The sequence below is a fragment of the Tropicimonas omnivorans genome (assembly GCF_031846565.1).
GTDB classification, from domain to species: Bacteria; Pseudomonadota; Alphaproteobacteria; order Rhodobacterales; family Rhodobacteraceae; genus Tropicimonas_B; species Tropicimonas_B omnivorans.
Window position 1 is genome coordinate 562,075 of the sequence record NZ_JAVRHL010000003.1, and the last position, 55,983, is coordinate 618,057.

A 55,983-nucleotide genomic window follows, 5' to 3' on the forward strand; every position below is an offset into this window, starting at 1 on the left:
AGGTCGATGACCTCGGTCTCGATCATCCGCCGGGCCCCCATGAGCTGTTCCAGATACCCCGGATGCGCAGCCATCTGCTGCCGCACCGTGACGGCGAGGGAGCTGATGAACTCGCTGACGTCCTGCCGCACGACGGTGGTGTTTCCCCCGTGGCGGCGCTGAACGAGACCCTTGGTCTCGAGGGCCTGGATCGCTTCCCGGACGGAGCGTGTCGAGACGCCGAATTCCTCGGCGATGCGGCTTTCGGAGGAGAGCTTGTCTCCCACCTTCAGCTCGCCGCCGAGGATCCGCTCCTCGAGCGCCGTCATGACGCCGACATGCAGCCGCTCGCGTGATCCGGCCTGCGTCGCCCCGATGCTCATTGTGGTTCCTCGCATTTCCCTGTCGCCTCGCCCAAGGTCCGCCGTTGCCCAGAAGACAGGTTGACGGAGGCGTTCGCTGCAGCTTACGGTACTTGTGACATAAGTCATATGTCAAGTGCGGCGGCCGGAGGATGGACGCCGCGAACAGGATCAAAGGGAGGAACACGATGCTTCATGTAACAGGCGGATCTCTTCGCGGTGCCCTCGGCGCGGCTGGCCTCGTTCTCGTCGCCACCACCGGCGCTGCCATGGCGGACTGGCCGGAGCGGGCGGTCACCGTGATCGTGCCGTGGTCGGCCGGCGGCGGCACCGATGCCACCGCGCGCGCCGTGGCGGCCGAACTCGAGGAGAAGTTCGGCCAGCCCTTCAACGTGGTGAACCGCACCGGCGGCGGCGGACTCGTCGGCCATTCCGCCATCGCGAACGCCGCGCCCGACGGCTACACGCTGGGCGTCATCACCATCGAATCGACGATGTATGAGCCGCAGGGCCTCTCCGGCGTCACCACGGACGACTACACCTATATCGGCCGGTTCAACGCGGACCCGATCGCGGTGAACATCGCCGCGGACGCCGAGTATGACGACGCGGAAGGGCTGATCGAGGCCGTGAAGGCCGATCCGGGCGGCATCGCAGCCTCCGGCGCCAACCGCGGCGGTCTCTCTCACCTCGCGTGGATCGGCCTTCTGGACCGGCTGGATATCGACCCCGCCGAGGCCAACTGGGTCGCGTCCGACGGCTCCGCCCCGGCGCTCCAGCAGCTTGCCTCCGGCGCCATCGACGTCGTCTCGACCTCTCCGGCCGAAGCGCAGTCCCTCGTTGATGCAGGCGAAGCGCAGACCGTCGCGCTGATCTCCTCCGAGCGGAGCGACCTCTATCCCGACCTGCCCACGACCACCGAGATCTTCGACATCGACTGGTCCCCGCTGCCCTTCCGCGGAATGGCCGGGCCGGACGGTATCCCGGAGGAGGTCGTGACCGCCGTCGAAGGCGCCCTCGAGGAGATCACGCAGGATCAGGAGTTCCGGGACTTCATGGCCTCTCGCGGCTTTTCGGTTGCCTACCAGGATGCAGCCACCTTCGGCGAGACCGTGAAATCCTCCGGCGAGGGTCTTGCCTCGGCGATGGAATCGGCCGGTCTGACCCAGTAAGTCCGTGTTGGAGAGCAGGACATGAGGATTGCGGACCGCCTCTTCGGCCCGCTCCTGGCCGCGTTCGGCCTGGCCGTACTCTGGGGAGCTGCACAGCTTCCCAGAGTGCCGGGCGTGCGGTTCGGAGGGGAATTGATGCCCACCATATACGGCATCGCCCTCATCGTCTTCGGGGGCATCATCTTCCTGACCGGACTGCGCGAGGGTGGGCCGGCGCTCGACGCTGACGAATGGCGCGGACGGGGCAGGGCGGGGCTCGCCGCGGCATGGTCCCTCGCGGGTCTGCTTCTGGGAATGGTGCTTTTCCAACCGCTGGGCTTCCCGCTCTTCGGGATGCTCTTCGTGGCCGTGATGATGGGACTGATGGGCGCACGCCCCCTGACGATCCTCATCGTCGCGCCGGTGTTCGTCCTGACCCTTTACCTGACCTTCTCGGGCGTGCTGCGGGTGAGCCTGCCGGCCGGCCCGCTGGGAGCGATCCTGCCATGAGCTTCGACACACTTCTTCAGGCGGCGGTCCTCGTTCTGCAATTCGACGTGCTGCTCGCGATCCTGGGCGGCGCCGTCTACGGCCTCTTCATCGGTGCGCTGCCGGGGCTGACGGCGACCATGGCGACGGCGCTGCTGGTGCCGCTCACCTTCTACATGGCGCCGCTTCCGGCGATCGCACTCATCGTCTCGTCCACCGCCATGGCGATCACCGCGGGCGACATTCCGGGGGCGCTCCTGCGCATTCCGGGCACGCCGGCCTCGGCGGCCTATACCGAGGAAAGTTACGCGATGACCCGCGCGGGCCATGCCGGCCGGGCGCTTTCCATCGGCTTCTTCTTCTCGGCGCTCGGCGGTCTGATCGGCGCCTCGGTGCTCCTTCTGACCGGTCCGCTCCTGGCGCGGCTCGCGCTCAACTTCTCCAGCTTCGAGTTCTTCTGGCTGGCGCTTCTGGGGCTTCTGACCTGCGCGCTCGTCTCCGGCAGCAACCCCGTGAAAGGGGGCGTGTCGCTCGCGATCGGCCTTCTGATCGCGACGGTGGGGCTCGACGTCACCAGCGGTCAGCCCCGCTTCACCTTCGGATCGGTGGAACTGAGCGGCGGGGTCAGCTTCATACCGGTGATGATCGGGATGTTCGCCTTCTCGGAAATCCTGCGCGGCCTTTCGGGGATCGGCGCGGCGGATGCCTCGAAGGCGGCGACGCCCGCGAGCGACGGGGCCATGCGGCCCTATCGCGGCATCCTCGGTCTTCTGAAAACCTATCCGCTCAGTCTCGTGCGCGGCACCGCGCTCGGCTCTTCGCTCGGCGCGCTGCCGGGGGTGGGCGGGGATCTGGCGGCCTGGATCGCCTACGGCGTGTCCCGCCGCTTCTCCCGCACGCCGCAGAAGTTCGGCACGGGCCACCCCGAGGGGCTGATCGAAGCGACCTCGGCCAACAATTCGGGCCTTTCCAGCGCCTGGATCCCGGCCCTCGTCTTCGGCATTCCGGGGGACGCGGTGACGGCCATCGCGGTGGGCGTCCTCTACATGAAGGGCGTCGCGCCCGGCCCGCGGCTCTTCGCCGAGAACCCGGTCATGCCGACCTCGATCATCCTGTCCTTCTTCGTCGCGAACCTGCTGCTCTTTCCGCTCGGCTATGTCGCGATCAAGGCGGCGCGGATGGTGCTGAAGGTTCCGCGTTCGGTCATCGTGCCGATGATCCTGCTGTGCTGCTTTCTCGGCTCCTACGCGATCAACAACACGCTTTTCGGCGTGGGCGTCATGCTGGTCGCCGGCCTCGTGGGCTACGTGATGGAGCGCAACAACTTCCCGATCGCTCCGGTGATCCTCGGCCTCGTGCTCGGTCCGGTGCTCGAGCGCAACTTCATCATGTCGATGCAGATCTCGCGCGGGAACCTGATGGGGTTCTTCGAGCGCCCCGTCGCCTGCGGTCTCGGCATCTTCGTTCTGATCGTCCTCGGCCTGACCGTCTGGAGCGCCATCAAGGGGCGCCGCACGGTCATGGCCGGCGAACCGGACGACAGCCTCACCTCCTGACATTTCCCTTTCGAACAAGGAACATATACCATGAACATGACCGATTTCTTCTCCGTCACGGACAAGGTCGCCGTCGTCACCGGCGGTCTCGGACAGCTCGGCTCCCAGTTCACCAAGCAGCTCGCCGGCGCCGGCGCCAAGGTCGCGATCTTCGCCCGGCGGGAGCGCAGCGAGGCCGAGATCGAGGAGCAGTTCCCCGGCCTGTCCGGCCTGGTCCGCGTCTTCAAGGCGGACGTGCGCGACAAGGACAGCATCGAGGCGGCGACAGCCGAGCTCGAGAAGGTGTGGGGCGTGCCGCATATCCTGATCAACAATGCCGGGATCGACAGCAAGCCGGACGGGGATGCCGACCAGAACGCGCCGTTCGAGGTCTATCCCAAGAAGTACTGGGACGATGTCATCGAGACGAACCTGACGGGCTGCATGCTGATGTCCCAGGTCGTGGGCGCGAAGATGGCCGATGCGGGACGCGGCTCCATCATCATGGTGGGCTCGATGTACGGAATGGTGTCTCCCAACCAGTCGCTCTACGCCTACCGCGAGGAGCGGGACGGCAAACCCTTCGTCAAGGCGATTTCCTATGCCGCGTCCAAATCCGGCCTCTTGAACATGACCCGCTATCTTGCGACCTACTGGGCCAAGAAGGGGGTGCGGGTGAACCTCGTCACCTTCGGTGGCGTCAAGACCGGTTCGTTCGACAAGGAATTCATCGATGCCTTCCTCGAACGCGTTCCGATGGGCCGGCAGGCCGAGCTCGAAGAGTTCGGACCGATCGTCCAGTTCCTCGGGTCCGACGCCTCCAGCTACATGACGGGGGCGAACCTCGTCCTCGATGGTGGATTTACGGCATGGTGAGAAGATGAAGACCTATATCGGCGTTGATGTCGGCACGGGGAGCGCCCGTGCGGGCGTGTTCGACGAAGGAGGGCGGCTCCTCGGCACGAAGGCCCGGGCGATCGAGACCCATCGCCCCCGCGCCGGTTGGGCGCAGCAAAGCTCCGCCGAGATCTGGGCGGCGGTGACAGCCGCCGTCCGGGGCGCCCTCGAAGCCGCCGGCGCCGAGCCGGGCGACGTGCGCGGCATCGGCTTCGACGCGACCTGCTCGCTCGTCGTCGCCGACGCGTCGGGCGGTCCCGTCAGCGTCGATCCGGGCGGGGCGGCGGCAGAGGACGTCATGCTCTGGATGGACCATCGCGCCATGGGCGACGCGGAGGAGATCAACGCCATCGGCGGCGAGCCGCTGAAATATGTCGGCGGCCGCATCTCCCCGGAAATGGAGCTGCCGAAGCTGCGCTGGATGAAGCGGGAGCTGCCCGAGGCCTGGGCCAACGCCGCGCAGTTCTTCGATCTGCCGGACTGGCTCGTGCACCGCGCCACGGGCGGGCTGACCCGCTCGCTCAATTCCACCGTCTGCAAGTGGACCTATCTTGGTCACGAGGGCACCGAGGGGCAGGGCTGGGATGACGGCTTTCTCGCCGCCATCGGCCTCGAGGACCTCGCCCGCGACAACCATGCGGCGATCGGCGCTCACCTCGCCGCGCCCGGCGAGACCTGTGGCACGCTGACCCCGGCCGCGGCGGAGGAGCTCGGCCTCCCGGAGGGTGTCGCCGTCTCCGCCAGCATGATCGACGCCTATGCCGGGGCCCTCGGCACCCTTGGCGTCGCGCTCGACGAGGACGTCTCCACGCGCCTCGCGGTCATCGCCGGAACCTCGACCTGCCATATCTCGATCAATCCCGAGGCGATCTTCGTGCCCGGCGTCTGGGGCCCGTATTTCGGCGCGCTGAAGCCCGGATTCTGGGCCCTCGAGGGCGGCCAGTCCGCCGCTGGCGCGCTTCTCGATGCGGTCATCGCGCGGCATTCGGCCTCAGCCGAGCTCAAGGCGCGGGCAGAAGCCGAGGGCAAGCGCATCACCGATCTCATCGAGGCGCATCTCGCCGGTATGGGGGAGGAGACCGCGACCCTCGCCGCCTCGCGTCATGTCCAGCCCGATTTCCACGGCAACCGCTCGCCTCTGGCGGATCCGTGGCGCATGGGCGCGATTGCCGGGATCACGCTCGACACCGGCATGGACGACCTCGCGCTCGACTATCTCGCCGCGATGCAGGGACTGGCCTATGGCACGCGTCATATCGTCGAGGAGATGCGCGCCGCGGGCGCCACGGTCGACACGCTCGTCCTGTCGGGCGGCCTTGCCCAGAACACGCTCTTCCAGCGCGAGAACGCGGATGCCACCGGCTGCCGCGTCGTCGTTCCGGCGCAGTCCGAACCGGTGCTTCTGGGATGCGCGATGCTGGCGGCTACCGCAGCGGGAGACCTTGCGGATCTCGACGCGGCGATGGAGACGATGTCCGGCCCCGGCGAAGCGGTGATGCCGCGCGGCGGAGACATCAAGGACTATCACGACAGGAAATACAGGGTGTTCCGGCGGATGCAGGATGACTACGCCGCCTACGTCGCCCTGATGAAGGAGACATCATGACCCGCATCTCGCTCGTCGTCAGCGGCGATCTGCGCGAAAGCGCCAACGTCGAATGCTGGCCGGCCCAGAAGGCCATGGAGGACCGTCTGACGGAGGTTCTCGCAGGGATGGGCCACGAGCTCGTCCGCGCCCATCCCGTCAAGCCCGAGGGTCACGGCTTCATCGCGACCCAGCGCGAGGGGATGGACGCGTTCAAGACCATCGATCCCGAGGCGCCGCTCATCGTTGCCGAGGCGGTCTGGCAGTATTCCCACCACGTCCTCGCCGGTCTTCTGGTCCACAAGGGCCCGATCCTGACCATCGCCAACTGGGAAGGCCAGTGGCCGGGCCTCGTGGGCCTTCTGAACCTCAACGGCTCGCTGACCAAGGCCGGCGTCACGTACTCCTCCCTCTGGAGCGTCGATTTCAGCGACGCGTTCTTCCAGAAGGGCCTCGCAGAGTGGCTCGAGACCGGCACCGTCACCCACGACGCCTCCCATGTCACCGCGTTCGACCGGGCGGGCGTTCCGGGCGAGGATGCCGATCTCGCGGCCTCCATCGCGGCGGACATCCGGCAGGAGAAGGTCATCCTCGGCGTCTTCGACGAGGGCTGCATGGGGATGTACAACGCGATCATTCCCGACGAGCTCCTGATGCCCATGGGCGTCTTCAAGGAGCGCCTGTCGCAATCCGCTCTCTACCACGCGACGACGCAGGTCCCGAAGGACGAGGGCCGCGCCGCCTACGAGTGGATGCTGGAGCGGGGCATGACGTTCCATCTCGGCACCGATCCCGCGACGGAGCTGACCGAGGATCAGGTGATCGACCAGTGCCGGATGTACATCGCGGCGCTCCGTATGGCGGACAGCTTCGGCTGCGAGGCTCTGGGTATCCAGTACCAGCAGGGCCTGAAGGATCTCCTGCCGGCATCGGATCTCGTCGAGGGCATGCTGAACAACGACGACCGCCCCGACGTGACCCGCGCCGACGGCAGCGTGATCCGGCAGGGCGAGGCGGTCGTGCATTTCAACGAGGTGGACGAATGTGCCGCGCTCGACGGCGTGCTGACCAATCGTCTCTTCCGCGCGCTCGGCCAGCCCGTGGAGAACACGCTCCACGACCTGCGCTGGGGCGAGGACTTCGAGGTGGACGGCAAGAGCGAGTTCGTCTGGGTGTTCGAGATCTCGGGCGCCGTTCCGCCGGCGCATAACGACGGCGGCTGGACCGGCTCCGAGAGCCATCGTCAGCCGGCGATGTTCTTCCCGGCGGGCGGCGGCTCCCTCAAGGGCTTCTCGAAGCCCGGAGAGATCGTCTGGTCCCGGATCTACATGGAAGAGGGCCGGCTCAAGATGGATATCGGCCGCGGCCGGTCCGTCAGGCTGCCGGAGGCCGAGGAGAAGCGCCGTTCGGAAGCGACCAACCCGCAATGGCCGATCATGAGCGCGATCCTCTCGGGCGTCACCCGCGACCAGATGATGGCGCGCCACAAGGCGAACCACATCCAGGTCGCCTATGCGAACTCCGCCGAAGAGGCCGACCGCGCCATGCGCGCCAAGGCGGCGCTCGCCTCCGAACTGGGGCTCGAGGTCGTGCTCTGCGGCGTGAGCTGATCCGGCACAGCCGCAGCGAGACAGGCGAGGGGGCACCGCAGGCGGCGCCCCCTCGCATCGGGGCCTGATCGTCCCCGCCTTGGTCCAGAGACCGGGGAAACCACGATCATCGGAATGCCGGACGGTAGGGCCGCTCCGCTGGCCAATCTCATGTCACCACCGGATGGCATGGATTTCGATCTTTCCCGATCGATCGCCCGCTGAGGCCGCGACCACCGCGCCGGGCCGGGTATCCTGTCGCAAATCCAGAAACCCCATGACGCGCTTCGCAGCCGTGATTTTGGACTTGGCCCGAGCCCTTGGGCGCGCTCCGGCCTCTGGACGCACGGCACGTCCTGAACCGATGCGCCGAAGCGTCTGCGCCCGTCCGGGGCGGACGCGATGGTCAGGCGCGGCGGTCAGGGGCTCCGATGGCGGCGTCGCGGTAGCTCCGTCTGGCATCGCCGGATTTCCTGGTGCGCCAACCCTCTTTTGGGGGACGAATTCCCGCTCCGGATCAACGACTTGAGGAAGATTTTCAAATTGTCGTCGGGGAAGGCTGGAAACGCGCTTGACGGGGGCGGGCGGTATCCATAGAACGCCCCTCACGCCGCGCCGGACAGTCCAACGGACCGAAGGCGCAGCGGGCAGCGAGCGGTTGTAGCTCAGTTGGTTAGAGTACCGGCCTGTCACGCCGGGGGTCGCGGGTTCGAGCCCCGTCAACCGCGCCACCGCTGCCTCGCCTTCGGGCGATTGAACTTCCAGACATTACTGGTTCGGCCCGGCGGGCGATGCATCAGCATCGCGCCGCCGGTCGGCGTTTCGGCGTCTTCGGCGCGGGGGGCTCCGACGTCCCGTGACGGGAGGCGGTGCCTGCTGCCGGGATCGGTGGCCGGCATGCGGTTCTCCGGTGGCCGGGCGTTCGTCCAATGGCGGCGTGGGAGATGCTCCGGAGCGGCCGGGCCCGGCGCGTCACGGCGGGCGATCCCGAGGGTCGGCGGTGCGCGCCCGATCCAACGTGAAGGAGAGGGCGGCCGGCGCCTGACCCGAGGCGTCCGCAGCCCCCGAAGGGGTGCGGACACCTGTCAGGCATTACTTGCTGAGCGCGGCGAGGATGCGGGCCCAGCTGCGGGTGCCGCGGTGGAACGCGGCGACGTCGTACTTCTCGTTCGGGGAGTGGATACGGTCGTCTTCGCTGGCGAAGCCGATCAGCATGGATTCCATACCGAGAACCTGCCTGAAGTACCCCGCAACCGGAATCGAGCCGCCCATGGCGGTAAAGACGGCATCACGCTCCCATTCCTCCGTCAGCGCCTCCCGCGCGCCGGTGAACTCGGGGCGGGTGGTGTCGAAGACGGCTGCCGGGGCGCCATCGAGCTCGCCCTTCCACTCGACGCTGGCATCCTGCGGCAGGCGCGCCTCGACATGGGCGCGCACGGCACGGCGGAGCGCCGCGGGGTCCTGCTGGCCGACGAGGCGACAGGTCAGCTTGCAATGCGCCTCGGCCGGAATCACGGTCTTGGAGCCGACGCCGGTATAGCCGCCCCACATCCCGTTGATCTCCAGCGTCGGGCGGGCCCATTGCTGGACGAGCGCGGAGTAGCCGGCCTCGCCATGGGCGACACTCATGCCGGCGTGACCGAGATAGGCGGACTCGTCGATGCCGATGTCCTCCCACTGGGCCAGCAACTCCGCCGGAACCTCCTCGACGCCCTCGTAGAATCCCTCGACGGCGACGCGGCCGGTCTCGTCGTGGAAGCTGGCGACGATCTTCGAGATTTCGCGCAAGGGGTTGAGGGCGGGACCGCCGTAATGGCCCGAATGGAGGTCGAGCTTCGGGCCGTGGAGGGTGAACTCGTCCTTCAGCATCCCGCGCAGCTGCGTCGCGATGGACGGCACCCCCGGGGCGGCCATTCCGGTATCGCAGATGAGCGCGACGTCGGCCTGAAGCTCCTCGCGGTTCGCCTCGAGGAAGGGGATGAGGGAGGGGGAGCCCGATTCCTCCTCTCCCTCGAAGAAGAAGGTCAGCCGGCAGGGCAGGGCGCCATGCACCGCGACCCAGGCGCGGCAGGCCTCGACGAAGGTCATCAGCTGGCCCTTGTCATCCGAGGCGCCGCGGCCGCGGATCACGGGGCCGTTCTCGGTCTCCTCGATCGCCGGATCGAAAGGATCGCGGTCCCAGAGGTTCAGCGGGTCGACCGGCTGTACGTCGTAATGACCGTAGAAGAGGAGATGCGCCCCGCCATCCGGTCCGCCATGGCCCACCACCATGGGATGGCCCGGCGTGTCGCGCAGGCCAGCCTCGTCGAGTCCGAGGCCCTCGATGTCTTTGGCCAGCCACTCGGCGGCGCGGCGGGTATCGCCTTTATACTCGGGGTCGGTGGAGATCGACTGGATGCGGAGGAACTCCATCAGCCGCTCCTGCGCGGCCGGCATCTCGTCGTCGATCCTGTCGAGGACGGGCTTCAATCTGTCATCGGTCATGTCGGGGTCCTTCGATTGTTCGCGCGGGAGCCTACAGGGAGGGCGCCTGCTGTCCAGCGCCCGCCCCGCGTCAGGCGGGCCCTTTCCCCCCGGGGTGGCCGAACGGGGCGGGGACGGGTAATGTCGCGCCCGACACATGATCCGAGACGAAAGAGAGCCACCATGCGATCAGCGATCCTTGCAAGCCTGTCCCTCCTGATGGCCGGCGGCGCGTTCGCCCAGGCGAACGAGGAGGCGGCGCGTGGACAGTTGTTCCGGGGCGACGCGCAGGCCGTCTCGGTCGCGGAAGTCGATTTCCTCGGTGCAGCCGAAATCGCCGCGCTGAAGCAGTACGCGGCGCAGTTCGACTACTATGCCGCTCTCGCGGTCTCCCCCGGCGATCCGGCAGAGACCGGCTCCGCCGTGGCGCTTGCGAACTTCCACAGCCCGGCCGCGGCGCAGCGCGCGGCGCTCGGCGCCTGCAACGCCCGGCGCACGACGGGGGAGCCCTGCGTCATCGTGTCGGTCACCACGCCGAAGGGCTACCGGGCACGGGATCTGACCCTGTCCGCCGAGGCGACGGCGGCCTTCGAGGAGGAGTACCGCGGCGCCTCCTCTCCCAAGGCAATGGCCATCTCGGAGGCCACGGGACACTTCGGCATAGGGGCCGGGGCGGAGCGCGCGCTGTCCGTCTGCAATGACGCCGCCGCTGCGGAAGGGCCGCGGGATTGCCGGGTCGTCATCGCGGACTGAGGGCCGCACTTCACGAATTGTTCAGAAGTTCGGAGCAGGTTGGCTGGCGTGAGCGTCAATTTGTTCCATATCAAGGCGCGGCATGATCCGTATGTAGGATACACGCGCCAGAGCAGGCCCGGCCTGCCAGCAAGGATACGACAAGGAAGTTTCCCGTGACGGACCAAGCTCGCTACGACACCGCGATCGACGCGGCCCTCGATCGTCTCCATGAGGAGGGCCGGTATCGCGTCTTCCACGACATCGAGCGCCGCCGGGGGAACTTCCCGCACGCAACGTGGCGCCGTCCCGACGGATCCGAGCGCCCGATCACGGTGTGGTGCGGCAACGACTATCTCGGCATGGGGCAGCATCCGGTGGTCCTCGATGCGATGCACGACGCTGTTGATGCCGCGGGCGCAGGCTCCGGCGGCACGCGGAACATCTCGGGGACGACGGTCTATCACAAGGAGCTCGAGGCGGAGATTGCCGACCTTCACCACAAGGAGGCAGCCCTCGTCTTCACGTCGGCCTACATCGCCAACGACGCGACGCTATCGACCCTGCCGAAGTTGCTGCCCGGCCTCGTCATCCTGTCGGACGAGCTGAACCATGCCAGCATGATCGAGGGGATCCGCCGCAACGGCGGGGCGAAGCGGATCTTCCGGCACAATGACGTGGCGCATCTGCGCCAGCTTCTGGAGGAGCTGCCGAGGGAGACGCCGAAGCTCATCGCCTTCGAATCGGTCTATTCGATGGATGGCGATTTCGGCCCCATCGACGCGATCTGCGACCTGGCCGAGGAATTCGGCGCCCTCACCTATATCGACGAGGTCCACGCCGTCGGGATGTACGGCCCCCGCGGCGGCGGCGTGACGGAACGGGATCGCAATGTTCACCGGATCGACATCGTCAACGGCACGCTGGCCAAGGCCTACGGCGTGATGGGCGGCTATATCGCCACCTCCGCCAAGCTCTGCGACGCCATTCGCTCCTATGCGCCCGGCTTCATCTTCACCACGTCGCTCCCGCCCTCCGTCGCCGCCGCCGCCGCGGCGTCGGTCCGGCATCTGAAGACGGACCAGTCGCTCCGCGATCAGCATCAGACCGTCGCGCGGATCCTCAAGATGCGTCTGAAGGGTCTTGGAATGCCGATCATCGATCACGGCTCCCACATCGTGCCCGTGATCGTCGGAAACCCGATCCACACCAAGAAGATTTCGGACCGTCTGCTCGAGGATCACGGCATCTACGTGCAGCCGATCAACTTCCCCACCGTGCCCCGCGGGACCGAGCGGCTCCGCTTCACGCCGTCTCCCGTTCACGATCCGCGTATGATCGATGCACTCGTGCGCGCCATGGACGGTCTCTGGTCCCATTGTGCGCTGAATCGCGCCGAATTGTCGGCCTGAATCTCATTCCGCATCGCGCGGGTTCGGAACAGATGTTAGCGTCGGGTTAAAGGGCCGGTGAGTCGTTCGCTCGTCAGGCCCGTGGGACAGGACGTGGCACGAACGGGATCGGGCAGATGATCGGGCGCAGGACTTCGCCCAAGGTGGACACGCAGGACGTGCTGCCTGTGGGATTTGACGATTTTGACCTGAAGCTCGGCGATGTCATGCGCGGAGAACGGGCGACGTTGGGAAAGTCGCTGCTCGACGTGCAGCGCGAGCTCAAGATCAAGGCGACCTATATCGCCGCGATAGAGAACGCCGACACCGATGCGTTCGAGACGCAGGGCTTCATCGCCGGCTACGTCCGCTCCTACTCGCGCTACCTCGGTCTCGATCCCGAATGGGCCTTCGCGACCTTCTGCCGGGAAGCCGGCTTCCAGACCACCAGCGCCCTCGACAAGCCCGGCACGCCGGGCACGCCGCGCAGCGCGCCGAAAATTGCACCGGCGGACATGGCGGGCCGCGATCCCCTGGCATCGCCCCGCGTGTCCTTCGCGCCGAGTGGTTCCTCCGCCTTCACGGGCGTGGAGCCCCGGGCGATCGGCTCCACGCTCGTCCTCTTCGCGCTGATCGGCGCCATCGGCTTTGGCGGCTGGTCGGTGCTGAAGGAAGTCCAACGGGTGCAGATGACGCCGGTCGACAGCTCCCCCGACGTCGTCGCCGAGGTCGATCCGGTGGCGCAGGCGCAGCGCAGCATGGTTCAGAGCGAGGACGACGCGCCCCAGTTCGCCGGCGTCGCCGCGTCCACGCCCGACGCGCTCAACCGGCTCTATCGCCCCGAGGCGTTGGACGTGCCGGTCATGGTTGCCCGTGACGGTCCCATCGCGGCGCTCGATCCCGGCGAATTCCAGCCCGTCTCCCAGAATACCGAGGTCGCGGCGCAGATGGGCCCGAACCCTGCGGCCGGCGCGGAGCCCCGGAGCGTCGACCGGCTTGCCAATGTCGGCCCCGCTCTCAGCACGGCGGACGCGATCGCGGCCGCCGTCGGCGAAGCGGTGGGGCAGGGCATCGACGGCGCGGCCACGCCGCGCGTGACCGCCGAAGGGCTGCCCGAGGTGGTCCTTCTGGCCGTGCGTCCTGCCTGGGTGCGTGTGCGGGCGGCGGACGGCTCGGTGCTCTACGAAAGGACGATGGCGGCCGGCGATTCGTGGGTGGTTCCGCAAACAGAGGAAGCCCCGACGCTCCGCGCGGGCGCTGCCGGGGCGGTCTTCTTCGCGGTGAACGGTCAGACCTACGGCCCGGCGGGCGCAAACGGCGCGGTGGTGGACAAGATCGCGCTGGCTTCGCCGCAGCTCACCACCGAATTCGCCGCCGTCGATCCCGCCCAGGGCGGCGACGCCGTGGAGGCGGTGCGCGTGGCCGAGGCGGCCCTCGCGCCCGAGCTTCCGGGGCAGAGCGGCACCGCGGTCGACTGATCCCGCGCCCAATCCGGGGCTCCGCCGTTGCCTGTCCCCGGCGGGGGACTTATGTCCTCGCCAAGAGCGATCCAGACAGCCCCGAAAGGCAGGTCACATCCCATGACACCCGATCAGGTCCGCCCCTGGCGCAGCATCGAGCGACGGAAGAGCCGCCAGATCTCCGTCGGAAACGTGAAGGTCGGGGGGGACGCCCCGATCTCCGTCCAGACGATGACCAACACGCTGACCACCGACGTGGCCGGCACCGTCGCACAGATCCAAGCCGCGGCGGAGGCGGGCGCCGACATCGTGCGGGTCTCAGTGCCCGACGAAGCCTCCTCCAAGGCGCTCAAGGAGATCGTGGCGGAGAGCCCGGTTCCCATCGTCGCCGATATCCACTTCCATTATCGCCGCGGCATCGAGGCGGCAGAGGCGGGTGCCGCCTGCCTCAGGATCAACCCCGGCAACATCGGCGCCCCCGAGCGGGTTCGCGAGGTGGTGAACGCGGCGAAGGATCACGGGTGCTCCATCCGGATTGGCGTCAATGCCGGGAGCCTCGAGCGGCATCTGCTCGAGAAATACGGCGAGCCGTGTCCCGAGGCGATGGTCGAGAGTGCGCTCGACCACATCCGCATCCTCGAGGATCACGATTTCCACGAGTACAAGATCAGCGTGAAGGCGTCCGATGTCTTCCTCGCCGCTGCGGCCTATCAGGGCATCGCCGAGGCGACGGATGCGCCGATCCACCTCGGCATCACCGAGGCGGGCGGGCTCGTCTCCGGGACGATCAAGAGCGCCATCGGCCTTGGCAACCTTTTGTGGATGGGGATCGGCGACACGATCCGCGTCTCGCTCTCCGCCGATCCGGTGGAGGAGATCAAGGTCGGCTTCGAGATCCTGAAATCCCTGGGCCTGCGTCATCGCGGTGTGAACATCATTTCCTGTCCGTCCTGTGCGCGCCAGGGATTCGACGTGATCAAGACGGTGAGCGAACTCGAGCACCGGCTGGAGCACATCAAGACGCCGATGTCCCTGTCCATCATCGGGTGTGTGGTGAACGGCCCGGGCGAGGCGCTCCTGACCGATGTCGGGTTCACCGGCGGCGGCGCCGGGAACGGCATGGTCTATCTCGCCGGCAAGCAGAGCCACCGCATGTCGAACGACCAGATGATCGACCACATCGTCGAGCAGGTGGAGGCGAAGGCTGCGGAGATCGACGCGCGGGAGGCCGAGGAGATCGCTTCGGCGACCGCGGCCGAGTAAGGCCGCGCGCCGGCCGCCTCAGAGCAGCCCGGCGAGGATCCGCAGAAGCTGCTTCGACCTGACCGGCTTCACGAGGACCGGCACCCCCGGGTAGCGGGCATCGAGGTCGGTCTCTTCGCCGTGGCCCGTATGGATCAGGAACGGGATGTTTCGCTTGGTCAGGATCTCCGCCACGGGGTCCGAATCCTCTCCGCGCAGGTCCATGTCGAGGATCGCGGCGTCGATGCGACCGCGCCTCGCGAATCCCTCCGCCTTGGCCAGCGTGTGGGCCGGCCCGACGACGCGAGCCCCGGCACTTTCCAGTTCGTACTGCAGTTCCAGCGCAATGATCGCCTGATCCTCCACCAGAAAGATGGTGCGACCGACGAGGATGCTGGGGTCGGCTTCGTTGATTTCTGTCACGATCCACCCTCGCGGCGCGCGTCCACGAGCGGCATCCTCAGCTGCATGTGCACCTGATCCTCGGAGCGGTTGCGTTCTATCTCGCCGTCGAGCTGGGCCGTGCAGGCGCGGACGAGCTGGGTGCCGAAGCCCATGGACGCGTCCCGCCGGTGCGGACCTCCCCGCTCGGTCCAGTCGATCTGAAGCCACTGGGGACCGCCCTCCTCGACGGGGGGCTGACGCTGCCAGGCGATATCGAGCATACCGTCTGGCACCGACCAGGCGCCGTGTTTCTGGGCATTCGTCGCCATCTCGTTGAGGATCATGCCGAGGGGCGGGACCGCCTCGCTCGGGATGAGAACGGGAAGCCCGGACCGGCAGGTCTGGTATTCCCGGCCGTAGGGCAGAAGGATGCGGTCGAGCAACGCCTCGATCCGAACCGGCTGGAGCTGCCCGGCTTCCATGCCGATCGTGTAGGCTGCCGAAAGGGCCTCGATCCTGTCGGTGATCCGGTCGACGAGGGCCTCGGTCCCGTCATCCTCGCGTGCCGTCATCCGCACGATGCCGGAGAGGATCGAGAAGAGGTTCTTCACCCGGTGATTGAGCTCCCGGTTGAGAAAGGCCAGGCGTTCGCGTCGCTCCATCTCCTCGGTAATGTCGAGATTGAGGCCGAAGAGCCATTTGGCGCCGTTGTCGCGCTCCATGACGCGGCCGCGGCCGTGGAGCCACCGGGGCCGAACCCCCTTGCCGATGCGGAAGCGCAGATCGAAGGTAATCCCATCCTCGACGGCGAGACGGACCGCGTGCTGAACCTTGGATAGGTCCGTGGGATGGATCTGGTCCAGGAACGCTTCGATGCGGTTTACCGGCTTCCCGAACCCGTACATCTCCAGGACCGCGTCATCGGTCAGTATTTCCCCGGTATCGGTATTCCACTCGAAGGTCCCGCACCGCGCCGCGTCCAGCGCGAAGGCGAGCCGTTCGCCATGGTCATGGGCGCTCTGACGGGCGATGAGTTCGTCGCTCACGTCCACCGCGGAGACGACGAATTCGGCGACGAGCCCGGCTTCGTCCAGGATGGGCGCGGTCTGACAGCGCAGGGGCAGATCGCCCGATTGCGTGCGCACCGTGACCTCGAAGCGCACCACCTTTCCGGAGCGGGAGCGTTCTTTCCGGAGCGGGAGCGTTCGATGGCGGAGTGAACCTGCTCCACGAGCGTAGCGTCGTGATTGAACCAGTACGTGTCCCAGAACGGTTGCCCGAGGACGTCTTCGCGGTCGAGGCCACCTTGGGCGAGGGCCTCGCGATCGACATCCTTGAGACGACCCTCGGCATCGAGGACGGCCACGAAGGCGACGAGCCCGTCGATCACCTGCCGCCACCGAACCGCATCCCACTCGGAGCTGCGAGCTTGCGTCGCCGTCAAAACGTGTACCCTCCCTACGGGAACAACCTATGCGATGGTAGCGAACTTGAAGCGCGCCTCAAGCCCGTGATTTGTCGTTTTCATTGCCCGCCTCCGGCCGGGAGTCTAGGGCAGGCGAGGCCCGATACGATCACGAGGATTTCATAACATGAGACGATCAGCGCGCGGCGATGTCGATCCCTTCATCGTCATGGACGTGATGGAACGGGCCCGCGCCGCCGAGGCCGCAGGGCGACGCATCGTGCACATGGAGGTCGGACAGCCCGGCACCGGCGCGCCGAAGGGCGCCAGGGACGCGGTCGCGGCGGCGATGGAGGCGGGCCCGCTCGGATATACCGTCGCGCTCGGCCTGCCGGAGCTCAGGGCGCGGATCGCCCGGCTCTATGCCCAGTGGTACGGAATCGATCTCGATCCGGCTCGCGTCATCGTGACCCCCGGAGCCTCGGGCGCCTTCATCCTGGCGTTCACGGCGCTGTTCGAGGCGGGGGAGAAGGTCGGTCTCGGCCTGCCGGGATATCCGTCCTACAGGCAGATCCTGCGCGCCCTGTCGCTCCAGCCCGTCGGCTTGCCGACGGCCCCCGAGGCCCGCTACCAGCCTGTTCCGGACGACGTGCCGCCGGGTCTGGCCGGCCTGATTCTCGCCTCGCCCTCGAACCCGTCGGGGACCATGCTCGACCGCGTCGCGCTTGGCGCCCTGGCGGAACGGTGCCGCGAGACCGGCACCGCGCTCATTGCCGACGAGATCTATCATGGCATCCAGTACGAGGGCCGCGCGATCAGCGCGCTCGAGGTCGACCCGGACGCCATCATCGTGAACTCCTTCTCCAAGTACTTCTCCATGACCGGCTGGCGCATCGGCTGGCTCGTCGTCCCGGAGGCAGAGGTGCGCCGCTACGAGCGGCTGGCGCAGAACCTCTTCATCTGCACGACCCATGCCAGCCAGGTCGCGGCGCTCGCGGCGATGGACTGCACCGAGGAGCTGGACCGCAATGTCGGGGTCTACGCCGCGAACCGGGCGCTCTTGCTGGAGGGACTGCCGAAGGCGGGCTTCACCGACTTCGCTCCGCCGGACGGGGCCTTCTATGTCTATGCCGGCCTCGATGGGATCTCGGAGGACAGCCTCGCCTTCGCGGGCGAGGTGCTGGACCGGGCAGGGGTGGCGGTGACGCCCGGGCTCGACTTCGACCCAGCCCGGGGCAGGCGGACCCTGCGGTTCTCCTATGCCCGGTCCACCGCGGATATCACGGAGGGGCTGGAGAGGCTGACGGAGTTCATGTCCCGCCGCTGAGACTGTTCCCCGGATCGCCGGCCTCTGGTATCGACGGCTCCGGGAGTGGTGGCCGATCCCGAGCAGGCCCCCGAGTGAGACATGAGAGCCATCCATCTTCTGCGCGCCGCCTGCCTCGCAGCCGCGGCCCTCGTGGCGGTCCTAGGTGCGGTGCCCCTTGCCGCACAGCAGGACCTGTCCGCCGCCGCGCGCCTCGATCCCGCCGCCTCCGCCGCCGAGGAAACCCGGCAGGGCCCCGTCCTTGCCCTCGCGCTCGACCGGCCGGTGCCGTGGCGGGTGGAGATGTTGGACGCGCCGCCGCGCCTCGTGCTCGATCTGAAGACGCTGGACCTTTCGCGCCTGCCGGAGCTTGCGGTCTCGGATCCGTTCGGGGCGCCGCGGGCCGGTGAGGCGAGTGGCGGCTGGACGCGACTCGTCTTCGATCTGTCCCGCCCCCTTGCCGTGTCCGAAGCCGGCATGACGACGGGGGGCGAGGGCGGTCGCGCGCGCATCGAGGTGACCCTGAAAGAGGCCGAAGGCGTCTCCCCCGCCGCGGCCGCGCCTTCTCAGGCGGCGACCACCGGGCCACGCAGACCCGTCATCGTTCTCGATCCCGGCCATGGCGGCGTCGATCCCGGCGCCGTCCGCGATCACGTCCACGAGGCGGACCTGATGCTCCGTTTTGCGCGGGAATTGCGCGAGGCGCTCCTCAGGACCGGGGAGTGGGACGTCGTCCTCACGCGCGAGGCCGACATGTTCGTCTCGCTCGAGGCCCGGATCGACGTGGCGCGACAGGCCGGCGCCGCCGCGTTCCTGTCCCTCCATGCCGACGCGGTGCCGGAGGGCGTGGCGCGGGGCGCGCAGGTCTATACCCTCGCGGACGAGGCCTCCTCCCGCGCGACCCGCCAGCTTGCCGAGCGGCACGCCAGGGACGACCTTCTCGGCGGTGTCGATCTCGCCGGTCACGACGATGTCGTCGCGCACCTTCTGATCGAGATGGCCCGCCGCGACACGGCGCCGCGCTCGGATGCGCTCGCCGATCACCTCGTCGCCGCGATTCAGGGTGCCGGCATCCAGCCGCACAAGCGCCCGCGGGAGGAGGCGGGCTTCTCCGTCCTCAAGGCGCCGGACATCCCCTCGGCCCTCATCGAGGTCGGCTTCATTTCCAGCCAGAGCGAGCTTCGGAAGCTTCAATCGGACGAGTGGCGCGCGCGAATGGCCGCCGCCATCGTCTCCGGCCTCTCGGACTGGATGGCAGAGGCCGCATCCCGGCAACCCGGCTGAGGCGCCCTCCAGGCGATGGACGCACGGGCCGCGCGGAGGGGCCGGGCGTGCCGCGTCCTCGCCTTCCCTCGCGCCATCGTGGTGGCCGAGCGGGGCGGGGCGTTGTTGACCACCAGACGGGCCGGGGATAGGTAGCTCTGGCAAGGCACCCATCCGAGGCACCCCATGGACGCTCTTCTCAGCGACTATCTGCCCATTCTCATCTTCCTGGCGCTGGCGATCGGCCTCGGCGTCGTGCTCATCCTCGCCGGCCTCGTGCTCGCGGTGCGGCACCCCGATCCCGAGAAGGTCAGCGCCTACGAATGCGGGTTCAACGCCTTCGACGATGCGCGGATGAAGTTCGACGTGCGGTTCTACCTCGTCTCGATCCTGTTCATCATCTTCGATCTCGAAGTGGCGTTCCTGTTCCCCTGGGCCGTGGCGTTCCAGTACATCTCGATGACGGCCTTCTGGTCGATGATCGTGTTCCTTGGGGTCCTGACGATCGGCTTCGCCTACGAATGGAAGAAGGGGGCACTCGAATGGGAGTGAGCACCGCCGCATACGACGCCGGTCCCGACAAGGAGGTCGCCACGCAGACCCTGAACCGGGAGCTGCAGGACAAGGGCTTTCTCGTCACCTCGACCGCGGACATCATCAACTGGGCGCGCACCGGCTCGCTGCACTGGATGACGTTCGGCCTGGCCTGCTGCGCGATCGAGATGATGCAGATGTCCATGCCGCGCTACGACGTGGAGCGCTTCGGCGCCGCGCCGCGCGCCTCGCCGCGCCAGTCGGACCTGATGATCGTCGCTGGCACGCTGACCAACAAGATGGCGCCCGCCCTGCGCAAGGTCTACGACCAGATGCCGGAGCCGCGCTACGTAATGTCGATGGGGTCCTGCGCCAATGGCGGCGGGTACTACCATTACAGCTACTCCGTCGTCCGTGGCTGCGACCGGATCATCCCGGTGGACATCTATGTCCCCGGCTGCCCGCCGACGGCGGAAGCGACGCTCTATGGCGTTCTGCAGCTTCAGAGGAAGATCCGCCGCACGGGCACCATCATACGCTGAAGGATCCGCAATGAGCGACGCCCTCAACGAGCTCGGCAGCCATATCGAGAAGGCCCGCCCGGATTGCATCTCCGGCTGGACAGTCTCCCATGGCGAACTGACGCTGACCGCCTCGCTGCCGACGCTGCGGGGCCTGACCGAATTCCTGCGGGACGATTCCAGCTGCGCCTTCACCACGCTGGTGGACATCACCGCTGCGGATTACCCCGCGCGGGACCGCCGGTTCGACGTGATCTACCACTTCCTGTCGATGACGCGGAACCAGCGCATCCGGATCAAGGCCGCTGCCCGGGAGGATGACCTGATCCCCTCGATCGTGTCGGTCTTCCCGGCGTCCAACTGGTTCGAGCGCGAGATCTTCGACATGTTCGGCCTGCTGTTCTCGGGCCACCCGGACCTGCGCCGCATCCTCACCGATTACGGCTTCCGTGGCTTCCCCCTGCGCAAGGACTTTCCGACGACGGGCTATACCGAGGTGCGGTACGACGATCGCCAGAAGCGCGTGGTCTACGAGCCGGTGAAGCTTGTGCAGGAATATCGGCAGTTCGACTTCATGAGCCCGTGGGAGGGTGCCGACTACATCCTTCCCGGAGACGACAAGGCGGAGCAGAAGCCGTGATGCGTCCGGCGCCCTGCCAGCACGACCAGACCCGAGCCGCGCACCGCGCGGCCTTCCAGGAGGCTTGACGTCATGGACGGCTCCAAAGGTTTCGAAGACGCCCTCACCGGCGAGCAGCAGATCCGCAACTTCAACATCAACTTCGGCCCGCAACACCCTGCGGCGCACGGGGTTCTGCGGCTAGTTCTCGAACTGGACGGCGAAATCGTCGAACGTTGCGATGCGCATATCGGGCTGCTTCACCGCGGCACCGAGAAGCTGATGGAGAGCCGGACCTACCTGCAGAACCTGCCCTACTTCGATCGCCTCGACTATGTCAGCCCGATGAACCAGGAGCATGCGTGGTGCCTGGCGATCGAGCGTCTGACCGGCACCGAGGTGCCGCGCCGGGCGAGCCTGATCCGGGTGCTGTTCTGCGAGATCGGCCGCGTTCTCAACCACCTTCTGGGCGTGACGACGCAAGCGATGGACGTGGGCGCGCTGACGCCGCCGCTCTGGGGCTTCGAGCAGCGTGAGACGCTGATGACCTTCTACGAGCGGGCCTGCGGCGCGCGGCTTCACTCCGCGTATTTCCGTCCCGGCGGCGTTCACCAGGACATCACGCCGAAGCTGATCGACGACATCGAGGCATGGACGGAGACGTTCCCGAGCATCGTCGATGACCTGGACAGCCTTCTGACAGACAACCGGATCTTCAAGCAGCGCAATGCCGATATCGCGGTTGTCTCCCGCCAGGAGGCGCTCGACTGGGGCATGTCCGGCGTCATGGTGCGCGGCTCCGGCCTCGCCTGGGACCTTCGCCGGGCGCAGCCCTACGAGTGCTACGACGAATTCGACTTCAAGATCCCCGTCGGCAAGAACGGCGACTGCTACGACCGCTACCTCTGCCGCATGGCGGAGATGCGCGAATCGACGAAGATCATCAAGCAGGCCTGCGAGAAGCTACGCGCCGAGCCGGGCCCCGTGATGACGCGCGGGAAGATCTCTCCGCCCACCCGGAGCGACATGAAGACGTCGATGGAAGCGCTGATCCATCACTTCAAGCTCTACACCGAGGGCTTCCACGTCCCGGCCGGCGAGATCTACGCCGCCGTCGAGGCGCCCAAGGGCGAGTTCGGCGTCTACCTCATCGCGGACGGGACCAACCGGCCCTATCGCGCCAAGATCCGCGCTCCTGGCTACCTGCACATGCAGGCGATGGACCATTTGTCCCGCGGGCACCAGCTTGCCGACGTCGCGGCGATCATCGGCACGCTCGATATCGTCTTCGGCGAGGTGGACCGCTAGAGCGCACGCTGTCGTCCCGGCCCGGCCGGGGCGCACCTTGCGTGAGAAGAAAAAGCAATACGAGGGCCCGATGCTCCGCCGTCTCCATCCCGAACAGCCCGACAGCTTCGCCTTCTCGGCAGAGAACCACGCCTGGGCCGAAGCGCAGATCACCAAGTTTCCCGAAGGCCGCCAGGCCAGCGCGATCATCCCGCTGCTGTGGCGCGCCCAGGAACAGGAAGGCTGGCTGACCCGGCCCGCGATCGAGCATGTCGCCGACATGCTGGGCATGGCGCGGATCCGCGCGCTCGAGGTCGCCACCTTCTACTTCATGTTCCAGCTCCAGCCGACCGGGTCGGTGGCGCATGTCCAGGTCTGCGGCACGACGTCCTGCATGATCTGCGGCGCCGAGGATCTGATGGCGGTCTGCAAGGAAAAGATCGCGCCCCGGCCGCACATGCTGTCCGAAGACGGCAAGTTCTCCTGGGAGGAGGTCGAGTGCCTCGGCGCCTGCGCCAACGCGCCGATGGCGCAGATCGGCAAGGATTACTACGAGGACCTGACCGCCGAGCGATTCGGCGAGATGATCGAGGAGCTGCGGGACGGCAAGGTTCCAACGCCCGGCTCCCAGATCGGTCGTTTCTCTTCCGAGCCGAAGGGCAATCTCACCAGCCTTGCGGCGCATGAAGAGGGCAGGGCGGAGACCAATGCCTCCGTCGATCTTGCCACCCGCATCGGAGACACGGTCAAACGGATCGACGGCACCGAGGTGCCGCTCCTCGTGCCGTGGACGGACAAGGGCGGCCGCTCGCAGATCCAGCCGCAGGGTGAGGCCGCGGCGCCTGACGGCGGCGTTCGGGACACGAATCTCGGCGATGGCGGCCTGCCGGATGACGGTGAGACGCCTGGACCGAAGCCCGCCGCCGACACCCCCGTCGATGAGACCGGCGTGACCATGCAGGAAGCCGATGCGACCGAAGCGGCCCGTCCCGAAGCGGGCGAGCCGGGTGAGGCCGCCGGCCATGGCGACGCCTCCGGCGCAGAGATCGGCAGCCCCGGTCACGCAGGCGCCGGCGAAGCGCCCGAGACGGATGATGCGGACGAGGACCACGATGCCGGTCCGGCGAAGGACCTCGGGTCCAAGGGCGGCGGTGAGGGAACGGGCTACGGCGACGGTCCCCGCGCGGCGCAGGACGATCCCGCCATCGCGCCCTCCGAGGACAGCCCGGTCGCGGGCGACATGCCGGCCGGCAAAGCCGCAGCCGGGACCGCCGCGGAGACAACGGGATCCGAGCCGCCCCGCCTCGACGGCCCGCGGGACGGCAAAGCCGATGATCTGAAGCAGATCGGCGGAATCGGCCCGACCATCGAGAAACGCCTCCACGCGTTCGGCATCTATCATCTCGACCAGATCGCCGCCTGGACGCCTGCGGAGATGGCCTGGATCGACGATCACCTGAACTTCGCCGGCCGCGTCGAGCGCGAGAACTGGACCGGGCAGGCGTCCGATCTCCTCGCCGGACGCGACAGCGAGGCGTGACCGCGCTATAATTCCCGGAAGCGGCCCCAGGGCCGCGTCCTTATGGGGGTACACGCCGATGCTGGGCTCGAACATCTCGCCAGAAGACGAACGCCGCGCGATCAAGATCGGGGCGGCGGGAGGGCTTTTCGTCTTCCTCGTGGCCTGGGCGACGACCGGAGCGGGGTTCCTGGGCGGGTTGCTGATCGGCATTCTCGCGATGGTCGCGATCTTCTTCGGGATGCTCTTCTGGGGCCGGCGCTGGCTGAAGACGGTCGGCGATCTGGGTGTGCCCGGGGTGTCCGGCGGCCTCTACGGCACCGCGACGAGCGGCGGGGCCGAGCCTCTGCGCCGCGACGCCGAGCCGACGCCTGAAGCCGCAACTGAAGCTCGTCCGGACCGCGCGCCTGACCCTGTGTCCACGAGCCAGGGCTCGAAGACGAGTGCGGCGGCCGAAGTTCGCTCCACGCCGCGGGCCGTGATAGGCAGCGCAAGCGAGGAAGCGTCGGACGAGGCGGGCGCCCATGTCGCGGCGAGCGAGCCCGAAGTTGCGCCGCGCGAGGCCGCCCAATCCGCATCCGGCAAGCCACGCACCGATGCGGCGGCGCCTGAAGCCGCACCCGCCCCGGCCGCTACGGGCGGTGAAGCCGGGGCCGACTCGAAGGGCGACGCGTCTGCCAAGGCTCCGGAGCGGCTCGACGGTCCGCGCGAGGGTGGCGGTGACGATCTGTTGCGTATCAAGGGTATAGGGCCGAAGCTGAAATCGATCCTGCACGACGAGGGGATCTACCATCTCGACCAGATCGCGGGCTGGACGCCGGCCGAGGTCGCCTGGGTCGACGAGCATATCGAAGCCTTCCGGGGACGCGCGTCCCGGGACGACTGGGTCGGACAGGCGCGCCTGCTTGTTGCCGAGGACGATGCGTCAGGCGAGACGACCGGGGTGGACAACAGCTCCGAACCGGGCGAGGCGAAGGATTGATGACGGAGCCGCGCCGGAAAGAGGATCGGTCCGCGCCGGACGGAGCGGCGCTCGCCAAGCGTCGCTCGGCCGGTGTCGTGATCGCGCTGTCGGGACTGGCCGCGCTCCTGGCGCCCTGGATCGTCGCGACCACCGGCCTCGCGCCGCGCTACGAGATGCTGTTCTACTTCGCCGCCCTGGCCGGGTTCGTCTGGTCGCTGGCGGTTCTGTTTCAAATTCTGCGGGACAGGGGATGACCCTTGCCCGCCTGCCGATCGAAGAAAGAGGCCTGAGATGCTGAAGGACGAAGACCGTATCTTCACCAACCTCTACGGGATGCACGAGCGCACCCTCAAAGGGGCCCGGGCGCGGGGCCACTGGGACAATACCGCCGACCTGATCGGCAAGGGCCGCGACTGGATCGTCGAGACGATGAAATCCTCCGGCCTGCGCGGCCGCGGAGGCGCGGGCTTCCCGACCGGTCTCAAGTGGTCCTTCATGCCGAAGGAAAGCGACGGACGGCCGCATTATCTCGTGGTCAATGCCGACGAATCCGAACCCGGCACCTGCAAGGACCGGGAGATCATGCGCCACGATCCGCATACGCTGATCGAGGGCTGCCTCATCGCCTCCTTCGCGATGGGGGCGAACAACTGCTACATCTACATCCGGGGTGAGTACATCCGCGAGCGCGAGGCGCTTCAGGCGGCGATCGACGAAGCCTATGACGCGGGTCTGCTTGGCAAGAACGCGGCCGGATCCGGCTGGGATTTCGACCTCTACCTCACCCACGGTGCGGGCGCCTATATCTGCGGCGAGGAAACGTCCCTCCTCGAAAGTCTCGAGGGCCGCAAGGGCATGCCGCGGATGAAACCGCCCTTCCCGGCGGGGGCGGGCCTCTATGGCTGCCCGACCACGGTGAACAACGTGGAGAGCATCGCGGTCGTGCCGACGATCCTGCGCCGGGGCGGCGAGTGGTTCGCCTCCTTCGGCCGCCCGAACAACGCCGGCACCAAGGTCTTCGCGATCTCGGGGCATGTCGAGCGGCCCTGCGTTGTCGAGGAGGAGATGTCGATTTCCTTCGAGGAACTGATCGAGCGCCATTGCGGCGGCATCCGCGGCGGCTGGGACAACCTCAAGGCGGTGATTCCGGGCGGCGCGTCCGTGCCGCTCCTGCCGGGCGCGACGGCCCGCGAGGCGATCATGGATTTCGACTGGCTCAGGGAGCAGAAGTCCGGCCTCGGCACGGCAGCGGTGATCGTCATGGATCAGTCCTGCGACGTCATCAAGGCGATCTGGCGCCTGTCCAAGTTCTACAAGCACGAGAGCTGCGGCCAGTGCACGCCGTGTCGCGAGGGCACCGGCTGGATGATGCGGGTCATGGACCGCCTGGTCACGGGCGAGGCGGAACCCGCCGAGATCGACATGCTGCTCGACGTGACCAAGCAGGTCGAGGGTCACACGATCTGTGCGCTCGGTGACGCGGCGGCTTGGCCGATCCAGGGCCTCATCCGGCACTTCCGGGACGAGATCGAGGACCGGATCGCGCACAAGCGCAAGGGACGCTCGCCGGCGATCGCGGCGGAATAGGCGCGGCGGGCCGGCGGCCCGGCGAATGCGACGAGAAGAGCCCGGGCGCGTCTGCGACCCGGGCTCCTTTCTGTCCGGCCTCCGGTCTGGTGGCGGGTAACCGGCAATGCGGATCAGTACCGAGCGGTCTCGCGGGGGCGCTGGATCGCCGGCGCGTAGAGTTCCTCCTCGCGGCTCGCCTTGATGAATCGCGCAAGGGCGAATCCCGCGAGGGCAAGGCCGCCGAGGAACAGGGCCGTCTTCACGGTGTCGTTGCGGTCGAGGTCGTAGAGGGTCATCGAGGACCTCCTGTAAATGACTTTGGGCTATGGAACGATACCGGTGCGGCCTCGGTTCCCGCGATACCAGTAAAGCAAGGGCTGTCGCGTTCGTGATAGGGGGGAACGGGGCCTGGTTATTGCATAGCCGCAGTGCCGCGGTCAGCTGTTGGCGTCAACGACACACCAGTTCCGGAAAGCGCCAATGCTTCGATCCACTGCCCTGTCCCTGCTTCTTCTGTCCGCCGCCGCGACGGGCGCCAATGCCCAGGGCCTGAGAGGTGAAACGGATATCAATGCCGGCCTCAAGGCCACCGCGACCGCCGTCGAACTCAGCGACAACTGCCCCGGCGTCAATGCTCGTCTGCTCCGCGGCATAAACTACCTCAGGCAGCTCGAGCAGATGGCGAAGGATCGCGGTTACTCGCAGAGCGAGATCGACGCCTATGTCGACAGCAGGAAGGACAAGAAACGTCTCGAGGCGGAAGCCCGCGCCGAACTCTCAGCCAAGGGGGCCGTGGAGGGGGACCGGGAGAGCTATTGCAAGGTCGCCCGCGCCGAGATGGCGGAAGGCAGCGCCATCGGCCGCCTGCTTCGGTAGGGCGGGGCTGCGGCGGGCAGGACGTCATGCGGGAGGCGGTCCCCTTCGGCTGACGCCAGCTCCCGCCGGCCTTCGACCTTGCGTTAACTCTCCTCACATCAGCGACACGATGACGCCCGGAGCGCCCCCATCGGCCTCGACCCCCTTGCTCCCGCTGGCGCCTTGGGGCATCCCGCGGTAGAACCTGCTGACGGCGGGGGCCGTGCGCGATCACGCGGACCGCCCCGGCAGACGAGCGAGAGGCCAGTCCCAATGTCCGATCTTCGCAAGATCATCATCGACGACGCCGAGATCGAAGTCGATCCGGCCATGACCCTCATTCAGGCCTGCGAGCAGGCTGGGATCGAGATCCCGCGCTTCTGTTATCACGAGCGGCTATCCATCGCGGGCAACTGCCGGATGTGCCTCGTGGAGGTCGTGGGCGGCCCGCCGAAGCCCGCCGCATCCTGCGCCATGCAGGTCCGGGACCTCAGGCCGGGCAAGGACGGCGCGCCGCCGCAGGTGAAGACCAATTCCCCGATGGTGAAGAAGGCCCGCGAGGGGGTGATGGAGTTCCTGCTCATCAACCACCCGCTCGACTGCCCGATCTGCGACCAGGGCGGCGAATGCGACCTGCAGGACCAGGCGATGGCCTACGGTGTCGATTTCTCCCGCTATCGCGAGCCGAAGCGCGCCACCGAGGACCTGAATCTCGGCCCCCTCGTCGAGACGCACATGACGCGCTGCATCTCCTGCACCCGCTGCGTGAGGTTCACCACCGAGGTCGCCGGCATCACGCAGATGGGCCAGACCGGGCGCGGCGAGGATGCGGAGATCACCTCCTATCTCGGCGAGACGCTCGGCTCGAACCTTCAGGGCAACATCATCGACCTGTGCCCCGTGGGCGCGCTGGTCTCCAAGCCCTACGCCTTCACGGCCCGCCCCTGGGAGCTGACCAAGACCGAGACCATCGACGTGATGGACGCGCTCGGCTCCAACATCCGGGTGGACACCAAGGGCCGCGAGGTCATGCGGATCCTGCCTCGGAACAACGACTGGATCAACGAGGAGTGGATCTCCGACAAGACCCGCTTCGTCTTCGACGGCCTGCGCCGCCAGCGCCTTGACCGGCCTTACCTGCGGCAGGACGGCAAGCTGCGCCCCGCCACCTGGCCCGAGGCGCTCGCGGCCGTGGCCGGCGCGCTGAAAGATGCGAAGAAGGCGCTCGGCCTCGTGGGCGATCTTGCGCCCGTCGAGGCGGCCTTCTCGCTCAAGCAGCTGATCGAGGGGCAGGGCGGTACGGTGGAGTGCCGGACCGACGGGGCGAAGCTCGATGCGGCGGATCGCGGCACTTATGTCGGCACCGCCGCGATCGAGGACCTCGATACGGCGCGGAACATCCTTCTCGTCGGCACCAACCCCGCGGCTGAGGCGCCGGTCCTGAACGCGCGCATCCGCAAGGCGTGGCTGGCCGGCGGGTCCGTCTCCGCGATCGGCGAGGCGGCCGAGCTGACCTACGATTACGAGCATCTGGGTCCCGACCGTGCGGCGCTCACCGATCTGGCCGGGCGCGACTCCTTCCCCGAAGGCCCGTCCGTCATCGTGGTGGGGCAGGGCGCCCTGCAGGGCGAGGACGGGGCGGACGTCATGGCGAGCCTGCGCCAGCTTGCCGCGAAGGCGGAGGCCGGACTTCTCGTTCTGCACACCGCCGCCTCTCGCGTGGGGGCGCTCGATGTCGGTGCCGTGTCCGAAGGGGGCGTCACCGCCGCGATGGACGGCGCTGACGTGATCTACAGCCTCGGCGCTGACGAGGTGGAGATCGCCGAGGGGCCGTTCGTGATCTACCAGGGTAGCCACGGCGACCGCGGTGCACACCGGGCGGACGTGATTCTCCCGAGCGCTGCGTGGACCGAGGAGAACGGTCTCTTCGTGAACACCGAAGGCCGTCCGCAGCTCGCCTTCCGGGCCGGCTTCGCGCCGGGCGAGGCGAAGGAGAACTGGGCGATCCTCAGGGCCCTCTCCGCCGAGCTGGGATCGGTGCAGCCGTGGGACAGCCTGGCACAGCTTCGCCAGCGCCTCGTCTCCGCCCATGCGCATCTCAAGCGGATCGACGAGCGTGCCGAGCTTGAGAGCGACGCGCCGGCGACTGCGGGCAAGCTGGGATCGGGGGCGTTCGCCTCCCCGGTCAGGGACTTCTACCTGACCAATCCCGTCGCCCGGGCGAGCGCGCTGATGGCGGAACTATCAGCGGCGGCGAAGGAACGTGCCGGCAACGGCGAGCGGCTCGCGGCGGAGTGAGTCTCCGCCGGGGTCTCGCGGGACTCGCGCTTCTCGGCCTCGCGGCATGCGGGGCCGGCACCTCCGAAAAGACGGAGGCGCCTGCGACGGTTCGCCCCGCCGCGCCGCCGGGCGGCATATACGACGGCGTGCGGACGCGGCTACTGGGCGACGATCTCGTTCTTTTCGTCGTGGAGATGCGGGGCGCGCGGGACGCGGCGGACGTGGACGACTACGCCCGCTGCGCCGCAGCACGATATACCCTGATCCGGGGGTACGGGTTTGCCCGTCACGTCAGGACAAGGGTTGCGGAAGAGGGTGGCGTTTGGCGCGCGGATGCGGTTTACACGGTCTCGCCAGCGCTACCGGAGGGCATTCTGAGGATCGACGCCGAGGTGACGGTCCAGGATTGCGACGAACGGGGCATACCGACGATCTGAGGTAGGGAATGGGTACCTTCATCCAAACCACGGCAGGCAGTGCACTGCTCATCACGCTTTACGGGGTTCTGCTCCTCGGCTTCGTGATGATCTCGCTGCTGTTCCTCGTTTACGGGGACCGTAAGATCTGGGCCGCGGTCCAGATGCGGCGCGGGCCGAACGTTGTGGGCGCCTTCGGGCTTCTGCAATCGGTGGCCGACGCTCTGAAATACGTCCTCAAGGAGGTCGTGATCCCGGCGGGCGCGGACAAGGCGATCTTCCTGCTCGCGCCGCTACTGTCCTTCGTCCTCGCGATGGTCGCCTGGGCCGTGATTCCCTTCAACGAGCACTGGGTGCTGGCGGACATCAACGTCGCCGTCCTGTTCCTGTTCGCCGTCTCCTCGCTGGAGGTCTACGGCGTGATCATGGGCGGGTGGGCGTCGAACTCGAAGTATCCGTTCCTCGGCAGCCTCCGCTCCGCCGCCCAGATGATCTCCTACGAGGTCTCGCTCGGTCTCATCATCATCGGCGTCGTGATCTCGGCGGGCTCGCTGAACTTCAACGATATCGTCCGCGCGCAGGACGGGGCGTTCGGCCTCCTGAACTGGTTCTGGCTGCCGCACCTGCCGATGGTCGCGCTGTTCTTCATCTCCTGCCTCGCGGAGACGAACCGGGCGCCGTTCGACCTTCCCGAGGCCGAGTCGGAACTCGTCGCGGGCTACCAGGTAGAATATTCCTCGACGCCGTTCCTGCTCTTCATGGCCGGCGAGTATATCGCGATCTTCCTGCTCTGCGCCGTGAACTCGCTGCTGTTCTTCGGCGGCTGGCTCTCCCCGATCCCGGGCCTGCCGGACGGCGCGCTCTGGCTCGTGGCGAAGATGGCCTTCTTCTTCTTCCTCTTCGCCATGGTGAAGGCCGTGGTGCCGCGCTACCGCTACGACCAGCTGATGCGCATCGGCTGGAAGGTCTTCCTTCCGCTGTCGCTGATCTGGGTCGTCCTGATCGCGTTCCTCGCCAAGTTCGAGGTGCTGGGCGGCTTCTGGGCACGCTACGCGGTGGGGGGCTGAGGCATGTCCTACGCCTCGGATCTGGGCGGCTGGCTGGCGGGGCTGTCCCTGCGGGAGCTGCACCAAGAAGGCGCTACGTTCCGCAAGGCGGTGATCGCCGAGCTCGGCGGGGCCGACGCGTCGGCGCTGGACGATACCCGGCTGGCGCAGGCGGTTCAGGTCTGGCTTGCAGCGCCGCGCGCTGAGTACGATCCCTTCCCGCCGATGCCGGCCGAGGAGGCGAGCGAGATGGGGACGGACATGCGTCTCTACCTCGAGCACCACACCGCCGGCGGCGGGACGCCGGCATCGCTCTCGGTGGACGAGTATGCCGGCGCCCTGCGCATGATGCGCCGCATCCTGCTCGGCGAAATGGGCAGCCCGGAGGCGGGAACGGGGCCCGTGAAGGGCCTCAAGGCAGATTTCAAACTGGGACCCAAGTGACCCGGAGGTCGAACCCAAGATGACCGCGATGGATTGGCAGAGAGCAGGCAAGTATTTCCTGCTCGCCGACATGTTCAAGGGCCTCAGCCTGGGGCTCAGGTACTTCTTTGCGCCGAAGATGACGGTGAACTATCCGCACGAGAAGGGGCACCTGTCGCCCCGGTTCCGCGGCGAGCACGCGCTCCGGCGGTACCCCAACGGCGAAGAGCGCTGCATCGCCTGCAAGCTCTGCGAGGCGATCTGTCCCGCCCAGGCGATCACCATCGACGCCGAGCCCCGCCAGGACGGCTCCCGCCGGACGACGCGCTACGACATCGACATGACGAAGTGCATCTATTGCGGCTTCTGCCAGGAAGCCTGCCCGGTCGATGCCATCGTCGAGGGGCCGAATTTCGAGTTCGCGACGGAGACGCGCGAAGAGCTCTATTACGACAAGACCAAGCTCCTGGAGAACGGGGACCGCTGGGAAGCGGAGATCGCCCGCAATCTTGAGCTGGACGCGCCCTACCGCTGATGTCGGGGCAGGGGCGCGATATGGTCGGGGCATGCCGATGAGCGAGGGGCCGAAGAACCCGTTCGAGGCGATGATGCGCGCCAGCCAAGACTGGGCGCAGTCCCTCAATCCTGCGCTCGAAGGCTTTTCCCCGGGCGATCTCGAGGCCCTCTGGCCCACCATGCCGCGCGACGCGATGGAGATGTGGTTCGGCCAGGGGCTGAACCCGCAGGGCCTCGACGCGAAGACAAGACTTTTCCTTGCGCTCGCCGCGCTTGTGGCGCAGGGAGCGACCGCCGAACCCCAGATCCGCCTCACCGTGCGTCACGCACTTGAGGCCGGCGCCACCCCCAGGGAGGTCGCCGAAGTCATCGGGCAGATGGTGGTGTTCGGTGGCGTTCCGGCCATGAGCCGGGCGATGCAGCTCGCTCAGGGCGTGTTCGAAGAGACGAAGAAGGACGGCTGACGCATGACCATCGCGGATCTGGCAAACTATGCCTTCGCTTTCATCGTCATCATGGCGGCGTTGTTCACCGTGGTCGGGCGCAACCCGGTCCATTCGGTGCTATGGCTCATTCTCGCATTTCTGTCCTCGGCGGCGATTTTCGTGCTCCTCGGGGCGGAGTTCATCGCGATGCTGCTCGTCGTCGTCTATGTCGGCGCCGTGGCGGTGCTGTTCCTCTTCGTCGTGATGATGCTCGACGTGGACTTCGCCGAACTCAGGGCCGAACTGACGCGCTACGTGCCGCTGGCCTCGCTGGTCGTCGTGATCCTGCTGATGCAGCTCGTTCTGGTCTTCGGCGCGTGGAGCACGGCCGACGGTGTGACCGTCCTTGCCCGGCCGGGCGCGGCCCTGATCGAGGGGCAGCCCGAGAACATCAGCGCGCTCGGCCTCGTCGTCTACGACCAGTATATCCTGCTCTTCCAGCTTGCGGGCCTGATCCTGCTCGTTGCGATGATCGGGGCCATCGTCCTGACGCTGCGTCACCGCACGGATGTCAAGCGCCAGAACGTCCTGGCGCAGATGTACCGCGATCCGGCCAAGGCTATGGAACTCAAGGACGTCAAGCCGGGGCAGGGGCTTTGAGCCCGCGCCCGGCACCATGGTCGCATGGCGCGGCCGGAAGGAGATCGGCATGAGCCGCAACACAACACTGATCGCTGCTGCGGTCGTCGTGCTCATCCTGATCTTCGGATTCGGATTTCGCTGAGACCTGTGCGTCAAGACATGGGGGAAGGGACAGATGTTCGGACTTGAACATTATTTGACCGTGGCGGCGGCTTTGTTCGTCATCGGCATCTTCGGCATCTTCGTGAACCGCAAGAACGTCATCATCGTGCTCATGTCGATCGAGCTGATGCTGCTTGCCGTGAACATCAACCTCGTCGCCTTCTCGGCCTATCTCGGGGACGTCGTGGGGCAGGTCTTCACGCTCTTCGTCCTGACCGTCGCGGCCGCTGAGGCGGCGATCGGCCTTGCAATTCTCGTCTGCTTCTTCCGCAACCGCGGCACGATCGCGGTCGAAGACGTCAACAACATGAAGGGCTGACGCGATGACGACGATCATCCTATTCGCCCCGCTGATCGGTGCGATCATCTGCGGCTTCGGCTGGCGCGTGATCGGCGAGCAGGCCGGCATGGTGCTCACGACCGGGCTCCTGTTCCTCTGCGCCCTTTTGTCGTGGATCGTGTTCTTCAGCGTCGACGGTCCGGCGCAGCAGATCCAGATCATGCGCTGGATGGATTCGGGCAGCCTCGTCGCCGACTGGTCCATCCGCCTCGACCGGCTGACGGCGATCATGCTGGTGGTCATCACCACCGTCTCCAGTCTCGTGCACCTCTACAGCTTCGGCTACATGGCGCATGACGAGAACTTCCGGCCGGGCGAGCACTACAAGGCCCGCTTCTTCGCCTATCTCTCCTTCTTCACCTTCGCGATGCTCGCGCTGGTCACGTCGAACAACCTCGCGCAGATGTTCTTCGGCTGGGAAGGCGTCGGCGTCGCCTCGTACCTGCTGATCGGGTTCTACTACCGCAAGGAAAGTGCCGGGGCTGCCGCGATGAAGGCGTTCATCGTCAACCGCGTCGGCGATTTCGGCTTCGCGCTCGGTATCTTCGCGCTGTTCTTCCTCGTCGACTCGATCCAGTTCGATGACATCTTTGCCGCCGCCCCCGAGATCGCGCAGATGACGATCCCGTTCCTGTGGTTCGACGTGAACGCGGCCGAGCTGACGGCGCTCCTTCTCTTCATCGGCGCCATGGGCAAGTCGGCCCAGCTCATCCTGCACACCTGGCTGCCGGACGCGATGGAAGGCCCGACGCCGGTCTCCGCGCTGATCCACGCCGCGACGATGGTGACCGCGGGGGTCTTCCTCGTCTGCCGGATGTCGCCGCTGATGGAATTCGCGCCGGGCGCCACCGCCTTCGTCGTCGTTCTGTCCGCGACCACCGCCTTCTTCGCGGCGACGGTCGGCCTCGTGCAGAACGACATCAAGCGCGTCATCGCCTACTCGACCTGCTCGCAGCTCGGCTACATGTTCGTGGCGGCTGGCGTCGGCATGTACTCGGCGGCGATGTTCCACCTGTTCACCCACGCCTTCTTCAAGGCGATGCTTTTCCTCGGGGCGGGCTCCGTCATCCACGGGATGCACCACGAACAGGACATGCGGAACTACGGCGGCCTGCGGAAGAAGATGCCCTACACGTTCTGGGCGATGATGATCGGGACGCTGGCGATCACCGGTGTCGGCATTCCGCTCACCCATATCGGCTTCGCCGGCTTCCTCTCCAAGGACGCGATCATCGAGAGCGCCTGGGGCGCGGGGACGGGTGTCGGGTATTACGGCTTCTGGATGCTGGTGATCTCCGCCGCGTTCACCTCGTTCTACTCATGGCGCCTGATCTTCATGACGTTCTTCGGCGAGCCGCGCGGCGACAAGCACACGCACGAGCATGCCCACGAGAGCGGCAAGGCCATGCTGATCCCCCTCGGCGTCCTGTCCCTCGGGGCGATCTTCGCCGGGATGATCTGGTACGGCAGCTTCTTCGGCCATGCCGATCAGGTCGCCCGTTTCTACGACATCCCGCTTGCCGAGGAGCACGAAGCCGGTGAGGCGCACGCGGCGGCCGAAGACGGCCATGCCGCCGGAACGCCGACCGAAGAAGAGGCGGAGGAGCACGGCGAAGGCGTCGTCGCGGCCGCCGAGCAGGCCGGTGAGGGCGATCTGGACCAGGCGGGCGACGCTCTCGTCGAAACCGAGGGCGGTCATGCCGAGGAGGGTGAACACCACGTCGCCTTCGGCGGCAGTCCCGGAGACGGGGCGCTCTACTTCGGCCCGGAGAACCACGTCCTCGAGGATGCCCATGCCGCGCCGATCTGGGTGAAGGCCAGTCCCTTCGTCGCCATGCTCCTGGGGCTGGTGGTGGCCTGGGTGTTCTACATCCGCGACACGTCGCTGCCGAAGCGGCTCGCGAACAACCAGCGGCACCTTCATGCCTTCCTCTACAACAAGTGGTATTTCGACGAGGTCTACAACACGCTTTTCGTGGCGCCTGCGCGCGGCCTCGGCCGGTTCCTCTGGCGACGCGGCGACGGGACGATGATCGACGGCGGGATCAACGGGCTCGCGCTCGGGATCGTGCCGTTCTTCAGCCGCCTCGCGGGGCGGGCCCAGAGCGGCTATCTCTTCCACTATGCCTTCGCCATGGTGATCGGGGTGCTGATCCTCGTGACCTGGACGCTGATCGCGGGGCGCTGATCCGATGACGAACCTTCTCTCAATCATCACCTTCCTGCCCCTCGTGGCGGCGATCATCCTGGCGCTGTTCCTGAGGGGCGACGATCCGGCAGCCCGGCGGAATGCCCGCTGGCTTGCGCTGATCGCGTCACTTGCGACGTTCCTCGTGTCGCTCCTGCTGCTTGCCGGGTTCGACCCGTCCAATCCGGACTTCCAGTTCGTCGAGGACCGGGACTGGCTTCTGGGCCTGCGCTACAAGATGGGCGTAGACGGCATCTCGATCCTGTTCGTCATGCTCACGACCTTCCTGATGCCCATCGTCATCGGCGCCTGCTGGAACGTCGAGACGCGGGTGAAGGAATACATGATCGCCTTCCTGGCGCTCGAGAGCCTGATGCTCGGCGTCTTCTGCGCGCTCGATCTCGTCCTCTTCTACCTCTTCTTCGAGGCCGGCCTCATCCCGATGTTCCTGATCATCGGTATCTGGGGCGGGGCGAACCGCATCTATGCCGCGTTCAAGTTCTTCCTCTACACCTTCCTCGGCTCGATCCTGATGCTGGTGGCGATGATCGCGATGTACTCCGATGCCGGCACCACCGACATGGCGGTCCTGCTGACGCACAACTTCGGATCGGAGACGTTCAGCCTCCTCGGGATACAGGTCGTCGGCGGTCTGCAGACGATGCTCTGGCTCGCCTTCTTCGCCTCCTTCGCGGTGAAGATGCCGATGTGGCCGGTGCACACCTGGCTTCCCGATGCGCACGTCCAGGCCCCGACCGCGGGCTCCGTCGTCCTCGCCGCGATCCTTCTGAAGATGGGCGGCTACGGCTTCCTGCGGTTCAGCCTGCCGATGTTCCCGGTCGCCTCGGACCTTCTGGCTCCGCTGGTCTTCTGGCTGTCGGTCATCGCCATCATCTACGCCTCGCTCGTGGCCCTGGCGCAGTCCGACATGAAGAAGCTCATCGCCTACTCGTCCGTCGCCCACATGGGATACGTGACCATGGGGATCTTCACGGCGAACCAGCAGGGCGTCGACGGGGCGATCTTCCAGATGATCTCCCACGGCTTCATCTCCGGCGCCCTCTTCCTCTGCGTCGGCGTGGTCTACGACCGTATCCATACCCGCGAGATCGACGCCTATGGCGGGCTCGTGAACCGGATGCCGGCCTACGCCCTGATCTTCCTGTTCTTCACCATGGCCAATGTCGGCCTGCCGGGGACGAGCGGGTTCATCGGCGAGTTCCTGACGCTGGTCGGGATCTACCAGGTGAGCACTGTGATCGCCGTTCTCGCGACTACCGGCGTGATCCTCTCGGCGGCCTACGCGCTCTGGCTCTATCGCCGGGTCGTCTTCGGCGACCTGATCAAGGAGAGCCTGCGGACGATCACCGACATGTCCGGCCGGGAGAAGGTGCTGTTCGCCCCGCTCGTGGTGATGACGCTGCTGCTCGGGGTCTATCCGCCGCTCGTGACCGACATCATCGGCCCCTCCGTCGAGGAGCTCGTTGACGGCTATCAGCTCGCCCTCGACGAGGCCGCGCCCGAGCAGGTCGCGACCGCCGAAATGGTTGCGGGCCCCGCCGAGACTGCGCCTGAGACCGATGAAGACGCCGGCGCCGAGCCCGAGACCGCTGCGGACGACGGCTCCGCCGAGGCCGAAGCCGAGCCAGAGGCCCCAGTGGCCAACGAACAGGGAGACTAAGCCCTCATGTCCGCCGATTACGCCACGCTCCTCCCCGAGATCTTCCTCGCGGTCTACGCGATGCTGGCCCTTATCGCCTGTGTCTATACCGGCAAGGACGAGGTTGCTCCGACGCTGGTCTGGGTCACCTCCGCTGTCTTCGCCGCCGTCGCGGTCTGGATCCTCCTGTCTGAAGACGGGACCCGGCTCGCGTTTGACGCGATGTTCATCGATGACGGGTTCTCCCGCTTCGCCAAGGTCACGATCCTGCTCTCCGCCGCGATCGTGCTGCTCATGAGCCGCACCTACATGGCGGCGCGGGACCTGCTCCGCTTCGAGTATCCCGTCCTGATCACGCTCGCGACGGTCGGCATGATGGTGATGGTCTCCGCCGGTGACCTCATCGTTCTCTACATGGGCCTCGAGCTTCAGTCGCTCGCGCTCTACGTCGTCGCGTCTCTGCGGCGTGACAGCATCCGCTCCACCGAAGCGGGCCTGAAGTACTTCGTGCTCGGGGCGCTCTCGTCGGGCTTGCTCCTCTACGGCGCCTCGCTAACCTACGGCTATGCCGGCACGACCTCCTTCGAGGGGATCGTCCTTGCCGCTGCCGCGGGGCAGGATATCGGCGTCGGGCTCCTTCTCGGGCTTGTCTTCCTGCTCGCCGGTCTCGCGTTCAAGATTTCCGCCGCGCCGTTCCACATGTGGACGCCGGACGTCTACGAGGGCTCGCCCACCGCGATCACCGCCTTCTTCGCGACCGCGCCCAAGGTTGCCGCCATGGCGCTCCTTGCCCGCGTGACTTACGGCGCGTTCGGGTCCGTTGTCGACGACTGGCAGCAGATCACCGCTTTCCTTGCCGTGATCTCGATGTTCCTCGGCTCGATCGCCGCGATCGGCCAGACAGACATCAAGCGTCTGATGGCCTATTCCTCCATCGCGCATATGGGCTTCGCGCTCGTCGGTCTCTCCGCGGGCACGGTGCAGGGCGTCCAGTCGATGCTGATCTACATGGCGATCTACGTCACCATGAACCTCGGCGCGTTCGCATTCATCCTGTCGATGGAGCGCGAGGGGCGGCACGTCACCCGGATCGACGGGCTCTCGATGCTTTCCCGCAAGGAGCCGCTGAAGGCCTTCGCGCTGCTCATCCTGATGTTCTCGCTCGCCGGGGTTCCGCCGCTCCTCGGCTTCTTCGGCAAGTTCGCGACCTTCGCGGCGGCGGTCGATGCGGGCCTGTGGTGGCTGGCGCTCCTCGCCGGTATCGCGTCCGTCATTGGCGCGTACTATTACCTCCGGATCGTCTTCATGATGTATTTCGGCTCCGAGGACACGCCGCGGATCGACGGCGCCATGAACATGACGCACTGGCTCGTCCTGATGGGCTCCGCCGCGATCATGGTGGTCGGGATCGTCAACCTGTTCGGGATCGAAGGCGCTGCGGCCAGTGCGGCCTTGACGCTTGTTCCCTGACGGCGTCGGCCGGGGTTACGACACGTGCGTGCTGGAGGAGGTCTCCAGCACGATGGACGCGGCGCGGGAGCGGGCAGGGGACCTGACCCGGCCGCTCTGGGTTCTGGCGAAGCGCCAGACCGGTGCCCGGGGAAGACGGGGGCGCGCGTGGCGGATGCCGGAGGGCAACTTCGCCGCCACGCTGGCGCTTCCGCTCGATCGCCCCGCTCCCGAGGCCGCGCTGCGCTCGTTCACCGCCGCTCTCGCGCTCGACGATGCCCTGACGGCGATCACCGGGCGGCCCGCTGCCCTGTCACTCAAATGGCCGAACGACGTCCTGCTGAACGGCGGCAAGGTGGCCGGGATCCTGCTGGAATCCACGGCGAAGGGGAATCTGACGTCCCTTCTCATGATCGGCGTCGGCATCAACCTCGCCGCGGCGCCGGATGCGTCCGAGGTCGAGGCGGGAGCGGTGCGTCCAGTCTCCCTGGTGGGCGAAACCGGGCATCTCGCCCCGCCGGAGGAATTCCTGTCGCTTCTGGGCGATGCCTTTGCCGCGCGGGAAGAGACCCTGAAATCGGAGGGCTTCGCGCCGATCCGGACCGCCTGGCTGGCCCGCGCCGCGCGGCTCGGTCAAACGATCCACGCCCGGACCGGCACGGAGACACTGACCGGCCGGTTCGAGGGGATCGACGTCACCGGCGCGCTATGTCTCGCCACCGAAGGCGGGCTGATCACCCTGCCTGCGGCCGATATCCACTTCGCCAAACCGGAGATCCCGAATGCTTCTCTGCGTTGACTGCGGCAACACGAATACCGTCTTCGCCGTCTGGAACGGCGCTGAGATCGTGGCCACCTTCCGGACCTCCACCGAGCATCAGCGGACGGCGGACCAGTATTACGTGTGGTTCTCCACACTGATGGAACATCGCGGCCTTCCGATCGACATCGACGCGGTGATCGTCTCCTCGACGGTGCCGCGTGTGGTGTTCAATCTCAGGGTGTTCTCCGACCGCTACTTCTCCTGCCGCCCGCGCGTCGTCGGGAAGCCCGATTGCGCACTGCCGATCGAGCCCAGGGTCGATGCCGGGACCCGTGTCGGCCCCGACCGCCTTGCCAATGCCGCCGGAGCCTGGGACCGCCATGGCGGGGACCTGATCGTCGTTGATTTCGGCACGGCCACGAATTTCGACGTGGTGGCCGAGGACGGAGCCTATGTCGGCGGCGTCATCGCCCCGGGCGTGAACCTCTCACTTGAAGCCCTGCACGTCGCAGCCGCCGCCTTGCCCCACGTGGACGTGACCATGCCGCCGCAGGTGATCGGTCGGAATACGGTGGACTGCATGCAGTCGGGTGTGTTCTGGGGCTATGTCGGGCTGATTTCCGGGATCTGTGCCCGCATAAAGGCGGAATACGGACGTCCGATGAAAGTGATTTCCACCGGAGGCCTTGCGCCGCTCTTCCAGCAGGGCGACACGCTGTTTGACATGTTTGAAGATGATCTGACCATTCACGGCCTGACCGTGATCCATTCGTATAACCATAAGAACGGAGTTCACCCCGCACCATGAAGACCGAGAGATTGATCTACCTGCCGCTCGGCGGTTCGGGTGAAGTCGGCATGAATGCCTATGTCTACGGCTGGGGCCGGGAGGGAGAGGAACGCCTCATCCTCGTCGATCTCGGCGTGACCTTCCCGGACATGGACGGCACCCCCGGCGTCGACCTCATCCTGCCGGACATCACCTGGCTGAAAGAGCGGGCGGACCGGCTCGAGGCGATCTTCCTCACCCACGGGCACGAGGACCATATCGGCGCCCTGGGGCACCTTTGGAAGGAGCTTCGGGTTCCGATGCACGCGCGGATCTTCACCGCCGCGCTGTCCCGCCGGAAACTGGAAGAGCAGGGCGGCGACAGCTCGGCGCTCAACGTCGCCGATGTCTGGCCCGCTCAGGTCGAGGCCGGGCCGTTCCGCGTCGGCTTCCTGCCGGTGTCCCATTCCATCCCCGAAAGCTCCGCGCTGGTGATCGACACGCCAGCGGGCCGCGTCGTCCATACCGGTGACTTCAAGCTCGACGGCTCCCCCGTGGTCGGCGAGGCCTTCGATCCCGAATTGTGGCGCAGCGTTGCCAAGGACGGCATCAAGGCCCTGGTCTGCGACAGCACCAACATCCACAACACCCATCCGGGCCGCTCCGAGGCGACCGTGGGTCCCAATATCCGCGAGCTCGTGGCGGGCGCCGGCGGGATGGTGGTCGCGACCACCTTCGCCTCCAACGTCGCGCGGGTGAAGACCTTGGCCGAGGCGGGGATCGCCGCCGGCCGGTCGGTCTGTCTTCTCGGCCGGGCGATGCAGCGCATGGTTGCCGTCTCCCGGGAGACCGGCGTGGTGGATGACCTGCCGAACTTCATCACCGCCGAGGAAGCGACCGACGTCCCGCGCGAGAGCCTGATGCTGATCGTGACCGGCAGCCAGGGCGAGCGCCGCGCGGCCTCCGCGCAGCTCTCCCGCGGCAAGTATCTCGGTCTGAAGATGGCGGAGGGGGACATGTTCCTCTTCTCCTCCAAGACGATCCCCGGCAACGAGGCCGGCGTCATCCAGATCATGAACAACTTCAGCGAGCTGGGCGTGGACGTGGTCGATGACAGCTCCGGCGATTACCACGTCTCGGGCCATGCCAACCGCCCGGATCTCGAGGCGATGCACGACCTGATGCGGCCCTCGATGCTGGTGCCGATGCACGGCGAGCACCGCATGCTCCGGCGTCACGCCGAAGTGGCGTCCGCCAAGGGCATCCCGAGCGTCGTCGCGGTGAACGGCACGATGCTGAGCCTGTCGGGTGACGCGCCCGAGGTGATCGACCATGTCGAGACCGGCCGCACCTATCTCGATGGATCGGTCCTGGTGGGGGCGCTCGACGGCGTGGTCCGCGGGCGGATGCGGATGGCTCTGAACGGCCTCGTGGTGCTGACCGTGCTTCTGGACGAGAACGACGCCCCCCTCGGCGATCCCTGGGCCGAGATCATGGGCCTTGCCGAAACCGGCCGCTCCGGCGCGCCGCTGGTCGAGCGGATCGAAGAGCAGACGGCCGCGGCCCTTGGCCGGGCGGAAAACAAGACGATCGTCGACGACGACAAGCTCGACGAGCTTCTCCGCCGCTCCGTCCGCCAGGTGTGCGCCGAGGAAATCGGCCGCAAGCCCGAGGTGATCGTCGTGGTGTCGCGCCTCACCTGAAGAAAGATCGCGGCGGGGGTGCACGTATCCCCGCCGCGCCAGGCTTTCGGGAATAGAGGGGATGCCGTCAGGCGCGACCGACGAAGTCAGTAAGCGCCCGGCCAAGCGCGTCCCAGTCGGTAAAGTCGCGTGTCTCAAAGGTTGAACCGATGTCCTGTCCGCGCAGGACGACCGAGCGGACGACCTCCTTCTCGAAATAGTCGTAGCTGCCGGGCCTGACCGCGCCAGGCACGAGGATCTCGGCCGTGAAGTTCGTGCCGCACCGGAGCTTCATCTCGTCCAAATAGTCCTGCGCCTCCTCCCGCCCTTCCGCAAAGGCGGCCTTGAGGCTGACGGAGAGCATGAGCGTGGGGCGGGCGGCGAGCTCTGGGCCGAGCGCCCTCAATGCGTCCTCGAACGGGGCGGGGTGGCGACGCTCGTGCACTGGCGCGGCAAGAATGACCGCCTCTGCGCCCTCCAGCGTCGTGACATCACCGCGTCCGGTTTCCATGAGCCGGATTGCGTGGCCCGCGTCTTCGAGATGGGAGCGGGCGAAGTCTGCGATCTTGCCCGTGTGCCCCTCCAGCGTCGCGTAGACGATCGCGATGCGCATCTATGTCCTCCGTCCTCGCCCCTGATGCCGGGGGCTATGCAGCAATCCGGGCCGCCGCGTCCTTGATGCGGGTCAAACCGGACGAGGTGGAGGGCCGCCGGACATGAAAAAGGCGACCCCGAGGGGCCGCCGATTTCACTTGGCCGGTCTTGTCCGGGTCAGCTCGGGCTGCGCGCGAGGAAGGACCTGGTGATGAATTCGGGGACGTGATCCCCCATTCCGACGACGTCGTCGCCGCTTTTGTCGTTGGATCCGCCCCGGCGGGAAGACGACTTGCGCTGCGACCGGCCGCGGGAGGGTTTCGGAGCCTCGTCCTGAGAGCGCTCGGCTTGGGGGCGCTCGGGCTCGGGTGCGGCGACCTCAGGCTCTGCGGAGGGGGCCGCTGGCGCATCTGCCTCGACCGCGGGCGCCGCGGCCGGCTTGCGGGACCGACTGCGGGAGCGCGGCTTCGGCGTCTCCTCCTTCGGGGAATCGCTGGCAGTTTCCGTTGCCGCGCTTTCGGCCGGCGCGGCGTCGGCTGCGGGGACGGCGTCTTCGTCGGCCGTGCGGGAGCGCGTCCGGCTGCGGGCCTTCGGCACCTCCGGCGCATCGATCTTCGGCACGGGCTGGCCGATCATCTCCTCGATCGCAGCGACCTGCTTGTCGTCCGACGGGGTTGCGAGCATCAGCGCGACGCCCGTGCGGCCGGCCCGGCCCGTGCGTCCGATCCGGTGAACGTAGTCCTCGGCGTGGTTCGGCACGTCGAAGTTGAAGACATGGGACACGTTCGGAATGTCGAGCCCGCGCGCGGCCACGTCCGACGCGATGAGGAAGGCGATGGAGCCGTCCCGGAAGCCATCGAGCGTCCGGGTCCGGTGAGACTGGTCGAGATCGCCATGGATCGGCTCCGCGTTCAGCCCGTTCTTCTTGAGCGACTTTGCGACCGCATCTACATCGAGCTTGCGATTGCAGAAGATGATGGCGTTTCGCAGGCCGTCACCCTCCCGCGTGATCATCGCGCGGAGCATGGCGCTCTTCTCGGAGAAAGCGCGATCCTTGCGGGTCGGCTTGAAGGAGACGACGCCCTGCGTGATCGTCTCGGAGGTCGAGGCCTGGCGGGCAACCTCCACGCGCGCCGGGTTCGACAGGAAGGTATTGGTCAGCCGCTCGATCTCGGACGGCATGGTGGCCGAGAAGAACAGGGTCTGCCTGGTGAAGGGCGTGAGCTGGAAGATGCGCTCGATGTCGGGGATGAACCCCATGTCGAGCATCCGGTCCGCCTCGTCGACCACCATGATCTGAACGCCGGTGAGCAGGAGCTTGCCGCGTTCGAAATGGTCCAGAAGGCGGCCGGGCGTCGCGATCAGCACGTCGACGCCGCGGTCGATCAGCTTGTCCTGCTCGCCGAAGGACACGCCGCCGATCAGCAGCGCCTTCGTCAGCTTGGTGTGCTTGGCGTAGACGTCGAAGTTCTCGGCGACCTGCGCCGCGAGCTCCCGCGTGGGGGCAAGCACGAGGCTGCGCGGCATGCGCGCGCGCGCGCGGCCCTTGGACAGCAGCGTGATCATCGGAAGCGTGAAGCTGGCCGTCTTGCCGGTGCCCGTCTGGGCGATGCCGAGCACGTCCTGTCCGGTCAGGGCGGGCGGAATGGCGCCTTCCTGGATCGGTGTCGGCGTCTCGTAGCCGGCGTCTTCGATGGCGGTGAGGACCCGCGGGTCCAGATTGAGGTCGGAAAACTTGGTCATGCGGTCCAGTCGCGTGGGGCGTCCGGCGTATCCGGCGGCGCCGTTGGCGGGACGCGGTCTTCTGGCGCCCCTCAAGGTTCCTGCCCGCGGATCGGGAAGGAGTCACGGGCAGTTACACCACCGGTGCGGAGCGGTCAATCTCGGCGAGCATCCTGGGTTACCGCGCCTGAGGCCCCGTGCAACTGGTTTGGTCCGGGACGCGTTGGTGGGCCAGACTTGAATTCATACACGGGAGTTACCGAGAGATGATCAACAAGAGCGGTTCCGCGAAATGGTCGGGCGGTCTCAAGGACGGCACCGGCCACGTCTCCACGCAGACGGGGGCGCTGAGCGACCAGCCCTACGGGTTCAACACGCGCTTCGAGGGCGAGCCGGGGACGAACCCCGAGGAGATCCTGGGCGCGGCCCATGCCGCCTGCTTCTCCATGGCGCTGTCGATGGTTCTGGGCCAGTCCGACCTGACCCCGGACAACATCGAGACAAAGGCCACGGTGTCGCTGGAGGAGAAGGACGGCGGCTTCGCCATCACGAAGGTGCACCTGGACGTGACGGGCTCGGTGCCGAACGCGACCGAGGCGCAGTTCCTCGAAGCGGCGAACGGCGCCAAGGAGAACTGCCCGCTCTCCAAGGTGATCAATGCCGAGATCACGATGGACGCCAAGTTCGTCTGAACCCGGGACCATTGAATCCCTGAAGGGATCAAGGAGCGGCCCTCGCATTTCGGTGCGGGGGCCTTTTTTTTGTGCTGGAAGACCGACGGACGGTGCGGAGCGGCTCAGCTCGTGGGCCCGGTCACCCTGGCGCCCGTCAGACGCATGGACTGGAAGGTCTGCGGATCGTCCATCAGTTCGAGAGTACCCGAGACGGTGAGCTCCGTACCCTCGGGCATGTCCGCGATGGGAGCCGCAGTGGTGACCTCGAGGCTCGTGCCGAAGCCCCCCTTGCCGCCGCAGAACGGGCAATCCTCGGGCGTCGGCACGATCAGGAAGGTCGTGGTGTAGGCCTCCGGAACGATGGGGACGTAGTAGCCGGTCACGGAGAAGGTTTCCTCGGCCGCTGCGCGAAGCGCCTCCGGGAAGACCTTCGCGGCGCGCCATTCGCCGTCCTCGCCGACGCTTTCCGACAGCTCGACGCTGGTCAAGATATCCCATCCGGCGGGATCGGCCGCGGCCGGCAGGGCCGCCGCGGCGAGAGCGAGGCTAGTGATTGTGGCCAGCGTGGGAATGCTGCGTCGCGTCTGCACTTTCGACCTCCACATCGACGTCCACCGTGCCCAGATCGGCGAAGGTGAGGTCCACCTCGGCGACGTCGCCCTGCTGCAACGCATGGGCGGGCTCGGCGATCTCGATATAGACGGTCTGCGGCGCGAGGTCGAAGTCCGAATCGGCCTCGATGACCAGCTCGGACAGTTCAAGCGGATCGCCGCCGGCGTGCACGGGAGCGCCGACGATCACGGCGTCGCCGAGATCGGTGGTGGCGGAGGTCAGGGTTGCCGCGGCGTCGTCCCGGTTCTGAATCTTCATGAAGATACGGACGGGCCCGCGGGACGTCGCGTTCGACCAGGCATGAAGGATGCGCAGCGTGCCCAGCTCGGCCAGATGCGCGGCCTCGTGATCGTGCTCATGGTCGTGCGCGTGCTCGTGCCCTTGCTCGTGGTTGTGCGTGCCCTCGGCGTGGTCATCATGCTCATGCTCATGCTCATGCTCATGCTCATGCTCATGCGAATCCGCACTTACGGCAAACGGCGCGGCGGCGAGCAGGATGGACAGAAGGGCAGGCCAGATGAGGGGAGCGGTCATGGGAGGGGCTTTCCGAAGCTGTGTGATATCGTATCAAGGCCGTGCCCTAACCGCCGCGCATGACATCCGTGTGACGCGCCTTCAGACCATCATCTCCTTCGTCGCGCTCAGGGTGAGGTCGGGATAGTCGCGCTCTACGCGGTCGATATCCCATTGCAGGCGCGTCAGATAGACGAGGTCGCCGTCGTTGTCCTCGGCCATGTGACCCTTGTTCTTCTCCGCGAAGGCCTCGACCTTCGCCTTCGGGCCGTGGACCCAGCGGGCGGAGGTGAACTGGGACGGCTCGAAGCGCACGGGCAGGCCGTATTCCAGCTCGATGCGGCTGGCGAGGACCTCGAACTGCAGCTGACCGACGACGCCGACGATGAACCCGGAGGCGAGCGTGGGCTTGAACACCTTCGCCGCGCCCTCCTCGGCGAACTGCATGAGCGCCTTCTCGAGGTGCTTGGCCTTCATCGGATCGCCGGCGCGGCAATTCTGCAGAAGCTCCGGCGCGAAGGAGGGGATCCCCGTGACCTTGAGGGCCTCGCCTTCGGTCAGCGTATCGCCGATGCGGAGCTGGCCGTGGTTCGGAATGCCGATGATGTCCCCGGCCCACGCCTCGTCCGCAAGCTCGCGGTCAGACGCGAGGAAGAGGACGGGATTCGAAATGGTCATAGGCTTCTTCGAGCGCACATGCGTCAGCTTCATGCCCCGGGTGAAGTGGCCCGAAGACATGCGCAGGAATGCGACGCGGTCCCGGTGCTTGGGATCCATGTTGGCCTGCACCTTGAAGACGAAGCCCGAAACCTTCTGCTCCTCGGGCGCGATCTGGCGCGGCTCGGCGGAGGTGGGCTGGGGTTCGGGGCCGAAATTGGCGATGCCGTCCATGAGCTCCTTCACGCCGAAGGAGTTGATCGCGCTGCCGAACCAGATCGGCGTCATGGTGCCCTCGGCGAAGGCCTGCCGGTCGAGAGGCGGCAAGAGCGCCCGGGCCATCTCGACCTCCTCGCGAAGGGTGGCAAGAAGGTGCTCGGGCACGTGGTCGGCAAGCTTGGGATCGTCCAGCCCGGTGATCTCGACCGTGGTGCCGACGCGATTGCGGTCCGCCCGGTCCATCAACTCGAGCCGGTCGTTGAGCATGTCGTAGCAGCCGAGGAAGTCCTGGCCGATGCCGATGGGCCATGACGCAGGCGTCACGTCGATCGCGAGGTTCTCCTGGATCTCGTCCACGATCTCGAAGACGTCCCGGCTTTCCCGGTCCATCTTGTTGCAGAAGGTGAGGATCGGCAGGTCCCGCATCCGGCAGACCTCGAACAGCTTCCGGGTCTGGCTTTCGACGCCCTTGGCCCCGTCGATCACCATGATCGCGGCATCGACGGCGGTCAGGGTCCGGTAGGTGTCCTCGGAGAAGTCGCTGTGGCCCGGCGTGTCCACCAGGTTGAAGCGGAACCGCTGGTAGTCGAACGACATGGCGGAGGCGGAGACCGAGATGCCCCGGTCCTTCTCCATCTGCATGAAGTCCGACCGCGTGCGCCGCGCCTCGCCCTTGGCGCGGACCTGCCCCGCCATCTGGATCGCGCCGCCGAAGAGCAGGAACTTCTCGGTCAGCGTCGTCTTGCCCGCATCGGGGTGCGAGATGATGGCAAAGGTCCGGCGCCGGGCGATTTCCGGCGGCAGATCGGGGCGGTTCGTGGGGGCGGCATCCAACATGGCCGCGATATAGAGGCCGCGCGCGGGACGCACAACGAAAAGCGCGATCGGTGATGGGGCAGGGCCGGGACGGACGAGGCGCCATGCGTGGGCCTGTCCGGTCAGGTGGGTTAACGGGCGTGCTGTCCGCTTTCGGCGACCCCCGCGTACGAAAACGGGCGCCCGAAGGCGCCCGCTGAGGATCGAAGCCGGGGAAGGATCGCTCAGAGGCCGGCCTTCTCGTCCGCATCGCGGCAGAAGGGCTGGCTGCGGGTCCACTGCATCATGTCCGAGCGTTTGCGGGAGGAGTGGAACGGGCCCCAGTCGGCCGCCACGCCGCGCATCCCTGCGGAGACGACGCCATCGCGCTTCACAGTGCGGGCCATGATGCGGATTGCGCAGGACAGGTTCGCCTCGCCGTTCTTGAGCGCGGACCCGGACCCGGCGGTGCAACCATAAGAGCGGGCCGTCGCAGGGGAGATCTGCACGAGGCCGAACCACTTGCCGCCGCCGCCGACGGCCGCGGGGTTCCACGTGCTCTCATGCTTGGCAAGAGCGGAGAGAAGGCCGGTCCAGAAGGCCTTGCGCTGCTCTTCGGTGGCATCGTCGTAGGCGGGGCACCATTGCTCGATGTCGCCGGGAATGATGTCGGGAAGGATGGCGCCGTGATCCTCGAGGGCGGTGAGGGCGGTCATCGTCCAGGTCTTGCCCTCGGGACGGTGGTCCCAGCGCATGACCGGAAGGGTGGACGGCGCCTGCAGGCCGCGGGTGGCTTCGACGGAGCGGTTCGCCTGAACGGCGTCGCACGCACTGAGCGCGAAGAGAGGCACGGCCGCGATTGCAAGCGCCCGCAACGCCCTGAATACTCGTGTCATGTGATGTTCTCGTGAACTTGTCCCAGGTAACGGGCCGGACAGGTGTCCGATTCGTCGCCGTCGCACAACCTTCTGTCCCTGAGGCAAGGTGTTTTCGGCGAAGCCTCGCCCACGACCTTACCAGCTGGTTAAAATGCACCGGCCCCCCCGGTGGGCCGGGCCGGGCTTGCTCCGGGCGGCCCGCGCCCCTAGAGATACGCGCCGAAGTAAGGGGCCCTGCCGGTCCGAACCCGCCCGAGGAGATGAGGCCATGCTCGACCTGACCCACGACGCCCCAGCGCCCAAGGTGATCCAGGGAGCGAAGGAGGACTGGGAGCTCGTGATCGGGCTCGAGGTCCACGCCCAGGTCTCCTCGATGGCCAAGCTTTTCTCCGGCGCCTCCACCGCGTTTGGCGCCGAGCCCAACAGCAACGTCGCCTTCGTGGATGCCGCGATGCCGGGGATGCTGCCGGTGATCAACGAGTATTGCATCGCGCAGGCGGTGCGCACGGGGCTGGGGCTGAAGGCGCAGATCAACCTCTTCTCCGCATTCGACCGGAAGAACTACTTCTATCCCGACCAGCCGGCGGGCTACCAGATCAGCCAGCTTTACCATCCCATCGTGGGCGAGGGCGAAGTGATGGTGGACATGGGCCCCGGCATCGCGCGGAAGGTCCGGATCGAGCGGATCCACCTCGAGCAGGACGCCGGCAAGTCGATCCATGACATGGACCCCGCCGCGTCCTTCGTCGACCTCAACCGCGCGGGCGTCGCGCTCATGGAGATCGTCAGCCGCCCCGACATCCGCGGACCGGAGGAGGCTGCGGCCTATATCCTGAAGCTGCGCCAGATCATGCGCTATCTCGGGACCTGCGACGGCGACATGCAGAACGGCAACCTGCGCGCGGACGTCAACGTCTCGGTGTGCCGTCCGGGCGACTTCGAGAAGTACCGCGAGACCGGGGACTTCTCCCACCTGGGCACCCGCTGCGAGATCAAGAACATGAACTCGACGCGGTTCATCCAGCAGGCCATCGAGGTCGAGGCGCGGCGCCAGATTGCCATCCTCGAGGATGGCGGCGAGGTGGTGCAGGAGACGCGCGGCTTCGATCCCGACCGCGGCGAGACCCGGAGCCAGCGCTCCAAGGAAGAGGCGCACGATTACCGCTATTTCCCCGATCCCGACCTGCTGCCGCTCGAGATCGAGCAGGGCTGGGTCGACGATATCGCGGGGACCCTTCCCGAATTGCCGGACGAGAAGAAGGCGCGCTTCGTGTCCGGCTTCGGGATGACCGAGTACGATGCCAGCGTTCTGACCGCCGAGGTCGAGAATGCCGCCTACTTCGAAGAGGTCGCGGTCGGTCGGGACGGCAAGCTGGCCGCCAACTGGGTGATCAACGAGCTCTTCGGGCGTCTCAAGAAGGATGACGACAGGGACATCGAGGACAGCCCGGTCTCGGCGGCGCAGCTGGGGCAGATCATCGACCTGATCTCGAAGGGCGACATCTCGGGCAAGATCGCCAAGGACCTCTTCGAGATCGTCTGGACCGAGGGCGGCGATCCGGCACGCATCGTCGAGGAGCGCGGGATGCGCCAGGTCACCGATACCGGCGCCATCGAGGCCGCCGTGGACCAGGTGATCGCTGACAACCCGGCGCAGGTGGAGAAGGCGCAGGCCAATCCCAAGCTCGCCGGCTGGTTCGTCGGCCAAGTGATGAAGGCCACCGGCGGCAAGGCGAACCCCAAGGCCGTCAACGATATCGTGACCGCGAAGCTGGGGCTCTAGGCCCCGGGGGGCGCGCACCGGGGGGGATGTGTCCTTCGCAGGATCCTTGCGCTGACAAGCGGTCTCGGGGGGCGGAGCTTCGGCCATCCGGACGCCCAAGGCCCCGCGGGGGCGGGCCCGGCGCCCGGAGCGGCATGCCGCCGATCGCGACTTTCTTCCTGTCCCAAGCGCATTTTTAGCGGGGCGGAGCAGGCGGCGCTCCCTTTTCCTTCCGGCTCGCTTGCATTAGGTTGTCCGCCGGTCGAGCGAAGGAGCGGGACATGCCGCGATACGAATACAAGGTTGTTCCGGCTCCGGAGCGGGGCACGAAGGTGAAGGGGCTGAAGACAACTCCCGATCGCTTCGCCTACGCCCTCGAGGAGCTGATGAACGAGCTGGGCGCCAAGGGCTGGGATTACGTCCGTGCCGATACGCTGCCCTGCGAGGAGCGCTCGGGCCTCACGTCGCGCAAGACGAGCTACCAGAACATGCTGGTTTTCCGCCGCTCGGCCGAGAGCGCCACGATGCGTCCTGCCGAGGGCGCAGGTCTCGTGACCGCGCCGTCGCCGCAGCCCTCCGCCGTGACGGCGGCGCATGTCGCGTCTGCCCCGGTGCGGGCGGACGAGGCGCCCGTTGCCACGCCCGAGTCGCATGGGGACGACACGCCGGCTGCACCGGTTCATGCAGACCCCGCGAGCGATCCCCACGAGACCTCGCAGGACAAGAAGGATGCCGCCGCAGCCGCTGCCGCTGCCCTGTCCGCCTATCGCGGGCGGGAAGACGGCCCGTCCTCCGCCCCGCCGCTCGGACCCGCCGGGCCCAAGAAGGACCAGGCGGCCGAATAGGCGCCCGCTCTACTCGGAGATATCGAGCGACAGAGCGTGGATCTTCCCCATGATATCGGGCCCGAGCGCGGCGTGGACCGCGCGATGGCGGGCAATCCTGCTTTGGCCCGCGAACGCCTTGGATTCGATGACGACGTGCCAGTGGCTCTCGCCGCCCTCCTGATATCCCGCGTGGCCGCGATGCATCTCGCTCTGATCTTCGACCTCGAGCCGGTGCGGCGCAAACGTCTCTTCAAGACGAGAGCTGATGCTGTCGGACATGGACATTTTTTGACCTTCTTTCCTCTTCCCTCATGGCTCGCACGGGGTAAACTCTCCGCTCCGAGCCGAAAAGGCCTATCCGCTCTGCCGGGCGGCCTGCACGAACCCCGCGATCCGCGAAAGGACTGACATGGCATCCTCAGACCCATTCGGCTTCGACCTGCGCGTGTCGAGCGACAAGAAGAAGCGGACCCGCGGGCGTCGTGGCATGTCCGGTGCGTTCGAGACGTCGCAGCGCGTCTGCGAGCATCCGGGCTGCCAGGAGCCCGGCAAGTACCGCGCGCCCAAATCCCCGGATTCGCTCGATGATTTCTACTGGTTCTGCAAGACCCACGTCCGGGAATACAACCTCAAGTGGAACTTCTTCGAGGGCACCACGGAGGAGGAATTGTCCGAGCACATGGACAATGACCGCGTCTGGGAGCGCAAGACGAAGCCCTTCCGGCAATCGGCTGAGGAGCGGGCCTGGTCCCGGCTCGGGGTGGACGATCCGCACCAGGTGCTGGGCCAGAACGCCACGCGAAACCCCGGCAAGTCCATCACCGGAACGCGGCGCCTGCCGCCCACGGAGCGGCGCGCTTTGGAGATTCTCGACGCGAAGGATCACTGGACGCGGACGGAGATCCGCAAGAGCTACAAGGCGCTGATCAAGATCCTGCACCCCGACATGAATGGCGGTGACCGCTCCGACGAGGAGCGCCTGCAGGAGGTCATGTGGGCCTGGGATCAGGTCAAGGAAAGCCGTAACTTTAAGGAGTAGGCCCTTCGCAGGGCGCGCGTCAGAGCGCGTCCACCAGCGGGGCCCACTGGTCCTGGATGGGCCGGAGCGCCGCGAGGTCCCGGTCGAAGATCGTCAGCCCCTCATCGGCGAGATCGCCATAGGCGGCGCGCTCGGTCACATGGGCGACGGGGGCCTGCCCCATCTTGTCGAAGAACGCCGCGAGGCGGGCGGAACTGCGCTGCCGCGGCCTCAGGCGATTGGCGACGAGCAGGGCCTCGGCCTTGCCTTTCCGGACGCGCTTGATCCCGCCGAGCATCTTCAGGAAGCGCTTCGTGGCATCCGCGTCGAAGGTCGAGGGCAGGACCGGGACGATCACCGCGTGGGATTCGGAAACGAGGGCCTTCAGCGCCGCCTCGTCCTGTGCGCCGGGAGCGTCCACGATCAGCCAGTCGAGGCCTTTCGGGGCGCTGCCGACGGAGCGGGCACCGGTCCAGTCCACCTGTGCGATGGGGCGAATGCCCGACGGGCGTCGTTTCAGCCAGCGCCGGGAGCTCTTCTGCGGGTCAGCATCGGCGAGGCCGACGGTCCAGCCGCCCCGCGCGAGCGCGCCGGCCAGCGTCACCGCGACGGTCGTCTTGCCGCAGCCGCCCTTGCTGTTCGCGATCAGGATTGTCTTCATCATTCGTCCGGTTCTGGCCGTTCTAGATGACGCTAGCATGACAACCCGGCGGGCCGGACACTTTTCTCGCGAAGGTCAGGACGTTAGACGGGGATGCGCCATGCGGGCGCGGAGAGCCACGCCATGACAGATCCCGCCGCGCGCGCCGCCGCGCTTCTCCACCTGCACCACGGAGGTCTCGAGCCGGGCGATCCGCTGCGGGCGCCGATCGGACTGTCCACCATGTTCCACCTGCCCGGAGATCCGGCCGGGCTGAGAGGCTACGGGCGCGGGGACAACGCGACATGGGACGCAGCGGAAGCGGCCCTGGCCCATCTCGAGGACGCTCCCTCGGTGCTCTTCCCGTCCGGTATGGCGGCCATCACGGCGGGGCTCATGGCGATGCTGAAGGCAGGGGATCGCCTGATCCTTCCGTCCGACGGCTACTATACGACGCGGCTTCTGACCGAACGTGTCCTCGAACGGTTCGGTGTCGAGGTGGAGATGCGGCCGACCGCCCGGATGGCGGAGGGCGGGTTCGACGGCGTCTCCCTCGTCATGCTGGAAACGCCATCCAATCCGGGGCTCGACCTGTGCGACATCGCCGGGATCGCGGCGGAGGTGCACGCGGCCGGCGGGCGGGTGATCTGCGACAACACCACGATGACCCCGCTTGGCCAGCGGCCGCTCGATCTCGGTGCGGATGTGGTCGTCGCCTCCGATACCAAGGCGCCGAACGGGCATTCCGACGTCCTGGCCGGTCATGTCGCGACGCGGGACGGGGAGCTTCTGGAGCGCGTCAGGGATTGGCGGAAGATCTCCGGAGCTATTCCGGGGCCGATGGAGGCGTGGCTGCTCCTGCGTGGGCTGGAGACGCTGGAGGTCCGATTGTCGCGCATGTGGGCGACGGCGGAGGCCGTGGCGGCAGCCCTGGCGGGGCATCCGAAGGTGGAGCGGCTCGTCTATCCGACGCGGCCGGACCATCCGCAGGCGGACCTCGCGGCGCGGCAGATGTCCTCGGGCGGCACGCTGATCGGCCTGACGCTGGCGGACGGGGAGACGGCGACGCGGTTCATTACCGGTTGCCCCTACCTCGCGTCGGCAACGTCCTTCGGCGGCGTCCATTCCTCCGCCGAGCGACGGGCGCGGTGGGGGGACGAGGTGCCGGGCGGCTTCGTGCGTCTCTCCATCGGATGTGAGCCGGAAGCGGCCCTGATGCCAGCCCTCATCGAAGCGCTCGACCGAGCCTGACCTCACGTTGTCCTCGTGCCTTTACTTGGGCAGGGGTGCGCCCCATCTGCACGGGCGGGCCCATCTGGCGAATGGCGCGGCCTTCGCGATGGCCGTTTCGGTTCACACCCTCGTTCGGCATCGGAATGTCACGCAATGATCCTGTCCATCGGAGCCGGTCTTGTCCTTCTCGCCCTTGGCGGGGAGGGTCTCGTGCGCGGCGCTGTCGCGCTTGCGGCGCGGCTCGGCATGTCGCCGCTTCTCATCGGTCTGACCGTCGTGGGGTTCGGCACGTCGACGCCTGAACTCTTCACCTCGCTCCGGGCCGCCTTCGCCGGCGCGCCGGGGATCGCCGTCGGCAACGTCGTCGGCTCCAACATCGCCAATATCCTGTTGATTCTCGGCGTTGCGGCCCTCATCGCGCCCGTCATGGTGTCGCCGTCTGCCTTTCGGCGGGACGGGCTGTCCCTTGGTCTGGCGACGCTCGCCGCGGCAATCGTCGTTCTGATCGGAGTTCTGACGCGGGGGGCGGGCCTGCCCCTTCTCGTCGGCCTCGCGGTCTATCTCTTCGTGGCATACCGGCTGGAGATGCGCGCGGGCAGGCCCGAGGCGGCTCCGCCTGATGCTCCCGGGGCGGGCCTTCCGGTTGCCCTGCTCTACGCGGTGGGCGGGATCGCGATGACGGTCCTCGGCGCGGGGCTCCTCGTCGGCGGCGCGACGGATCTGGCGCGGATGTGGGGCGTGCCCGATACGGTGATCGGGCTGACGCTCGTCGCCATCGGCACCTCGCTGCCGGAACTGGTGACGTCGGTGATCGCCGCATTGCGCGGGCAGGGGGACCTCGCCTTCGGCAACGTCGTCGGCTCGAACATCTACAATATCCTCGGCATTCTGGGCGCGACGGCGCTCGTGAAGCCGATCCCGGTCCCGGCGCAGATCGCGCGAGTGGATATCTGGATCATGGCAGGTGCGACCCTGGTCCTCGTCGCGGTCGCCGTGACCGGCTGGCGGATCAGGCGATGGGAGGGCGGCCTGCTCCTCGCGCTCTATCTCGGATACGTCGCCTGGCTCGGGGTGGGGGCCATCGGCGGGGTGTGAGGCGAAAGGCGCCCCGCGTCGGCGTTAGCGCCCGCCGCGGCATGATCCCGCTTCAGCCGCCTGACACCACAGCAAGAAGGCCGGCCCCCGTGGGGACCGGCCCTTGTCTTGGCAATACCGCCGGGCTTTACTCGGCAGCTTCGACCGGGGTGTCGTCGGTGATCGGAACCGCGTTCACGTCGCTGTCCTTCTGCTCATTGGCACGGCGTACACCGGCGGCGTAGTCGGGATGGACGCGCTCGAGGACGGCATACCAACGCTCTTTCACCTCTGGCGAGCAGGGGCCCATCGCGGCGGCGTAGTTGGCATAGAGACGCTCCTTCTCCTCGCCCGAGAACAGCTCGTAGAGAGCACGGGGCTGGACGTAATCGGCGTCCTTGTCCTCCTGCACGTAGCGGTCGGCGTCTCCGTCGATCCGCAGCGGCGGCTCGACCACCTCGGGTTTGGCGACCGGGCCGTCATACTGGTTCGGCTCGTAATAGGCGTTCGGATCACCGAAATCGTTGGTGAAGAACCGCATGGAGCCGTCCTTGTGGTAGTGCTGCACCTCCGCATTCTTCGCGGCGTTGGCCGGAAGTGCCTCGTAGTGGGTGCCGAGGCGATACCGGTGGGCGTCCGCATAGGCGAAGATCCGGCCCTGCAGCATCTTGTCGGGGCTGAAGCCGATGCCCGGCACGATGTTCGACGGCGAGAAGGCGGCGTTCTCCACCATCTGGAAATAGTTCTCCGGATTGCGGTTCATCTCCAGCTCGCCCACCTCGATCAGCGGGAAGTCCCCGTGCGGCCAGACCTTGGTGACGTCGAACGGGTTGAAGGGCTGCTTCGCGGCGTCCTCCTCCTTCATCACCTGGATGAAGAGGGTCCACTTGGGGAAGTCGCCGG

General features: G+C 67.1%; 54 protein-coding genes, 1 tRNA gene and 2 pseudogenes (2 of these 57 cut by a window edge). 42 read left to right on the forward strand and 15 right to left on the reverse strand.

The features are described from left to right. Positions 1 to 362: the beginning of a FadR/GntR family transcriptional regulator gene (locus RM543_RS13265; protein WP_311692408.1), read on the reverse strand. The gene continues 388 nt to the left of window position 1, outside the view; 362 of the gene's 750 nt are visible here — the first part of the coding sequence; it begins with the start codon at positions 360 to 362; the stop codon falls past the left edge of the window. 167 nt (positions 363 to 529) lie between these two features. Between RM543_RS13265 and RM543_RS13270 the strand changes: the two genes are divergently transcribed. The 7 genes from RM543_RS13270 to RM543_RS13300 all read left to right on the forward strand — a co-directional run bounded on the left by RM543_RS13270 (position 530) and on the right by RM543_RS13300 (position 8,318). Then, the gene (locus RM543_RS13270; RefSeq protein WP_311692410.1) at positions 530 to 1,513 is read left to right on the forward strand and encodes a tripartite tricarboxylate transporter substrate binding protein; all 984 of its coding nucleotides are present in this window, start codon (positions 530 to 532) and stop codon (positions 1,511 to 1,513) included. Positions 1,514 to 1,534: 21 nt separating this feature from the next. Beyond that, entirely contained in the window at positions 1,535 to 2,002 is a 468-nt protein-coding gene (locus RM543_RS13275; RefSeq protein WP_311692412.1) for a tripartite tricarboxylate transporter TctB family protein, read from the forward strand. After that, entirely contained in the window at positions 1,999 to 3,537 is a 1,539-nt protein-coding gene (locus RM543_RS13280) for a tripartite tricarboxylate transporter permease (protein ID WP_311692414.1), read from the forward strand. The genes RM543_RS13275 and RM543_RS13280 overlap by 4 nt, the downstream gene beginning before the upstream one ends. Before the next feature lie 30 nt (positions 3,538 to 3,567). After that, the gene (locus RM543_RS13285; protein ID WP_311692416.1) at positions 3,568 to 4,392 is read left to right on the forward strand and encodes an SDR family oxidoreductase; all 825 of its coding nucleotides are present in this window, start codon (positions 3,568 to 3,570) and stop codon (positions 4,390 to 4,392) included. A 4-nt stretch (positions 4,393 to 4,396) separates the two neighbouring features. Beyond that, positions 4,397 to 6,019 carry an FGGY-family carbohydrate kinase gene (locus RM543_RS13290; RefSeq protein ID WP_311692418.1) on the forward strand — a complete coding sequence of 541 codons (1,623 nt, stop codon included), beginning with the start codon at positions 4,397 to 4,399 and terminating at the stop codon, positions 6,017 to 6,019. After that, a complete protein-coding gene (locus RM543_RS13295; protein WP_311692420.1) occupies positions 6,016 to 7,608 on the forward strand; it encodes a fucose isomerase in 1,593 nt (530 codons plus the stop codon). Before RM543_RS13290 ends, RM543_RS13295 begins: the two co-directional genes overlap by 4 nt. 633 nt (positions 7,609 to 8,241) lie before the next feature. Further along, positions 8,242 to 8,318 (forward strand) — tRNA-Asp (locus RM543_RS13300). Between the two features lie 361 nt (positions 8,319 to 8,679). Here RM543_RS13300 and RM543_RS13305 read toward each other — a convergent pair. After that, a complete protein-coding gene (locus tag RM543_RS13305) occupies positions 8,680 to 10,071 on the reverse strand; it encodes a dipeptidase (protein ID WP_311692422.1) in 1,392 nt (463 codons plus the stop codon). Between the two features lie 162 nt (positions 10,072 to 10,233). On the opposite strand from RM543_RS13305, the gene RM543_RS13310 reads away from it, so the two are divergent. From RM543_RS13310 to ispG, 4 genes are all read left to right on the forward strand, one after another. Continuing rightward, positions 10,234 to 10,803 carry a 5-aminolevulic acid synthase gene (locus tag RM543_RS13310; RefSeq protein ID WP_311692423.1) on the forward strand — a complete coding sequence of 190 codons (570 nt, stop codon included), beginning with the start codon at positions 10,234 to 10,236 and terminating at the stop codon, positions 10,801 to 10,803. Positions 10,804 to 10,958: 155 nt separating this feature from the next. Beyond that, positions 10,959 to 12,194, forward strand: coding sequence for a 5-aminolevulinate synthase (gene hemA / locus RM543_RS13315; RefSeq protein WP_311692425.1), 1,236 nt, complete (start codon positions 10,959 to 10,961; stop codon positions 12,192 to 12,194). Between the two features lie 116 nt (positions 12,195 to 12,310). Continuing rightward, positions 12,311 to 13,651 carry a helix-turn-helix domain-containing protein gene (locus RM543_RS13320; RefSeq protein ID WP_311692427.1) on the forward strand — a complete coding sequence of 447 codons (1,341 nt, stop codon included), beginning with the start codon at positions 12,311 to 12,313 and terminating at the stop codon, positions 13,649 to 13,651. 102 nt (positions 13,652 to 13,753) lie between these two features. Next, positions 13,754 to 14,896 (forward strand): flavodoxin-dependent (E)-4-hydroxy-3-methylbut-2-enyl-diphosphate synthase, encoded by a 1,143-nt coding sequence (gene ispG / locus RM543_RS13325; protein ID WP_311692429.1) that lies wholly within the window; start codon positions 13,754 to 13,756, stop codon positions 14,894 to 14,896. An 18-nt stretch (positions 14,897 to 14,914) separates the two neighbouring features. Here ispG and RM543_RS13330 read toward each other — a convergent pair whose 3' ends face one another. From RM543_RS13330 to RM543_RS18990, 3 genes and pseudogenes are all read right to left on the reverse strand, one after another. Next, positions 14,915 to 15,298, reverse strand: a complete 384-nt coding sequence (locus RM543_RS13330) for a response regulator (RefSeq protein ID WP_311692431.1) — start codon at positions 15,296 to 15,298, stop codon at positions 14,915 to 14,917. Further along, a complete protein-coding gene (locus RM543_RS13335; protein ID WP_311692433.1) occupies positions 15,295 to 16,425 on the reverse strand; it encodes a sensor histidine kinase in 1,131 nt (376 codons plus the stop codon). Before RM543_RS13335 ends, RM543_RS13330 begins: the two co-directional genes overlap by 4 nt. Positions 16,426 to 16,457: 32 nt before the next feature. Further along, positions 16,458 to 16,649 (reverse strand): annotated as a pseudogene (locus RM543_RS18990) (PAS domain-containing protein); the annotation flags it as partial. Between the two features lie 202 nt (positions 16,650 to 16,851). Here RM543_RS18990 and RM543_RS13340 point away from each other — a divergent pair. From RM543_RS13340 to nuoF, 10 genes are all read left to right on the forward strand, one after another. Continuing rightward, entirely contained in the window at positions 16,852 to 17,991 is a 1,140-nt protein-coding gene (locus RM543_RS13340) for a pyridoxal phosphate-dependent aminotransferase (RefSeq protein WP_311692435.1), read from the forward strand. Between the two features lie 81 nt (positions 17,992 to 18,072). Then, the gene (locus RM543_RS13345) at positions 18,073 to 19,254 is read left to right on the forward strand and encodes an N-acetylmuramoyl-L-alanine amidase (protein ID WP_311692437.1); all 1,182 of its coding nucleotides are present in this window, start codon (positions 18,073 to 18,075) and stop codon (positions 19,252 to 19,254) included. Positions 19,255 to 19,419: 165 nt separating this feature from the next. Then, entirely contained in the window at positions 19,420 to 19,785 is a 366-nt protein-coding gene (locus RM543_RS13350) for an NADH-quinone oxidoreductase subunit A (protein WP_116084033.1), read from the forward strand. Further along, complete coding sequence (locus RM543_RS13355; RefSeq protein ID WP_311692440.1) at positions 19,776 to 20,309, forward strand: NuoB/complex I 20 kDa subunit family protein; 534 nt, start codon at positions 19,776 to 19,778, stop codon at positions 20,307 to 20,309. The genes RM543_RS13350 and RM543_RS13355 overlap by 10 nt, the downstream gene beginning before the upstream one ends. A gap of 10 nt (positions 20,310 to 20,319) precedes the next feature. Next, a complete protein-coding gene (locus RM543_RS13360; protein WP_311692442.1) occupies positions 20,320 to 20,928 on the forward strand; it encodes an NADH-quinone oxidoreductase subunit C in 609 nt (202 codons plus the stop codon). A gap of 72 nt (positions 20,929 to 21,000) precedes the next feature. Continuing rightward, entirely contained in the window at positions 21,001 to 22,215 is a 1,215-nt protein-coding gene (locus tag RM543_RS13365) for an NADH-quinone oxidoreductase subunit D (RefSeq protein ID WP_311692444.1), read from the forward strand. A gap of 70 nt (positions 22,216 to 22,285) precedes the next feature. Next, positions 22,286 to 23,734 carry an NADH-quinone oxidoreductase subunit E gene (locus tag RM543_RS13370; RefSeq protein WP_311692446.1) on the forward strand — a complete coding sequence of 483 codons (1,449 nt, stop codon included), beginning with the start codon at positions 22,286 to 22,288 and terminating at the stop codon, positions 23,732 to 23,734. A gap of 58 nt (positions 23,735 to 23,792) precedes the next feature. Next, positions 23,793 to 24,695, forward strand: a complete 903-nt coding sequence (locus RM543_RS13375) for a helix-hairpin-helix domain-containing protein (protein WP_311692448.1) — start codon at positions 23,793 to 23,795, stop codon at positions 24,693 to 24,695. After that, positions 24,695 to 24,931 carry a DUF5337 family protein gene (locus tag RM543_RS13380; protein ID WP_311692450.1) on the forward strand — a complete coding sequence of 79 codons (237 nt, stop codon included), beginning with the start codon at positions 24,695 to 24,697 and terminating at the stop codon, positions 24,929 to 24,931. The genes RM543_RS13375 and RM543_RS13380 overlap by 1 nt, the downstream gene beginning before the upstream one ends. Before the next feature lie 37 nt (positions 24,932 to 24,968). Then, positions 24,969 to 26,264 carry an NADH-quinone oxidoreductase subunit NuoF gene (gene nuoF, locus RM543_RS13385; protein ID WP_311692452.1) on the forward strand — a complete coding sequence of 432 codons (1,296 nt, stop codon included), beginning with the start codon at positions 24,969 to 24,971 and terminating at the stop codon, positions 26,262 to 26,264. Positions 26,265 to 26,377: 113 nt separating this feature from the next. Here the strand turns inward: nuoF and RM543_RS13390 are convergent, their stop codons facing one another. Next, positions 26,378 to 26,542: a hypothetical protein gene (locus RM543_RS13390; protein WP_157968930.1), complete on the reverse strand. Its 165-nt coding sequence runs from the start codon at positions 26,540 to 26,542 to the stop codon at positions 26,378 to 26,380. A gap of 184 nt (positions 26,543 to 26,726) precedes the next feature. On the opposite strand from RM543_RS13390, the gene RM543_RS13395 reads away from it, so the two are divergent. From RM543_RS13395 to RM543_RS13465, 15 genes and pseudogenes are all read left to right on the forward strand, one after another. After that, entirely contained in the window at positions 26,727 to 27,122 is a 396-nt protein-coding gene (locus RM543_RS13395; RefSeq protein ID WP_311692455.1) for a DUF5333 domain-containing protein, read from the forward strand. Between the two features lie 252 nt (positions 27,123 to 27,374). Then, positions 27,375 to 29,399 carry an NADH-quinone oxidoreductase subunit NuoG gene (gene nuoG / locus RM543_RS13400; RefSeq protein ID WP_311692457.1) on the forward strand — a complete coding sequence of 675 codons (2,025 nt, stop codon included), beginning with the start codon at positions 27,375 to 27,377 and terminating at the stop codon, positions 29,397 to 29,399. Beyond that, positions 29,396 to 29,818, forward strand: coding sequence for a hypothetical protein (locus RM543_RS13405; protein WP_311692459.1), 423 nt, complete (start codon positions 29,396 to 29,398; stop codon positions 29,816 to 29,818). The genes nuoG and RM543_RS13405 overlap by 4 nt, the downstream gene beginning before the upstream one ends. Before the next feature lie 8 nt (positions 29,819 to 29,826). Beyond that, complete coding sequence (nuoH, locus tag RM543_RS13410; protein WP_116084015.1) at positions 29,827 to 30,864, forward strand: NADH-quinone oxidoreductase subunit NuoH; 1,038 nt, start codon at positions 29,827 to 29,829, stop codon at positions 30,862 to 30,864. A gap of 3 nt (positions 30,865 to 30,867) precedes the next feature. Continuing rightward, positions 30,868 to 31,287 (forward strand): hypothetical protein, encoded by a 420-nt coding sequence (locus tag RM543_RS13415; RefSeq protein WP_311692462.1) that lies wholly within the window; start codon positions 30,868 to 30,870, stop codon positions 31,285 to 31,287. A gap of 19 nt (positions 31,288 to 31,306) precedes the next feature. Further along, positions 31,307 to 31,801 (forward strand): NADH-quinone oxidoreductase subunit NuoI, encoded by a 495-nt coding sequence (gene nuoI / locus RM543_RS13420; protein ID WP_311692464.1) that lies wholly within the window; start codon positions 31,307 to 31,309, stop codon positions 31,799 to 31,801. Positions 31,802 to 31,838: 37 nt separating this feature from the next. Continuing rightward, positions 31,839 to 32,246 (forward strand): carboxymuconolactone decarboxylase family protein, encoded by a 408-nt coding sequence (locus RM543_RS13425; protein WP_311693362.1) that lies wholly within the window; start codon positions 31,839 to 31,841, stop codon positions 32,244 to 32,246. 3 nt (positions 32,247 to 32,249) lie between these two features. Beyond that, the gene (locus RM543_RS13430; protein ID WP_311692466.1) at positions 32,250 to 32,867 is read left to right on the forward strand and encodes an NADH-quinone oxidoreductase subunit J; all 618 of its coding nucleotides are present in this window, start codon (positions 32,250 to 32,252) and stop codon (positions 32,865 to 32,867) included. 157 nt (positions 32,868 to 33,024) lie between these two features. Then, complete coding sequence (gene nuoK / locus RM543_RS13435) at positions 33,025 to 33,330, forward strand: NADH-quinone oxidoreductase subunit NuoK (RefSeq protein ID WP_311692468.1); 306 nt, start codon at positions 33,025 to 33,027, stop codon at positions 33,328 to 33,330. 4 nt (positions 33,331 to 33,334) lie between these two features. Beyond that, positions 33,335 to 35,539: an NADH-quinone oxidoreductase subunit L gene (gene nuoL, locus RM543_RS13440; RefSeq protein WP_311692470.1), complete on the forward strand. Its 2,205-nt coding sequence runs from the start codon at positions 33,335 to 33,337 to the stop codon at positions 35,537 to 35,539. A 4-nt stretch (positions 35,540 to 35,543) separates the two neighbouring features. Beyond that, positions 35,544 to 37,043: pseudogene (locus RM543_RS13445) on the forward strand (NADH-quinone oxidoreductase subunit M); the annotation flags it as partial. Positions 37,044 to 37,226: 183 nt separating this feature from the next. Beyond that, a complete protein-coding gene (gene nuoN / locus RM543_RS13450; protein WP_311692472.1) occupies positions 37,227 to 38,669 on the forward strand; it encodes an NADH-quinone oxidoreductase subunit NuoN in 1,443 nt (480 codons plus the stop codon). Next, on the forward strand, positions 38,659 to 39,447 hold the full coding sequence (locus RM543_RS13455) for a biotin--[acetyl-CoA-carboxylase] ligase (RefSeq protein ID WP_311692474.1): 789 nt from the start codon (positions 38,659 to 38,661) through the stop codon (positions 39,445 to 39,447). Before nuoN ends, RM543_RS13455 begins: the two co-directional genes overlap by 11 nt. Next, positions 39,431 to 40,219 (forward strand): type III pantothenate kinase, encoded by a 789-nt coding sequence (locus RM543_RS13460; RefSeq protein ID WP_311692476.1) that lies wholly within the window; start codon positions 39,431 to 39,433, stop codon positions 40,217 to 40,219. The genes RM543_RS13455 and RM543_RS13460 overlap by 17 nt, the downstream gene beginning before the upstream one ends. Continuing rightward, positions 40,216 to 41,883, forward strand: coding sequence for a ribonuclease J (locus tag RM543_RS13465; protein WP_311692478.1), 1,668 nt, complete (start codon positions 40,216 to 40,218; stop codon positions 41,881 to 41,883). Before RM543_RS13460 ends, RM543_RS13465 begins: the two co-directional genes overlap by 4 nt. Positions 41,884 to 41,950: 67 nt before the next feature. On the opposite strand, the gene RM543_RS13470 is transcribed toward RM543_RS13465, so the two are convergent. Continuing rightward, positions 41,951 to 42,475 carry a flavodoxin domain-containing protein gene (locus tag RM543_RS13470; protein ID WP_311692480.1) on the reverse strand — a complete coding sequence of 175 codons (525 nt, stop codon included), beginning with the start codon at positions 42,473 to 42,475 and terminating at the stop codon, positions 41,951 to 41,953. 158 nt (positions 42,476 to 42,633) lie between these two features. Then, the gene (locus RM543_RS13475; RefSeq protein ID WP_311692482.1) at positions 42,634 to 44,199 is read right to left on the reverse strand and encodes a DEAD/DEAH box helicase; all 1,566 of its coding nucleotides are present in this window, start codon (positions 44,197 to 44,199) and stop codon (positions 42,634 to 42,636) included. A 245-nt stretch (positions 44,200 to 44,444) separates the two neighbouring features. On the opposite strand from RM543_RS13475, the gene RM543_RS13480 reads away from it, so the two are divergent. Then, positions 44,445 to 44,870: an OsmC family protein gene (locus RM543_RS13480; RefSeq protein ID WP_311692484.1), complete on the forward strand. Its 426-nt coding sequence runs from the start codon at positions 44,445 to 44,447 to the stop codon at positions 44,868 to 44,870. 104 nt (positions 44,871 to 44,974) lie between these two features. On the opposite strand, the gene RM543_RS13485 is transcribed toward RM543_RS13480, so the two are convergent. From RM543_RS13485 to RM543_RS13500, 4 genes are all read right to left on the reverse strand, one after another. After that, positions 44,975 to 45,442: a hypothetical protein gene (locus RM543_RS13485; protein ID WP_311692486.1), complete on the reverse strand. Its 468-nt coding sequence runs from the start codon at positions 45,440 to 45,442 to the stop codon at positions 44,975 to 44,977. After that, positions 45,399 to 45,998 carry a copper chaperone PCu(A)C domain-containing protein gene (locus RM543_RS13490; protein WP_311692488.1) on the reverse strand — a complete coding sequence of 200 codons (600 nt, stop codon included), beginning with the start codon at positions 45,996 to 45,998 and terminating at the stop codon, positions 45,399 to 45,401. Before RM543_RS13490 ends, RM543_RS13485 begins: the two co-directional genes overlap by 44 nt. 81 nt (positions 45,999 to 46,079) lie before the next feature. Continuing rightward, the gene (locus RM543_RS13495) at positions 46,080 to 47,690 is read right to left on the reverse strand and encodes a peptide chain release factor 3 (RefSeq protein ID WP_311692490.1); all 1,611 of its coding nucleotides are present in this window, start codon (positions 47,688 to 47,690) and stop codon (positions 46,080 to 46,082) included. 203 nt (positions 47,691 to 47,893) lie between these two features. After that, positions 47,894 to 48,544, reverse strand: coding sequence for a transglycosylase SLT domain-containing protein (locus RM543_RS13500; protein ID WP_311692492.1), 651 nt, complete (start codon positions 48,542 to 48,544; stop codon positions 47,894 to 47,896). 250 nt (positions 48,545 to 48,794) lie between these two features. Between RM543_RS13500 and gatB the strand changes: the two genes are divergently transcribed. Both gatB and RM543_RS18995 read left to right on the forward strand, forming a co-directional pair. Further along, the gene (gene gatB / locus RM543_RS13505) at positions 48,795 to 50,309 is read left to right on the forward strand and encodes an Asp-tRNA(Asn)/Glu-tRNA(Gln) amidotransferase subunit GatB (RefSeq protein ID WP_311692494.1); all 1,515 of its coding nucleotides are present in this window, start codon (positions 48,795 to 48,797) and stop codon (positions 50,307 to 50,309) included. 260 nt (positions 50,310 to 50,569) lie between these two features. Next, positions 50,570 to 51,133, forward strand: a complete 564-nt coding sequence (locus RM543_RS18995; protein ID WP_432280461.1) for a DUF4177 domain-containing protein — start codon at positions 50,570 to 50,572, stop codon at positions 51,131 to 51,133. A 9-nt stretch (positions 51,134 to 51,142) separates the two neighbouring features. Here RM543_RS18995 and RM543_RS13515 read toward each other — a convergent pair whose 3' ends face one another. Further along, positions 51,143 to 51,400, reverse strand: a complete 258-nt coding sequence (locus tag RM543_RS13515; protein WP_311692496.1) for a BolA family protein — start codon at positions 51,398 to 51,400, stop codon at positions 51,143 to 51,145. Positions 51,401 to 51,524: 124 nt separating this feature from the next. Here RM543_RS13515 and RM543_RS13520 point away from each other — a divergent pair, with 124 nt between their 5' ends. After that, positions 51,525 to 52,154 (forward strand): DnaJ domain-containing protein, encoded by a 630-nt coding sequence (locus RM543_RS13520; RefSeq protein WP_311692498.1) that lies wholly within the window; start codon positions 51,525 to 51,527, stop codon positions 52,152 to 52,154. A 19-nt stretch (positions 52,155 to 52,173) separates the two neighbouring features. On the opposite strand, the gene RM543_RS13525 is transcribed toward RM543_RS13520, so the two are convergent. Then, positions 52,174 to 52,797 (reverse strand): nucleotide-binding protein, encoded by a 624-nt coding sequence (locus RM543_RS13525; RefSeq protein ID WP_311692500.1) that lies wholly within the window; start codon positions 52,795 to 52,797, stop codon positions 52,174 to 52,176. 120 nt (positions 52,798 to 52,917) lie between these two features. Between RM543_RS13525 and RM543_RS13530 the strand changes: the two genes are divergently transcribed. Both RM543_RS13530 and RM543_RS13535 read left to right on the forward strand, forming a co-directional pair. Continuing rightward, positions 52,918 to 54,024, forward strand: coding sequence for a cystathionine gamma-lyase (locus RM543_RS13530; protein ID WP_311692502.1), 1,107 nt, complete (start codon positions 52,918 to 52,920; stop codon positions 54,022 to 54,024). A 135-nt stretch (positions 54,025 to 54,159) separates the two neighbouring features. Next, positions 54,160 to 55,101: a calcium/sodium antiporter gene (locus RM543_RS13535; RefSeq protein WP_311692504.1), complete on the forward strand. Its 942-nt coding sequence runs from the start codon at positions 54,160 to 54,162 to the stop codon at positions 55,099 to 55,101. 127 nt (positions 55,102 to 55,228) lie between these two features. Here RM543_RS13535 and RM543_RS13540 read toward each other — a convergent pair whose 3' ends face one another. Next, positions 55,229 to 55,983 carry the 3' portion of a catalase gene (locus RM543_RS13540; RefSeq protein WP_311692506.1) on the reverse strand. 748 nt of this gene lie beyond the right edge of the window, so the window shows 755 of its 1,503 coding nt (coding positions 749-1,503); the start codon falls outside the window, past its right edge; it ends in the stop codon at positions 55,229 to 55,231.

Coding starts and splice junctions, on each gene's coding strand:
- RM543_RS13460 (WP_311692476.1), top strand. CDS start 39,431: ATGCTTCTCTGCGTTGACTGCGGCAACACGAATACCGTCTTCGCCGTC.
- RM543_RS13480 (WP_311692484.1), top strand. CDS start 44,445: ATGATCAACAAGAGCGGTTCCGCGAAATGGTCGGGCGGTCTCAAGGAC.
- RM543_RS13380 (WP_311692450.1), top strand. CDS start 24,695: ATGACGGAGCCGCGCCGGAAAGAGGATCGGTCCGCGCCGGACGGAGCG.
- RM543_RS13535 (WP_311692504.1), top strand. CDS start 54,160: ATGATCCTGTCCATCGGAGCCGGTCTTGTCCTTCTCGCCCTTGGCGGG.
- RM543_RS13470 (WP_311692480.1), bottom strand. CDS start 42,475: ATGCGCATCGCGATCGTCTACGCGACGCTGGAGGGGCACACGGGCAAG.
- RM543_RS13345 (WP_311692437.1), top strand. CDS start 18,073: ATGAGAGCCATCCATCTTCTGCGCGCCGCCTGCCTCGCAGCCGCGGCC.
- nuoN (WP_311692472.1), top strand. CDS start 37,227: ATGTCCGCCGATTACGCCACGCTCCTCCCCGAGATCTTCCTCGCGGTC.
- RM543_RS13475 (WP_311692482.1), bottom strand. CDS start 44,199: ATGACCAAGTTTTCCGACCTCAATCTGGACCCGCGGGTCCTCACCGCC.
- RM543_RS13360 (WP_311692442.1), top strand. CDS start 20,320: ATGAGCGACGCCCTCAACGAGCTCGGCAGCCATATCGAGAAGGCCCGC.
- RM543_RS13275 (WP_311692412.1), top strand. CDS start 1,535: ATGAGGATTGCGGACCGCCTCTTCGGCCCGCTCCTGGCCGCGTTCGGC.
- RM543_RS13530 (WP_311692502.1), top strand. CDS start 52,918: ATGACAGATCCCGCCGCGCGCGCCGCCGCGCTTCTCCACCTGCACCAC.
- RM543_RS13290 (WP_311692418.1), top strand. CDS start 4,397: ATGAAGACCTATATCGGCGTTGATGTCGGCACGGGGAGCGCCCGTGCG.
- RM543_RS13495 (WP_311692490.1), bottom strand. CDS start 47,690: ATGTTGGATGCCGCCCCCACGAACCGCCCCGATCTGCCGCCGGAAATC.
- RM543_RS13370 (WP_311692446.1), top strand. CDS start 22,286: ATGCTCCGCCGTCTCCATCCCGAACAGCCCGACAGCTTCGCCTTCTCG.
- RM543_RS18995 (WP_432280461.1), top strand. CDS start 50,570: ATGCCGCGATACGAATACAAGGTTGTTCCGGCTCCGGAGCGGGGCACG.
- nuoG (WP_311692457.1), top strand. CDS start 27,375: ATGTCCGATCTTCGCAAGATCATCATCGACGACGCCGAGATCGAAGTC.
- RM543_RS13310 (WP_311692423.1), top strand. CDS start 10,234: ATGCGATCAGCGATCCTTGCAAGCCTGTCCCTCCTGATGGCCGGCGGC.
- RM543_RS13280 (WP_311692414.1), top strand. CDS start 1,999: ATGAGCTTCGACACACTTCTTCAGGCGGCGGTCCTCGTTCTGCAATTC.
- RM543_RS13305 (WP_311692422.1), bottom strand. CDS start 10,071: ATGACCGATGACAGATTGAAGCCCGTCCTCGACAGGATCGACGACGAG.
- gatB (WP_311692494.1), top strand. CDS start 48,795: ATGCTCGACCTGACCCACGACGCCCCAGCGCCCAAGGTGATCCAGGGA.
- RM543_RS13520 (WP_311692498.1), top strand. CDS start 51,525: ATGGCATCCTCAGACCCATTCGGCTTCGACCTGCGCGTGTCGAGCGAC.
- RM543_RS13500 (WP_311692492.1), bottom strand. CDS start 48,544: ATGACACGAGTATTCAGGGCGTTGCGGGCGCTTGCAATCGCGGCCGTG.
- nuoI (WP_311692464.1), top strand. CDS start 31,307: ATGACCGCGATGGATTGGCAGAGAGCAGGCAAGTATTTCCTGCTCGCC.
- RM543_RS13415 (WP_311692462.1), top strand. CDS start 30,868: ATGTCCTACGCCTCGGATCTGGGCGGCTGGCTGGCGGGGCTGTCCCTG.
- RM543_RS13465 (WP_311692478.1), top strand. CDS start 40,216: ATGAAGACCGAGAGATTGATCTACCTGCCGCTCGGCGGTTCGGGTGAA.
- RM543_RS13375 (WP_311692448.1), top strand. CDS start 23,793: ATGCTGGGCTCGAACATCTCGCCAGAAGACGAACGCCGCGCGATCAAG.
- nuoF (WP_311692452.1), top strand. CDS start 24,969: ATGCTGAAGGACGAAGACCGTATCTTCACCAACCTCTACGGGATGCAC.
- RM543_RS13395 (WP_311692455.1), top strand. CDS start 26,727: ATGCTTCGATCCACTGCCCTGTCCCTGCTTCTTCTGTCCGCCGCCGCG.
- RM543_RS13490 (WP_311692488.1), bottom strand. CDS start 45,998: ATGACCGCTCCCCTCATCTGGCCTGCCCTTCTGTCCATCCTGCTCGCC.
- RM543_RS13525 (WP_311692500.1), bottom strand. CDS start 52,797: ATGATGAAGACAATCCTGATCGCGAACAGCAAGGGCGGCTGCGGCAAG.
- RM543_RS13295 (WP_311692420.1), top strand. CDS start 6,016: ATGACCCGCATCTCGCTCGTCGTCAGCGGCGATCTGCGCGAAAGCGCC.
- RM543_RS13355 (WP_311692440.1), top strand. CDS start 19,776: ATGGGAGTGAGCACCGCCGCATACGACGCCGGTCCCGACAAGGAGGTC.
- RM543_RS13350 (WP_116084033.1), top strand. CDS start 19,420: ATGGACGCTCTTCTCAGCGACTATCTGCCCATTCTCATCTTCCTGGCG.
- RM543_RS13515 (WP_311692496.1), bottom strand. CDS start 51,400: ATGTCCATGTCCGACAGCATCAGCTCTCGTCTTGAAGAGACGTTTGCG.
- RM543_RS13430 (WP_311692466.1), top strand. CDS start 32,250: ATGACCATCGCGGATCTGGCAAACTATGCCTTCGCTTTCATCGTCATC.
- RM543_RS13320 (WP_311692427.1), top strand. CDS start 12,311: ATGATCGGGCGCAGGACTTCGCCCAAGGTGGACACGCAGGACGTGCTG.
- nuoK (WP_311692468.1), top strand. CDS start 33,025: ATGTTCGGACTTGAACATTATTTGACCGTGGCGGCGGCTTTGTTCGTC.
- RM543_RS13285 (WP_311692416.1), top strand. CDS start 3,568: ATGAACATGACCGATTTCTTCTCCGTCACGGACAAGGTCGCCGTCGTC.
- RM543_RS13425 (WP_311693362.1), top strand. CDS start 31,839: ATGAGCGAGGGGCCGAAGAACCCGTTCGAGGCGATGATGCGCGCCAGC.
- RM543_RS13270 (WP_311692410.1), top strand. CDS start 530: ATGCTTCATGTAACAGGCGGATCTCTTCGCGGTGCCCTCGGCGCGGCT.
- nuoL (WP_311692470.1), top strand. CDS start 33,335: ATGACGACGATCATCCTATTCGCCCCGCTGATCGGTGCGATCATCTGC.
- RM543_RS13365 (WP_311692444.1), top strand. CDS start 21,001: ATGGACGGCTCCAAAGGTTTCGAAGACGCCCTCACCGGCGAGCAGCAG.
- nuoH (WP_116084015.1), top strand. CDS start 29,827: ATGGGTACCTTCATCCAAACCACGGCAGGCAGTGCACTGCTCATCACG.
- RM543_RS13340 (WP_311692435.1), top strand. CDS start 16,852: ATGAGACGATCAGCGCGCGGCGATGTCGATCCCTTCATCGTCATGGAC.
- RM543_RS13390 (WP_157968930.1), bottom strand. CDS start 26,542: ATGACCCTCTACGACCTCGACCGCAACGACACCGTGAAGACGGCCCTG.
- ispG (WP_311692429.1), top strand. CDS start 13,754: ATGACACCCGATCAGGTCCGCCCCTGGCGCAGCATCGAGCGACGGAAG.